The organism is Actinomadura montaniterrae (genome assembly GCF_008923365.1).
GTDB lineage: Bacteria > Actinomycetota > Actinomycetes > Streptosporangiales > Streptosporangiaceae > Spirillospora > Spirillospora montaniterrae.
In genome coordinates this window covers 1-48,878 of sequence record NZ_WBMR01000012.1, presented here as the reverse complement: position 1 = coordinate 48,878, position 48,878 = coordinate 1, and the positions used below count along the sequence as shown (strand labels likewise).

41 protein-coding genes are annotated in these 48,878 nt (G+C 72.3%); 16 read left to right on the top strand and 25 right to left on the bottom strand.

Annotated features, from left to right (window positions below; all coding sequences use genetic code 11):
* Nucleotides 1-359: 359 nt before the first annotated feature.
* Nucleotides 360-542 (top strand): histidine phosphatase family protein, encoded by a 183-nt coding sequence (locus F9B16_RS54055; RefSeq protein ID WP_151539171.1) that lies wholly within the window; start codon nucleotides 360-362, stop codon nucleotides 540-542.
* Nucleotides 543-938: 396 nt separating this feature from the next.
* A complete protein-coding gene (locus F9B16_RS06880) occupies nucleotides 939-1,808 on the top strand; it encodes an LLM class F420-dependent oxidoreductase (RefSeq protein WP_151539131.1) in 870 nt (289 codons plus the stop codon).
* A 59-nt stretch (nucleotides 1,809-1,867) separates the two neighbouring features.
* Here the strand turns inward: F9B16_RS06880 and F9B16_RS06875 are convergent, their stop codons facing one another.
* On the bottom strand, nucleotides 1,868-2,308 hold the full coding sequence (locus F9B16_RS06875; protein WP_151539130.1) for a carboxymuconolactone decarboxylase family protein: 441 nt from the start codon (nucleotides 2,306-2,308) through the stop codon (nucleotides 1,868-1,870).
* Nucleotides 2,309-2,436: 128 nt separating this feature from the next.
* Here F9B16_RS06875 and F9B16_RS06870 point away from each other — a divergent pair, with 128 nt between their 5' ends.
* On the top strand, nucleotides 2,437-3,291 hold the full coding sequence (locus F9B16_RS06870; RefSeq protein WP_225991425.1) for an isocitrate lyase/PEP mutase family protein: 855 nt from the start codon (nucleotides 2,437-2,439) through the stop codon (nucleotides 3,289-3,291).
* Between the two features lie 16 nt (nucleotides 3,292-3,307).
* On the opposite strand, the gene sigJ is transcribed toward F9B16_RS06870, so the two are convergent.
* From sigJ to ppdK, 7 genes are all read right to left on the bottom strand, one after another.
* Complete coding sequence (gene sigJ, locus F9B16_RS06865) at nucleotides 3,308-4,180, bottom strand: RNA polymerase sigma factor SigJ (protein ID WP_151539129.1); 873 nt, start codon at nucleotides 4,178-4,180, stop codon at nucleotides 3,308-3,310.
* Nucleotide 4,181: 1 nt separating this feature from the next.
* Complete coding sequence (locus tag F9B16_RS06860; RefSeq protein WP_225991429.1) at nucleotides 4,182-4,634, bottom strand: GtrA family protein; 453 nt, start codon at nucleotides 4,632-4,634, stop codon at nucleotides 4,182-4,184.
* Nucleotides 4,635-4,754: 120 nt separating this feature from the next.
* On the bottom strand, nucleotides 4,755-6,017 hold the full coding sequence (locus F9B16_RS06855) for an MFS transporter (RefSeq protein ID WP_151539127.1): 1,263 nt from the start codon (nucleotides 6,015-6,017) through the stop codon (nucleotides 4,755-4,757).
* Between the two features lie 71 nt (nucleotides 6,018-6,088).
* The gene (locus F9B16_RS06850; RefSeq protein WP_151539126.1) at nucleotides 6,089-7,318 is read right to left on the bottom strand and encodes an NAD(P)/FAD-dependent oxidoreductase; all 1,230 of its coding nucleotides are present in this window, start codon (nucleotides 7,316-7,318) and stop codon (nucleotides 6,089-6,091) included.
* A gap of 133 nt (nucleotides 7,319-7,451) precedes the next feature.
* Nucleotides 7,452-8,747, bottom strand: a complete 1,296-nt coding sequence (locus tag F9B16_RS06845) for a deoxyguanosinetriphosphate triphosphohydrolase (RefSeq protein ID WP_151539125.1) — start codon at nucleotides 8,745-8,747, stop codon at nucleotides 7,452-7,454.
* Between the two features lie 85 nt (nucleotides 8,748-8,832).
* On the bottom strand, nucleotides 8,833-9,639 hold the full coding sequence (locus tag F9B16_RS06840; RefSeq protein WP_151539124.1) for a YdcF family protein: 807 nt from the start codon (nucleotides 9,637-9,639) through the stop codon (nucleotides 8,833-8,835).
* Between the two features lie 121 nt (nucleotides 9,640-9,760).
* Complete coding sequence (gene ppdK / locus F9B16_RS06835; protein WP_151539123.1) at nucleotides 9,761-12,457, bottom strand: pyruvate, phosphate dikinase; 2,697 nt, start codon at nucleotides 12,455-12,457, stop codon at nucleotides 9,761-9,763.
* Between the two features lie 341 nt (nucleotides 12,458-12,798).
* Between ppdK and F9B16_RS06830 the strand changes: the two genes are divergently transcribed.
* Entirely contained in the window at nucleotides 12,799-14,685 is a 1,887-nt protein-coding gene (locus F9B16_RS06830) for a glycoside hydrolase family 15 protein (RefSeq protein WP_225991424.1), read from the top strand.
* Nucleotides 14,686-14,765: 80 nt separating this feature from the next.
* Here the strand turns inward: F9B16_RS06830 and F9B16_RS06825 are convergent, their stop codons facing one another.
* Nucleotides 14,766-16,523: a bifunctional metallophosphatase/5'-nucleotidase gene (locus tag F9B16_RS06825; protein WP_151539122.1), complete on the bottom strand. Its 1,758-nt coding sequence runs from the start codon at nucleotides 16,521-16,523 to the stop codon at nucleotides 14,766-14,768.
* A 170-nt stretch (nucleotides 16,524-16,693) separates the two neighbouring features.
* On the opposite strand from F9B16_RS06825, the gene F9B16_RS06820 reads away from it, so the two are divergent.
* Both F9B16_RS06820 and F9B16_RS06815 read left to right on the top strand, forming a co-directional pair.
* Complete coding sequence (locus tag F9B16_RS06820) at nucleotides 16,694-17,809, top strand: DUF4190 domain-containing protein (protein WP_192808644.1); 1,116 nt, start codon at nucleotides 16,694-16,696, stop codon at nucleotides 17,807-17,809.
* Nucleotides 17,810-18,099: 290 nt separating this feature from the next.
* Nucleotides 18,100-18,954: a septum formation family protein gene (locus F9B16_RS06815; RefSeq protein WP_151539120.1), complete on the top strand. Its 855-nt coding sequence runs from the start codon at nucleotides 18,100-18,102 to the stop codon at nucleotides 18,952-18,954.
* A 48-nt stretch (nucleotides 18,955-19,002) separates the two neighbouring features.
* Here the strand turns inward: F9B16_RS06815 and secD are convergent, their stop codons facing one another.
* Both secD and F9B16_RS06805 read right to left on the bottom strand, forming a co-directional pair.
* Nucleotides 19,003-21,270 (bottom strand): protein translocase subunit SecD, encoded by a 2,268-nt coding sequence (gene secD, locus F9B16_RS06810; protein WP_151539119.1) that lies wholly within the window; start codon nucleotides 21,268-21,270, stop codon nucleotides 19,003-19,005.
* 66 nt (nucleotides 21,271-21,336) lie between these two features.
* On the bottom strand, nucleotides 21,337-21,738 hold the full coding sequence (locus tag F9B16_RS06805) for a hypothetical protein (RefSeq protein WP_151539118.1): 402 nt from the start codon (nucleotides 21,736-21,738) through the stop codon (nucleotides 21,337-21,339).
* A 302-nt stretch (nucleotides 21,739-22,040) separates the two neighbouring features.
* Here F9B16_RS06805 and F9B16_RS06800 point away from each other — a divergent pair, with 302 nt between their 5' ends.
* A complete protein-coding gene (locus F9B16_RS06800) occupies nucleotides 22,041-22,703 on the top strand; it encodes a hypothetical protein (RefSeq protein ID WP_151539117.1) in 663 nt (220 codons plus the stop codon).
* 136 nt (nucleotides 22,704-22,839) lie between these two features.
* On the opposite strand, the gene F9B16_RS06795 is transcribed toward F9B16_RS06800, so the two are convergent.
* The 3 genes from F9B16_RS06795 to F9B16_RS06785 all read right to left on the bottom strand — a co-directional run bounded on the left by F9B16_RS06795 (nucleotide 22,840) and on the right by F9B16_RS06785 (nucleotide 26,520).
* On the bottom strand, nucleotides 22,840-24,228 hold the full coding sequence (locus F9B16_RS06795; protein ID WP_151539116.1) for a glycine--tRNA ligase: 1,389 nt from the start codon (nucleotides 24,226-24,228) through the stop codon (nucleotides 22,840-22,842).
* 253 nt (nucleotides 24,229-24,481) lie between these two features.
* Nucleotides 24,482-26,029, bottom strand: coding sequence for a glycoside hydrolase domain-containing protein (locus tag F9B16_RS06790; protein WP_151539115.1), 1,548 nt, complete (start codon nucleotides 26,027-26,029; stop codon nucleotides 24,482-24,484).
* A 200-nt stretch (nucleotides 26,030-26,229) separates the two neighbouring features.
* Nucleotides 26,230-26,520, bottom strand: coding sequence for an antibiotic biosynthesis monooxygenase family protein (locus tag F9B16_RS06785; protein WP_151539114.1), 291 nt, complete (start codon nucleotides 26,518-26,520; stop codon nucleotides 26,230-26,232).
* Between the two features lie 28 nt (nucleotides 26,521-26,548).
* Here F9B16_RS06785 and F9B16_RS06780 point away from each other — a divergent pair, with 28 nt between their 5' ends.
* From F9B16_RS06780 to F9B16_RS06750, 7 genes are all read left to right on the top strand, one after another.
* Nucleotides 26,549-26,866 carry a DUF6703 family protein gene (locus F9B16_RS06780; protein ID WP_151539113.1) on the top strand — a complete coding sequence of 106 codons (318 nt, stop codon included), beginning with the start codon at nucleotides 26,549-26,551 and terminating at the stop codon, nucleotides 26,864-26,866.
* A gap of 32 nt (nucleotides 26,867-26,898) precedes the next feature.
* The gene (locus F9B16_RS06775; protein ID WP_151539112.1) at nucleotides 26,899-27,855 is read left to right on the top strand and encodes a metal ABC transporter substrate-binding protein; all 957 of its coding nucleotides are present in this window, start codon (nucleotides 26,899-26,901) and stop codon (nucleotides 27,853-27,855) included.
* Nucleotides 27,852-28,625 (top strand): metal ABC transporter ATP-binding protein, encoded by a 774-nt coding sequence (locus F9B16_RS06770; RefSeq protein WP_151539111.1) that lies wholly within the window; start codon nucleotides 27,852-27,854, stop codon nucleotides 28,623-28,625. The genes F9B16_RS06775 and F9B16_RS06770 overlap by 4 nt, the downstream gene beginning before the upstream one ends.
* Entirely contained in the window at nucleotides 28,622-29,518 is an 897-nt protein-coding gene (locus F9B16_RS06765; RefSeq protein ID WP_151539110.1) for a metal ABC transporter permease, read from the top strand. Before F9B16_RS06770 ends, F9B16_RS06765 begins: the two co-directional genes overlap by 4 nt.
* Complete coding sequence (locus tag F9B16_RS06760; RefSeq protein WP_151539109.1) at nucleotides 29,515-29,901, top strand: Fur family transcriptional regulator; 387 nt, start codon at nucleotides 29,515-29,517, stop codon at nucleotides 29,899-29,901. Before F9B16_RS06765 ends, F9B16_RS06760 begins: the two co-directional genes overlap by 4 nt.
* Nucleotides 29,902-30,096: 195 nt before the next feature.
* On the top strand, nucleotides 30,097-31,710 hold the full coding sequence (locus F9B16_RS06755) for a M4 family metallopeptidase (protein ID WP_151539108.1): 1,614 nt from the start codon (nucleotides 30,097-30,099) through the stop codon (nucleotides 31,708-31,710).
* An 82-nt stretch (nucleotides 31,711-31,792) separates the two neighbouring features.
* Nucleotides 31,793-32,218: an OsmC family protein gene (locus F9B16_RS06750; protein WP_151539107.1), complete on the top strand. Its 426-nt coding sequence runs from the start codon at nucleotides 31,793-31,795 to the stop codon at nucleotides 32,216-32,218.
* Between the two features lie 12 nt (nucleotides 32,219-32,230).
* On the opposite strand, the gene F9B16_RS06745 is transcribed toward F9B16_RS06750, so the two are convergent.
* Nucleotides 32,231-33,031, bottom strand: coding sequence for an isoprenyl transferase (locus F9B16_RS06745; RefSeq protein WP_151539106.1), 801 nt, complete (start codon nucleotides 33,029-33,031; stop codon nucleotides 32,231-32,233).
* Nucleotides 33,028-33,819 carry a DNA repair protein RecO gene (gene recO / locus F9B16_RS06740; RefSeq protein WP_225991423.1) on the bottom strand — a complete coding sequence of 264 codons (792 nt, stop codon included), beginning with the start codon at nucleotides 33,817-33,819 and terminating at the stop codon, nucleotides 33,028-33,030. The genes F9B16_RS06745 and recO overlap by 4 nt, the downstream gene beginning before the upstream one ends.
* Nucleotides 33,820-34,003: 184 nt before the next feature.
* Between recO and F9B16_RS06735 the strand changes: the two genes are divergently transcribed.
* The gene (locus F9B16_RS06735) at nucleotides 34,004-35,035 is read left to right on the top strand and encodes a M4 family metallopeptidase (RefSeq protein ID WP_151539104.1); all 1,032 of its coding nucleotides are present in this window, start codon (nucleotides 34,004-34,006) and stop codon (nucleotides 35,033-35,035) included.
* Nucleotides 35,036-35,076: 41 nt separating this feature from the next.
* A complete protein-coding gene (locus F9B16_RS06730) occupies nucleotides 35,077-35,331 on the top strand; it encodes a protealysin inhibitor emfourin (RefSeq protein ID WP_151539168.1) in 255 nt (84 codons plus the stop codon).
* 126 nt (nucleotides 35,332-35,457) lie between these two features.
* Here the strand turns inward: F9B16_RS06730 and F9B16_RS06725 are convergent, their stop codons facing one another.
* The 9 genes from F9B16_RS06725 to F9B16_RS06685 form a co-directional block, all read right to left on the bottom strand.
* Nucleotides 35,458-39,042 carry a discoidin domain-containing protein gene (locus F9B16_RS06725; RefSeq protein WP_151539103.1) on the bottom strand — a complete coding sequence of 1,195 codons (3,585 nt, stop codon included), beginning with the start codon at nucleotides 39,040-39,042 and terminating at the stop codon, nucleotides 35,458-35,460.
* A 98-nt stretch (nucleotides 39,043-39,140) separates the two neighbouring features.
* A complete protein-coding gene (locus F9B16_RS06720) occupies nucleotides 39,141-40,688 on the bottom strand; it encodes a glycoside hydrolase family 13 protein (RefSeq protein WP_151539102.1) in 1,548 nt (515 codons plus the stop codon).
* A 62-nt stretch (nucleotides 40,689-40,750) separates the two neighbouring features.
* Entirely contained in the window at nucleotides 40,751-41,629 is an 879-nt protein-coding gene (locus tag F9B16_RS06715) for a carbohydrate ABC transporter permease (protein ID WP_151539101.1), read from the bottom strand.
* Nucleotides 41,630-41,632: 3 nt separating this feature from the next.
* Nucleotides 41,633-42,565, bottom strand: a complete 933-nt coding sequence (locus F9B16_RS06710; protein ID WP_151539100.1) for a carbohydrate ABC transporter permease — start codon at nucleotides 42,563-42,565, stop codon at nucleotides 41,633-41,635.
* A 79-nt stretch (nucleotides 42,566-42,644) separates the two neighbouring features.
* Nucleotides 42,645-44,009: an ABC transporter substrate-binding protein gene (locus tag F9B16_RS06705; protein ID WP_151539099.1), complete on the bottom strand. Its 1,365-nt coding sequence runs from the start codon at nucleotides 44,007-44,009 to the stop codon at nucleotides 42,645-42,647.
* A 190-nt stretch (nucleotides 44,010-44,199) separates the two neighbouring features.
* On the bottom strand, nucleotides 44,200-45,216 hold the full coding sequence (locus F9B16_RS06700; RefSeq protein WP_151539098.1) for a LacI family DNA-binding transcriptional regulator: 1,017 nt from the start codon (nucleotides 45,214-45,216) through the stop codon (nucleotides 44,200-44,202).
* A gap of 253 nt (nucleotides 45,217-45,469) precedes the next feature.
* The gene (gene leuA / locus F9B16_RS06695) at nucleotides 45,470-47,173 is read right to left on the bottom strand and encodes a 2-isopropylmalate synthase (protein ID WP_151539097.1); all 1,704 of its coding nucleotides are present in this window, start codon (nucleotides 47,171-47,173) and stop codon (nucleotides 45,470-45,472) included.
* Nucleotides 47,174-47,418: 245 nt separating this feature from the next.
* A complete protein-coding gene (gene ddaH, locus F9B16_RS06690) occupies nucleotides 47,419-48,195 on the bottom strand; it encodes a dimethylargininase (RefSeq protein ID WP_151539096.1) in 777 nt (258 codons plus the stop codon).
* 1 nt (nucleotide 48,196) lies between these two features.
* A complete protein-coding gene (locus F9B16_RS06685; protein WP_151539095.1) occupies nucleotides 48,197-48,778 on the bottom strand; it encodes a TerB family tellurite resistance protein in 582 nt (193 codons plus the stop codon).
* Between the last annotated feature and the right edge of the window lie 100 nt (nucleotides 48,779-48,878).

Below are 48,878 nucleotides of genomic sequence, written 5' to 3'. Positions count from 1 at the left end.
GCCGCAGAGGCTCCAAAGTCAAGGGTGGACGAAGTCCATCGCGTAGCGACGCCGAAGGCGCCCTTGACTTTGGAGGGGCGGCCCCGTACGCAAGCGCCACCCCACCACCCGAACACCCTTTCTCACCGATGCACCCGAACACCCTTATCCAAGGCCACCTGAACACCCTTTTCGAACACGCCCCGTACGCCCACACGAATCCAGCACACCTCACCTCGCACGCACACCAGCCAGAGCGATCCACCCCAATTGCCATTCCTTACTGCACGACGCCTTGGAAGTGATATGTCCAGGCGGCCATGCCGACTCCGAGAGCGTCTTCGCCGAGGCGTCCGGAGCGTCGCCGGACGCGCAGTTGACTGAGCGCGGGTGCTCCAAGCCGCCGCGACAGGGCGCGCACTCCCGCCGGTAAACCGCGCATCTACACGAGCACGGCCGTCCGCGCACGGCAGACGGCGGAGGCGATCATCCAAGTCCAAGGGGCGCCGGTCACCATGCTGGCCGGGCTCGTCGAGGCAGGGATCGGCGGCCTGGAAGGGTGACGGTGGCGCGGTCGTCGGCGGGCACGGGGACGGTGGTGCGGTCACCCGGCGCACGATGAGGGTAGTGCGGTCACCCGGCGCGCGGTGAGGGTGGTGCGGTCGTCGTGGTGGGGCATGGGGCGAGCCTTGCGGCGGGGTTGAGCGCGCTCTGCGGGCTTGGCGCGGCGGTGTGGGGCGCGCCGCTGCCGCTTGCTGTTCCGTTCCAGGCCATGCTCGATTACCAGGGCCGGCGCTGCGCCACCTGGCCGGGAACCCGACCAGAACGGGCCCGATGGCCGGGACTGGCCTCATGCCGGCGGGGTATGCAGCCGACGCCGGACTTGACCTGGAGTGCGCTCCAGGTCGCAGAGTCGTTGGCAGGCAATGCGACGAGCACGAGAGAACGAGGGAACCTTCATGCGCATCGGACTCCAGGTGCCCAGCTTCACCTTTCCCGGCGGGCCGGAGCAGATAGGCCCGACGTTCGCCCGCATCGCGAAGGAGGCGGACCAGGGCGGGCTGCACTCGCTGTGGGTGATGGACCACTTCTTCCAGATCAACATGGTCGGCCCGGCGGACGAGCCGATGCTGGAGGGCTACACGGCGCTCGCGTACGCGGCGGCGCTGACGGAGCGGATCACGCTCGGCACCCTGGTCACCGGCGTGACGTACCGGCATCCCGGCATCCTGGTGAAGACGGTGACGACGCTGGACGTCCTGTCCGGCGGGCGGGCCTGGCTCGGCATCGGCGCGGCGTGGAACGAAGAGGAGTCGCGCGGCCTCGGGGTGCGGTTCCCGCCGACGGCGGAGCGGTTCGAGCGGCTGGAGGAGACGCTGCGGATCGCGCACCAGATGTGGGAGGGCGACGAGTCGGCGTTCGAGGGCGAGCACTACCGGCTGGAGCGTCCGCTGAACTCGCCGCCGGCGCTGCGGCGGCCGCATCCGCGGATCCTGATCGGCGGCACGGGCGAGAAGAAGACGCTGCGGTACGTCGCCAAGTACGCGGACGCCTGCAACATCTTCGACGGCGAGGAGCTGCCCCGGAAGCTGGAGGTGCTGCGCGAGCACTGCGAGCGGGAGGGGCGCGACTACGCGGAGATCGAGAAGACGTCGCTGACCTTCTTCACCGAGACGCCGTCGGTCGGCGCGGCGGTCGACACGGTCGGGCGGCTCGCCGAGCAGGGCGTGGACGAGGTGATCTTCTCGCAGGGCACCGGCCAGGATCTGACGGGCGTCCTCGCGGAGGCGTTGAGCCAGACGGAGAAGATCGTCCCGGCGGGGCGCTGATCCGCGGAGCCGCACGTCCCGCGCAGGCCCGGGACGGGGCGCGGGACGTGCGGTGCGGTTCAGTCCCGGACCGGCGGCCTGAGCTTCAGCGGGACGCCGAAGAGGTTGAGGGCGTTGATCAGCGACACGAGGGCGGCGAGGTCGCCGAGTTCGCGGTCGTCCGGGTAGTGCTTGCGGAGCGTCTCCCAGAGCTCGTCGCCGACGGGTTCGCGGCGGGTGACGGCCTCGGTGTAGGCGAGGGCGGCGCGCTCCGGTTCGGTGTAGAGCGGCGATTCGCGCCACACCGTCAGGTGGTGGACGCGTTCCTCGGGTTCGCCGAGCGCCCGGAAGTCCCGGATGTGGTGGTCGACGCAGAAGGCGCATCCGTTGAGCTGGGAGGCGCGGATCTTGATGAGCTCCTGGGTCGGCCGGGGCAGCGGCCCGCGGCGGATGAGCCCGGCGATCTTCATGTAGCCCTGGTAGACCTCGGGGGTCGCCTCCTGCAGGAGCATGCGTGCCATGGTCGTTCTCCCTTCGTCACCAGGGAGACGACGCGCCCCCGGGGGGTGTGACAGGCGGGATCGGCTCAATCGAACGGGCCCGGATTGGCTCTTCTGCCGGGCCGATTCGCGGTCCTAGGTTCGGCGGCATGACGGCGACCCAGGACATGACGGTCAACGAGAAGGCGCGGCTGTTCCGCTCCTACCACGAGGTGCTGCTGGTCCTGCCGAACGCGTGGGACGCGTGCAGCGCGGCGGTGATCGAGCGGGCCGGGGCGTCCGCGATCGGGACGTCCAGCGCGGCGGTCTCGTGGGCGCTCGGCCGGCCGGACGGCGAGCAGCTCGGCCGCGACGCGATGGCGGCGGCGGTCCGCCGGATCGTCCGCGCGGTGGACGTTCCGGTCTCCGCGGACGTCGAGGGCGGGTACGGTCCCGGCCCTGGCGACGTGGCGGCGACGGTCGAGGCGGTGGTGGACGCGGGGGCGGCGGGGATCAACCTGGAGGATTCGCCGGGCCCGGCGGGCAGCCCGCTGCACTCCCCCGAGGCGCAGGCGGAGCGGATCACGGCGGCCCGGCAGGCGGCGGCGCGGGCGGGCGCGCCCGATCTGGTGGTGAACGCGCGCACCGACGTGTTCTTCCACCAGGTCGGCGAACCGGCGGGGCGGCTGGACGAGGTGATCGCGCGGGCGGGCCGGTACGCGGAGGCGGGCGCGGACTGCCTGTTCGTCCCGGGCCTGCTGGACCTGGGCCTGCTGCGGACGCTGACCGCCGCGGTCCCGATCCCGGTCAACGCGGGGTCGTTCTTCGCGGGTGGCCCGACGGTGGCGATGCTGGCGGAGGCGGGCGTCCGGCGCGTCAGCGTGGGGACGGCGCTGGCGGGCGCGGCTTACACGGCGGCGCTGCGGGCGGCCGAGGCGTTCCTGAAGGACGGCGATCTGGACGCGACCGCCGGCAGCGTCTCGCCTCTCGAACTGGACGGCGCGATGCGCCGCCCCGCCGGCTGAGCGAGGAACAGGCCCGCTACCAGCCGAGGGCGGCGCGGGCGGCGGCGAGCTTCTCGGGGTTCAGGACACGGCGGACCGCGACGATCCGCCCGTCCCGGACCTCGACGGTGTCGACGGCGGCGAGCCGCCCCGCCCGGTTGCGGACGAGCAGCGCGGCCTCCCCGTTCACCTCGGCGGGGACGAGCGCGAACCGCTGCCGGACGGCGACCCGCAGCAGCGCGGTCGCGACGCGCCCCGCCCCCGCGATGATCTTCCGGGCGGCGAAGACGTGGCCGCCGCCGTCGGTGGTGTAGGTGGCGTCCGGGTCGAGCAGCGCGAGCAGGGCCGCCTCGTCGCGGCGCTCGTAGGCGGCGCGGAACTCGCGCAGCACCCGGTCCCGCTCCGCGGTGCCGGCGGGCCGGGCCGGGGACGCCGCGGCGATCTTGCGGCGGGCCCGGGACGCGAGCTGCCGGCACGCGGCGGGCGTCCTGCCGAGCACCTCCGCGATCGTGTCGTAGGGCACGTCGAACGCCTGGTGCAGCACGAACGCGACCCGCTCGGGCGGCGACAGCTCCTCCAGGACGAGCAGCATCGCGGTGCCGGCGGTCTCGTCGACGAGCACGGGCTCGGCGGCGTCGGGGCCGGTCAGCAGCGGTTCAGGCAGCCACGGGCCGACGTAGTCGACGCGGCGGGCGTGCGCGGAGCCGAGCAGGTCGCAGGCCCGCCGGGCGGCGATGGTGATCAGCCAGGCGCGCAGGTCGCGGACGTCGTCGAGGGATCCGCGGGCGGTGGCGCGCAGCCACACGTCCTGGGCGATGTCCTCGGCGTCGGCGACGCTGCCGGTGATCCGGTAGGCGGCGCCGAACACCGCGGGCCGGTGCAGCGCCCATTCGTCGTCGAGACGCCCCAACTCAGGCGGCCGCCGTGGTGAAGACCCACTTCTTGTACGACCAGTAGCGGAACGCCGAGCCGAGCACGACGCCCGCGAGGAGGCCGAGGTTGTAGGCGATGCCGCCGTGCAGCCCGAGGCTGTAGTAGGTGAACCCGGTGCACAGGATCTGGATGCCGAGCCCGATGCCGTTCAGCGCGAAGAAGATCGCGAACTCGCGGCCGGTGCCCTCGCTGTCGCGGTGCCGGAACGTCCAGTAGCGGTTGAGCAGGTAGGAGCTCAGCGTGGACACGATCGTCGGCACGGCGACGCTGGTCACGGGGCTGCCGCCGAGCCAGGCGCGCATCAGGTTGGCGCCGAAGATCATGATGAGGGTGCCGACGAAGCCGACGGCTCCGAAGCTGAGCAGCTCGCGGAGGAACGCCCGGTACGCCGGTGCGGAGGAGACCGTTTTCGCCGGTCTCGACCGCTGCATGGTGCTCACTCGCCCAGACCTTACCTGAACGGTACATATAACGACGTCACAACCCCGCCAAAACGGTCCCGCCCCATCCCGCCCCATCCCGCCCCAGCCCGGCCGGAGCGGGCGCGGGCCTCAGCGTTCGGCGGTGGCGGTGGCCGGGGCCAGCAGGACGATCAGCCCCGCGAGCGCGGCGGGGACGGCGAGCGCCCACGCGAGCCCGACGCCCTGCGCGACGAATCCGATGACGGGCGGGCCGCCGAGGAGGCCGAGGTAGCCGACGCCGGTGACGCGGGAGATCCCGGCGGCGGCCGGGACGCCGGGGACGTTCCCGGCGGCGCTGAAGGTGACGGGTGCCACGACGGCGACGCCGAGCCCGAAGAGCGTGAAACCGGACACGGCGGCCACCGGGTTTCCGAGCAGCAGCCCGAGGGCGAGCCCGGCCGCCGCGACCAGCGAGCCGGTCCGCAGCACGGCGACGGGCCCGAAGCGGGCGACGACGCGGTCGCCGGCGAGCCGTCCGGCGGTCATCGCGATGGCGCATCCGGCGTAGCCGAGACCGGCTGCGCCGGGCCCGGTGCCGAGGCTTTCCCGCAGGTAGATGGCGCTCCAGTCGGCCATGGCGCCCTCGCCGACGAACGAGCAGAGCCCGATCACCCCGAGCACGATCAGCGGCCATCGGGCGGCGCGGGCCGCCGAGCCCCGCCGTCCAGGCGCCGCACCCGCCGAGCCTGCCGAGCCCGCCGCACCCGCCCCGCCCGTCGCACCCGGGACTCCGGAGGCCGCGTCGATGGCGGTGCCCGCCGGGTCCGGAAGGTCGTCGATGGAACGATCCATAAGGTCGCGGCAGCCGGCCGCGAGCAGCAGCACCAGCACCGCCGCCGCGACCGTCAGATGTACCGGGACCGGGACGCCCGCGTGCGCCGCCGCGGACCCGACCAGCGCAGACAGCAGCGTCCCGATGCTGTACGCCCCGTGCAGGCCGGACATCAGCGGGCGCCCGTAACCGCGCTCGACGGCGACGCCCTGGGCGTTCATCGCCACGTCCATCAGGCCGAGCGAGCCGCCCATCAGCACCAGGGAGCAGATCAGCGACGCGAGGTTCCACGACAGCCCGAGCGGGACGAGCGACAGCGCGCCCGCGGTCCCGGCGGCGACCGTCGTGGCGCGGCTGCCCCACCGGTGGACGATCCAGCCGGCGAACCGCACTGCGGCGACCACCCCGACCGGCGCGCCGAGCAGCGCGACGCCCATCGTGCCCGCGCTCAGCCCGAGGTGCTCCTTGATCTGCGGGATGCGCGCCACCCACGCCGCGCCGAGCAGCCCGTGCGCCACGAACGCCACCGTCACCGCCAGGCGCGCCCGCACCGGCGGCGCCGCGATCTCCTCCGTCACCACCCAGCCGACTGTACGTGCCTTACAGTCCGGCTCGATACGGCCTGCCGGTGACAAAGATCGGAAGGGAGGGATCAGGCCACGAGATCGGCGAGCGGCACCGCCGGGTCGGCCAGCCGGGCCTCGTCGACGGGGCGCCCGGAGCGGATCAGCGCCTGCACGTCCCCGGTCACGTCCCACACGTTGACGTTCATCCCGCCGACGACCCGCCCCTCGTTCAGCCAGAACGCGACGAACTCGCGGGCGGCGACGTCGCCGCGGTAGACGACCTTGTCGTACTCCCCTGGCGCGGCGACGCCCGACATCTCCATGCCGAGGTCGTACTGGTCGCTGAAGAAGTACGGGATGCGGTCGTACACGACGTCGTGGCCGAGCATGGCACGCGCGGCGGCGGGCCCGCCGTTCAGCGCGTTCGCCCAGTGCTCCACGCGGATCCGGCGGCCGAGCAGCGGGTTGTAGGCGTTCGCGACGTCGCCCGCGGCGTAGACGTCGGGGTCGGAGGTGCGCAGCGACTGGTCGACGAGGATCCCGTCGGAGACCTCCAGGCCCGCCTTCTCGGCGAGGCCCGCGTTCGGCCGGACGCCGATGCCGACGACGACCACGTCCGCGGGGACCTCGGCGCCGCCGGAGGTGACCACGGCCGACACCTGCCCGGCGCCCCAGAACCCGGCGACGCCCTGGTCGAGGCGCACGTCGACGCCGTGCTCGTGGTGCAGGTCGGCGAACAGGCGGCCGAGCTCGGGACCGAGCGCGGCGTGCAGCGGCGCCGGTTCCGGCTCGATGATCGTGACGTCGTTGCCGTACGCGCGGGCGGCGGCGGCCGCCTCCAGCCCGATCCAGCCGGCACCGGCGACGACGACGCGCCGTCCGCCGTGCGCGAGCGCCTGCTTCAGCGCCGCCGAGTCGGCCATGGTGCGCAGGTAGTGGATGCCCTGGAGCTTGGAGCCGGGGACCTCCAGGCGGCGGGGGGACGCGCCGGTCGCCAGCAGCAGCTTGCCGTAGCGGATCGGCTCCTTGGTCGACAGGCGCACCTCGTGCGCGGCCCGGTCGATCGCCGTGACCGAGACGCCGACGCGCAGCTCCACGTCGTGCTTGTCGTACCAGTCCGCCTCGTGCACGTGCGCCTTGTCGCGCGGCTCCTTGTCGAGCAGGAACCCCTTGGACAGCGGCGGCCGCTCGTACGGCCGCTCGATCTCCTCGCCGATCAGCAGCACGCGGCCCGCGAAGCCCTCCTCGCGGAGCGTCTCCGCCGCCTTGGCTCCGGCAAGGCCGGCGCCGACGATGACGAACGTCTCCTCGGGCATGGCGACCTCCTGTAGATGACTTGTAGCTATCCCTACAGCGGCCTCCGTAACGAGACAAGGGCCATCGTTCGGCGCGTCGGGGCGGAATGCACGCACCCGGGCCCCGCAGGGCCGAGAACCACCGGGGCGGGGGCTACTGGGGGCGGCCGCCGAGGAGGCGGTGGCGGGCGATCGCCGACAGGTCGGTGAGCGAGGCGATCTGGTCGACGACGGCGCGCAGCCGGGCCGCGTCGTCCTCGGCGTCCACGAACGCCTCGCGGAACCCCGGGTCGAGGGACGCGGGCGCGCCGGCGAGCATCATCTCGGCCAGCTCGGTGATCAGCGTTCGCTGGCGGGCCCTGACCTCCTCGTGGCTGATCCACACGTAGTGCGCGGTGATGCCCTTGAGCAGCGCGTTCTCCAGCCGCTGCGCGCGAGGGACGATCAGCTCGGCGGCGTACCGGGTGAGCGGCCGGTCGCCGTGCGCGGCGCGGGTGGCGGTCTCGGCGGCCAGGCAGAACCGGCCGATCAGCGTGCTGGTGAGGTTCTTGAGCGCGGCGAGGCTGCGCGGCGTGCCGTCGTAGCGGTCGGGCCAGTACGGCTCGGCGAGCAGCGCGGCGAACCGCTCCTCCAGCTCGTCCAGGCCGGCGTCGGCGCAGTACAGCTTGGCGGCGGTGGCGGCGACGAGCCGCCGCTCGGACGGGTCGGCGAGCCGCGCGAAGTCGACGTGCCCGGCGACGAGCGCGTCCTCCAGGTCGTGGACGGAGTAGGCGACGTCGTCGCTCCAGTCCATGACCTGGGCCTCGAAGCAGGTCCGGCCGGGCGGGGCGCCCTCGCGGACCCAGTCGGCGACGGCCACGTCGTCGGCGTACACGCCGAACTTGCCGTTGACGGCCTGCTCCTGCGTCCACGGGTACTTCATCGCCGCGTCGAGGGCGGCGCGGGTCAGGTTGAGGCCGACGCTGCGGCCGTACAGGGGCGGGCCGTCGGGGGCGAACGACTTGGGCTCCAGCCGGGTCAGGACGCGCAGGCTCTGCGCGTTGCCCTCGAAGCCGCCGCAGTCGCGGGCGACGATGTCCAGCGCGGACTCGCCGTTGTGGCCGAACGGGGGGTGCCCGATGTCGTGCGAGAGGCACGCGGCCTCGACCAGGTCGGGGTCGCAGCCGAGGGACTTGCCGAGCTCGCGGCCGACCTGCGCGCACTCCAGCGAGTGGGTGAGGCGGGTGCGCAGGCTCTGGACGGTGTCGGCGGCGGCGTCCGCGCCGGGCGAGGCGACCTGGGTCTTGGCGGCGAGGCGGCGGAGCGCGGCGCTGTGCAGCACGCGGGCGCGGTCGCGTTCGAACGCCGTGCGGTCGCGGCGCTTGGGGGGCTCGGGCGCCCAGCGCAGCTTGTCGGTGCCGGAGTAGCCGGACCCTTCCGGGCGTCCGGTGCGTGACGGGTTCTGGGTCATGTCCTTCCAGAGTAAGCGGGCAAAGGGCGGGTAAGCAGGCGGACCGCCGCGGACGTTCGCCGGGGCCCGGCTCCGGCGCCGGACCTCAGCGGGTCGGCGCGCCGCCCGGGGTCGCGCCGGCCGGGGGGCTCGGCGACACCGTCGCGGTCGGGTCCCCGTGGATGATCTTGATGGTCTCGCTGGGCGTCTTCACGCTCTTGCCGAGCAGCACGTAAGACAGGTACCCGCCGGTCTCCCGCACGATGTAGTGGAACTGGGTGTCGCGGGTCTGCACGCTCGGGCCGCTGTGGGTCGGCGACGCGGCCGCCTTGATCCCGCTGTCCTCGGCCATCCGCTTGGAGCGCAGCGCGTGCCACGGGTCGGTGACGATCACGCCGGACGTCCAGTGCCGCGCCTTGTAGGCCTTGCCGACCGCCTTCATGCTCTCCAGGGTGTCGCGTCCGACCGGCACCGCGACGACCTTGGACGCGGGCACGCCGCCCTTCTCGATCAGCCACCGGCGCCCGGACTCGGCCTCGGTGTAGGTGTCGCCGGGCGCCTTGCCGCCGACGGTGACGATCGCGGGCGCGACCTTGTCGCGGTACAGGTCGAGGGCGTGCTGCAGGCGCCACCGCAGCGTCGGGGACGGCACCCCGTTGTACTGCGCGGCGCCGAGCACGATGATCGCGTCGGAGCGGGGCCGCTCGTCCTGCCGGGCCTGGTACCAGACGCGGGCGCCGACGGTCAGCGGGGTCAGCACGACGACGGCGACGAGGGCGCACAGCACGGTCACCGGGATCGTGAACCAGAGCGGCCTCCTGCGCCGTCCGCGCTTCTTGCGGCCGCGCGGGCGCTCGTCGGTCTGCTCCGGCTCGTCCGGGTCGTGGTCCGGCAACTCCACTTCCAACGTCATCGCTCTGGACACGTTAGTGAGATGGTCCGGCGGGCGCCGGAGGTTCGCAGGTCCGGCGTGTTGCACGCCCCACATTTCCCGTTTCGGACGCCCGGTTCCGGACGCACCGTTCCGGGCGGGATCAGCGGCTGTCGCTGCCTCCGGAGCCCGCGGCCTCGATCGCGGCGCGGCCCGCCTCCAGCCGCGCCACCGGTACCCGGAACGGCGAGCAGGACACGTAGTCCAGGCCGACCTCGTGGCAGAAGTGGACCGAGTCGGGGTCGCCGCCGTGCTCGCCGCAGATCCCCAGCTTGATCCCCGGACGGGCCTTGCGGCCCTCCTCGGCGGCGATCCGGACGAGCCGCCCGACGCCCTCCCGGTCCAGGGTCTCGAACGGCGACACCCCGAAGATCCCGAGTTCGAGGTAGCGGGAGAAGAACGCCGCCTCGACGTCGTCGCGGGAGAAGCCCCAGGTCGTCTGGGTGAGGTCGTTGGTGCCGAAGGAGAAGAACTCGGCGGCCTCGGCGATCTGCCCGGCGGTCAGCGCCGCCCGCGGCAACTCGATCATGGTGCCGACCAGCGCCGGGACGTCCACGCCGGTGGACTCCTTCACCCCGTCGAGGATGGCGCGCGCCTCGTCGCGGACGGCCTCCAGCTCCTGCACCGCCCCGACGAGCGGGATCATGATCTCCGGGCGCGGGTCGCCGCCGGCGGCCTTGCGGGCGGCGGCCGCCTCGGCGATCGCGCGCACCTGCATGCCGAACAGGCCCGGAATCACCAAACCCAGCCGCACGCCGCGCAACCCCAACATAGGGTTCTGCTCGTGCAGTCGGGTGACTGCCTCGAGCAGTCTCCGGTCCTTGGGGTCGGCGCCGTCGCCGGCGAGGGCCACCCTGACCGACAGCTCGGTGAGGTCGGGGAGGAACTCGTGCAGCGGCGGGTCGATGAGCCGGATCGTGACCGGCAGCCCGTCCATGGCCGCGAAGATGCCCTCGAAGTCCTGCTTCTGCAGCGGCTCCAGGGCGTCCAGCGCCGCCTGCCGATCCTCGTCGCCCTCGGCGAGGATCAGCTGCTCGACGAGCTGCCGCCGGTCGCCGAGGAACATGTGCTCGGTGCGGCACAGGCCGATGCCCTTGGCGCCGAACCGGCGGGCCCGCGCCGCGTCCTCGGGGTTGTCGGCGTTGGCGCGCACCGCCATCGCCGCCTTCGCGTCGGCGTGCTCCATGACGCGGTCCACCGCGACGACCAGCTCGTCGCCGTCGGCGGCGGACAGCTCCCCCTCGAAGTACCGGACGACCGGGGAGTCCTCGACCGGGACCTCGCCAAGGTAGACGTCGCCGGACGTCCCGTCGATCGAGATGACGTCGCCCTCGCGGACGGTGACGCCGCCGGGCGCGGTGAACGTCCCGGCCTTGACGTCGACGTCGAGCTCCTCGGCGCCGCACACGCAGGTCTTGCCCATGCCGCGGGCGACGACGGCGGCGTGCGAGGTCTTGCCGCCGCGGGAGGTCAGCACGCCCTTCGCGGCGACCATGCCGGACAGGTCGTCGGGGTTGGTCTCGCGGCGGACGAGGATCACGTCCTCGCCCTGGTCGGCCAGCTCGACGGCCCGCTCGGAGGTGAACACGGCCTTGCCGACGGCGGCACCGGGCGAGGCGTTCATGCCCTTGGTGATCTTCTTGACGCCGTCGACCTTGCTGGCGAACCGGGGGAACATCAGCTGCGCGAGCTGGTCGCCGGTGACGCGGCGGGCCGCCTCGTCGGCGTCGATGAGCCCTTGGTCGAGCAGCTGGCAGGCGATCCGGAACGCGGCGGCGGCGGTCCGCTTGCCGACCCGGGTCTGCAGCATCCACAGCTTCCCGCGCTCGATCGTGAACTCGATGTCGCACATGTCGCGGTAGTGGTTCTCGAGCGTCTCCATGATCTCGAGAAGCCGGTCGTAGGACGCCTTGTCGATCCGCTCCAGCTCCGTCAGCGGGACGGTGTTGCGGATGCCGGCGACGACGTCCTCGCCCTGCGCGTTCTGCAGGTAGTCGCCGTAGATGCCCTGGTGCCCGGACGCGGGGTCGCGGGTGAAGGCGACGCCCGTCCCCGAGTCCATCCCCATGTTGCCGAAGACCATCGAGCAGATGTTGACGGCGGTACCGAGGTCGACGGGGATGCGCTCCTGGCGGCGGTAAAGGATCGCGCGGTCGGCGTTCCAGGACTCGAACACCGCCTCGGTGGCGAGGTCCATCTGCTCGCGCGGGTCGGTCGGGAAGTCCCGCCCGGCCTGCTCGCGGACGATCGTCTTGAACCGCTCCACCAGTTCCTTGAAGTCGTCGGCGGTCAGGTCCACGTCGTCGTCGGTGCCGCGGGCCCGCTTGACGTCCTCGACGGCGTCCTCGAACAGCTCGCCGTCCACGTCCAGGACGGTCTTGCCGAACATCTGGATCAGCCGGCGGTAGGAGTCCCACGCGAACCGCTCGTCGCCGGCCTGCGCGGCGAGGCCGTGCACGGACTCGTCGTTGAGACCGACGTTCAGGACGGTCTCCATCATCCCGGGCATGCTGAACTTGGCCCCCGAGCGGACGCTGACCAGCAGCGGGTCGTCCGGCTGGCCGAGCTTCTTGCCCATCGCCTTCTCCAGGGCGGCGAGGTGGGCGTTCACCTCCTCCGCCAGCCCGTCGGGCAGGGTCCCGTGCTCAAGGTAATGCCGGCAGGCCTCCGCGGTGATCGTGAACCCGGGAGGCACGGGCAGGCCGAGGTTGGTCATCTCGGCCAGGTTGGCGCCCTTGCCGCCCAGCAGATCCTTGAGGTCCTTGTTTCCCTCGGTGAAGTCGTACACGAACTTCGGCACGGGGAGCTCCTTCTCGCTCCGGTTCCACCCAGTGGCAGTGCCGGACCCCGGCGCCGGGGAGCGCGCGCCGTCGCGTCCTCCCAGGCGGCGGCGGGTCCGCTGCCCTGTTTGCCGGGACTGTACCCGCGCCTGACCCGGTCTCCCGGCACCCCGTGCGCGGAGCGACGTTTCCGCAGCTCAGAGGCCGTTTAATGGTCTATTCCAAGTGGTCTATTCCACTACCGGGAAGGCAACGACGCCCATGAGGCCGCACACCGCGCGCCCGGCGCCGGGGAAACACCTCGCGCTCCTGGCGCACCCATTGCTCTGGAGAGGGAATGATGGATCAAGGAGGTGAGGCTGTGAGGCCGAAGGTCGCCGGCGGCCGGGCGGGAGACCCGTTCGCCCCGATCGCCGATTTCGGGTTCCTGTCCGACTGCGAGACGACCGCGCTCGTCGCGCCCAGCGGGAACATCGAGTGGATGTGCCTGCCGAAGATGGACTCGCCGAGCGTGTTCGGCTCCATCCTGGACCGGGACGCCGGATACTTCCGGGTCGGCCCCGCGGGCGTGGAGGTGCCCGCCGCGCAGCGCTACATCCCCGGCACCATGGTCATGGAGACGACCTGGTGGGTACACGGGGGCTGGCTGGTGGTCACCGACGCCCTGCTGATGGGGCCGTGGCACCACGAGACGGAACGCTCCCACACGCACCGCCGCGCCCCCACCGACTACGACGCCGACCACGTCCTGCTGCGGATGGTGCGGTGCGTGAACGGCCAGGTCCAGGCGCGGCTCGACTGCATGCCGGTCTTCGACTACGGGCAGACGCCGGCCCGCTGGGAGCACACCGGCGCCGGGTACCACGAGGCGGTCGCCCGCGGGAACGGCGTCGGGCTGCGGCTCACCACCGACATGAACGTCGGGTTCGAGGGGTCGCTCGCCACGGCCCGGACGCTGCTGAAGCAGGGCGAGTCCCGGTTCGTCGCGCTGTCGTGGAGCGAGCACGCCGCACCCGCGTCGTGGGAGGAGGCGCAGGAGCGGCTCGTCTGGACCGTCCACCACTGGCAGCACTGGCTGGACCGCGGCCGGTTCCCCGACCATCCGTGGCGCAGCCACCTGCAGCGCAGCGCGCTCACCCTGAAGGGGCTGACGTTCGCGCCGTCGGGCGCGGTCGCGGCCGCGGCGACGACGTCGCTGCCGGAGACGCCGGGCGGCGACCGGAACTGGGACTACCGCTACACCTGGATCCGCGACTCCACCATGGCGCTGTGGGCCTTCTACACCCTCGGCTACGACTGGGAGGCCAACGACTTCTTCTACTTCATCACCGACGTCGCCGAGGCCGCCGAGGGCAAGCTGCAGATCATGTACGGGCTGGACGGCCGGGAGGAGCTGCCCGAGTCCACGCTCGAGCACCTGACCGGCTACGACAACGCCCGCCCGGTGCGCATCGGCAACGAGGCGTACATGCAGGCCCAGCACGACGTGTGGGGCGCGATCATCGGGTCGATCTACCTGTTCGTGCGCAAGCGCGACCGGCTCGACGACCGGCTCTGGAAGATCGTCGTCAAGCAGGTGGAGGACGCGCTCGCCAACTGGCGCACCCCCGACTGCGGGATGTGGGAGGTGCGCGGCGAGCCGCAGCACTTCACCTCCTCGAAGGTGTTCTGCTGGGTCGCGGCCGACCGCGGCGCGCGGCTGGCCCGGATCCGCGGCGACCAGGAGCGGGCGCGCCGCTGGCAGGCCGCCGCCGACGAGATCCACGCGGACGTGCTGGCGAACGCGCTCGACGAGCGCGGCGTGTTCACCGCGCACTACGGCGCGGACGCGCTGGACGCGTCGGCGCTGCTGATCCCGCTGCTGGGGTTCCTGCCGGCCGACGACAAGCGGGTCCGGGAGACGGTCCTCGCCATCGCGGACGAGCTGTCGGAGGACGACCTCGTCCTGCGGTACCGGGCGACCGAGACCGACGACGGGTTCGAGTCGGAGGAGGGCACCTTCACGATCTGCTCGTTCTGGCTGGTCAGCACGCTGGTGATGATCGGTGAGCTGGACCGGGCGCGGGCGCTGTGCGAGAAGCTGCTGTCGTACGCGAGCCCGCTGCAGCTGTACGCCGAGGAGATCGACCCGCACACCGGGCGGCACCTCGGCAACTTCCCGCAGGCGTTCACCCACCTCGCGCTGATCAACGCGGTGATGCAGGTGATCAACGCGGAGGGCGAGCAGGAGCAGCCGCCGCTGGCCTGAGCCGCCGGGGCGCAGGGCGCCGAGCGCAGGGCGCCGTGGCCGGGGTGTCGTCCCGGGCCACGGCGCCCTTCCGCGGCGGTTCAGCTCGCGGCCGGGGCGACCCGGCCGAGCGGCGCGGGACCGATCACCGGGTGCGCCTTCAGGTACGCGACGAACGCCTCGTGGTCGGGCAGCTCGTTGCGGTACGCGCCGGTGAACCCGGTGAACGCGGTGTAGCCGTCCGCGCCGATCAGCGTGTACGCGAGCGCGGCGAGCCGGTACTTCTTGGACGGGTCGAGCGGCTTCCCGTCGATCGTGACGTGCGCCGGGTCGACGCGGTCGCCGGCCGGCCGCGACGCGTCGTAGGAGTAGCGGACGTTCTCCGACACGGCGAACGGCGCGAACTTCGCGCCCTGCCACTGCTGCTCCAGCGCCTGATGGATCTGCTCGCCGGTCACCGTGACGGTGAGGATCGGGTTGCCGTACCCGTAGGCGCTCCACGCCTCGCCGAACGTCACGCGCCCGTCGGCGTCGCCGGCGCCGGTCCCCTTCGCGTACGGCAGGTCCCGCGCGACCGCGTTCGAGCCGGTGACGGGCTTGGTGGCGACGAGCGCGAGATCGGCGCGGCCCTTGCGGGACGTCCCGGCCGCCCAGTACTGGACGTCGGCGGCGAGGTCCCCCATGGTGCTCTCGCCGCTGCCGTTCTGCGTCCGGGTGAAGTCGCCGGTCTGCCGCGCCAGCGGCTGTGCGGACCGCTCGTTGCCGCGCGCCGTCCAGTAGTCGGCGATCTTCTGCACGTCCGGGTCGGGGGCGATGTCCCTGGTCACCGGGTGGTTGACGGCCCTGGTCTCGCCGCGGATCACCTCGCCGCGGGCGTCCAGCCGCAGGTCGATCTCGCTGATCAGCCGTCCGTGGTTGAGGCCCTCGATGACCGGGCGGGGGTGGCCGGCCGGGTCGGCGATCGTGCAGTTGAAGCCGGCGTGCCAGTGCCCGGTGAAGATCGCGTCGATGTCCGGCGACGCCTGCCTGGCGAAGTCGATGACGGGCCCGTGCGGGTCCTTGCAGCCGTCGAAGCCCGCGCCGTCCGCCGATCCGCCGTCGTGGACGTTCGCGACGATCGCCTTCACGCCGCGCCTCTTCAGCTCCGCCGCGTACTTGTTCGCCGTCTCCAGCAGCGGAAGCGACCGCAGGTCCGGCTGGTAGGACGTGGAGCCGGCCGGGGTGTCCGGGACGGTCAGGTCGATGAACCCGACCGGGACCTTCCGGCCGCCGTCCCCGCGCACCCACTCGATGTTGTACGGCTTCAGGATCGGCTTCCCGGTCTTCGCGCCGACGATGTTGCCGGTGTAGAAGGGGAAGTCCGCGCCCCGGAACCGGTTGCCGGCGGAGTCGGTGAAGCAGCTGTCGACGTCCACCGTGCCGAAGCAGCGGCCCTTCATCATGTGGTCCTTGAGGAACCCCGCCGACACGTCGAGCTCGTGGTTGCCGACCGTGGAGAACCGGACGCCGAGCTTGTTGAGCACCTCGATCGTCGGCTCGTCCCGGAACGCGTCGACCTCGAACGGCCAGCCGCTGAAGTTGTCGCCGACCGAGAACAGGATCGAGTTCTTCTTGCCCGCGCGCAGCCGCTCCAGGTGCGCGGCGTTGTAGGCGGCGCCGCCGACCTTCAGGACCGTCCCGTCCGGCAGCTTCACCTGCCCGTTCGCCGCGTCGTCGTAGGGCTGCAGGTAGCCGTGGAAGTCGGTGATGGACAGCAGCTGCACGTCGACGGGGCCGGGCTGCCCGGCGTGCGCGGCGGGCACCGTCCCCGCCGTGAGGGCGGCGAGGGCGACGGCGCCCCCGGCCAGCCGTCGGGACATTCGAGACACAGGGCACCTTCCGCCGGTCGGACCGATCGGCAGAAGATCATCAGTGCCGGGTGTCCAGCGGGCGAGGAGAAGATCATCGCCAGGTGAACGGCCATGATCACAACTTGGCGACGACCGCCGGAAATGCGCTATTTGTGACCTTGATCGCGTACTTTCCCGCTGTGACAACGCCACCGGACGCTGACGACGTCCAGGACACCCCCGAAGAACCGTCCGCCCCGGCCGCCTGGACGCCGCCGGACACCGGCACCGCCGCCGCTCCCCCACCACCGGAGCCCGCCGCCGCCTTCGCCCCGCCCCCGCCAGGGCTTCCCGCACCCGGTGCCCGCCGGACGAACCCGTTCGCGATCGTCGCACTCGTCACCGGGCTCCTCGGCCTCGTCGTCTTCGCGATCGGCTTCGCCGTCACCGCGTTCGTCCAGACGGGACGCCGCGGCCAGAAGGGCAAGGGCTTCGCGGCCGCCGGCCTCGCCGCGTCCGCCGCCTGGATCACCGCCGCCGCCCTCGTCCTCGCCACGGGCGTCCTGGACAAGGCCGACCCCGGCAGCGACGCCCCCGCCGCCAAGGGCGGCAAGCCTCGCGTCACAACCCTCCTCGCCGGCGACTGCTTCACCGGCCTCGAAGAGGACCTCAACAGCGTCTACGTGACCAAGACGCCGTGCACCGAGCCGCACGAGGGCGAGATCGGCGCCGTCGTCACCCTGCCCGACCTCCCGTACCCCGGCGACACGGTGCTCGTCACCGAGGCGACGAAGGAGTGCAAGGACAGGACCCGGTTCCTGATGAACAACCGCTACGCCGACGACCTCGAGCTGCACATCGACCGCCCCCGCCGCGCCGCCTGGGGCAAGGGCCGCCACGACGTCACCTGCGTCCTGCGCCATACCGGCCCCGAGAAGCTCACCGCTCCGCTGACCAGCGCGGAATGGGGAACGCGAAGCTACACGCAGCTGGTCGCCGGCGACTGCATCGACGATTGGAAGGACGACGCGCTCCTGAACCTCGTCGACTGCAAGAAGAAGCACCGCTACCAGGTCTACGCCACTTACGACATGCGCGGCGGCGGCAAGTACCCGTCGGAACGGACGATCGAGGAAAAGGCCACGGTGGAGTGCGCCAAGCGCGCCTTCAAGGTCTTCAAGGGGGATCCGCCCCAGCACGTCCTGCCGTGGTTCGGCTACCCCGCCAAGGAGGGCTGGCAGATGGGCGACCGCAGGATCGTGTGCATGTTCAAGGCCGACGGCGCTCCCCTGACGCGATCGCTGATGCCGAAGTGAGCGCGGAGGATGACGCCGCCCGGCCCGCGGTGAACGGCGGGGCGGGAAGCGAGTGGGCTCCGCCTGATGCGGCGTTGAGCGAGACAGCGACGGAGCATGCGGCGCATGGGGCCGATGGGACCGGAGAGTCCCCGGCGCCCGGGACGTCGGAAACGGTGCCCCGGCGGCGGACGAACGGGTGGGCCAAGGGGGCTCTCGCTGCCGGGATCGTCGGGTTGGCGCCGTTGGCCGTCGGGTTCGCCGTTGCGGCGTTCGCGCAGGTCAGGCGGCGCGGTGGCAGGGGCCGGGGAATGGCGGTCGGCGGGCTCACCGCTTCGCTGGTGTGGGTCGCCGTGGGCGCGGTCATCGCGGTGATGCTCGTCTCGCCGGACGGCGGGGACTCGGGCGGGAACGGCCGGGGCCACGAGACCGTCCTTTCGCGCCTCAAGGCCGGTGACTGTTTCGCCGGGTTCCGCAAGGGCGCGGCCGATGTGGCCGTCACGGCGTTGCCGTGCACGCGCCCGCATGACGGCGAGGTCGTCGCGCAGGCGGGGCTGCCGGACGACGACGCCTATCCCGGCGACAAGGGGTTGGCGGGCGAGGCGACCAAGGTGTGCACGGACCGGCTCGCGTTCCTGGTGAAGAGCCGGTACTACGAGGATCTCGACGTCTACCTCGACAAACCGGACGAGGCGGCCTGGCGGGCCGGGGACCGGCACGTGACGTGCGTGATGCGCTACGGCGGCACCGGAAAGCTGGCGTCGCCGCTGGCCGCCACCCTCGACCCGGCCAGGAAGACCCTGCAGGAGTTCGAGGCCGGCGACTGCTTCGCCGAGTGGAAGGACGCGGACGCGGCGGCGCGCGCCGTCCCGTGCACCGAACCGCACAAGGTGCAGGTCTACGCCGCGTTCGACCTGCCGTGGGAGGGCCTCGCCACCTCCGGCGTCCCGTGGGCCTACCCCGGCAAGAAGATCATCGATGCGAACGCCTCGCGCGGGTGCCGCAAGCGGGCGGCGAAGGCGTTCGCACCGCACGCGCGGCCCGCCGGGGTGAGAACCGACTTCGTGGGGCCCTCCGCGAAGGCCTGGTACTTCGGGGTCCAGAAAGTGATCTGCCTCCTGCGGGCGGACAAGGGGACGCTGAAGAAGTCCGTGCTGGGGAAGTGATCGCGGACGGCGTGCCGCCGGTCAGGGGCGGCGGCACGCCGTGGCGGGTCAGACGACGGCGCCCGAGTCGCCTGGGGTGCGGGCGGCGCGGGGCGCCGCGGCGCGGGGGCGCGGCGGCGGGCCCGCGAAGCGTTCCAGGACGATCGCGAGCGGCGTGGCGGTGAAGACGCTGGAGTAGGTGCCGACGACGATGCCCGCGAGGAGCGCGATCGCGAAGTCGGTCAGCGTGTCGCCGCCGAGGACGGCGAGGGCGGCCAGGATGAACAGGGCGCCCATGCCGGTGTTGACGGTGCGGGGGACGGTCTGCAGCGCGCCCCGGTTCGCGACGTCCGCGAAGGGGGCGCGGGGTTCGGCCGTCCACAGTTCCCGGACGCGGTCGAACACCACGACGGAGTCGTTCACCGAGTAGCCGATGACGGTGAGCAGCGCGGCGAGGAAGACGCCGTCGACAGGCTTGCCGAGCCACGCGAACAGGCCGGTGACGATCACGACGTCGTGCAGCATCGCCAGCACGGACCCGGCCGCGAACGTCCAGCGGAACCGGAACGTCAGGTAGCCGAGCTGCACCAGCAGGGCCACGCCGAGCGCGATCAGCGCCTTGGTGCGCATCTCGCCGCCGAGGCTCGGGCCGATCAGCTCGTCGCGCTGCTTCGTCGCGCCGCCGCCCTGCCGCGCGAGCGCGTCGCGGATGCGCTTCTCCTGCGCGTCGGTGAGCTCGGTGGTGCGGACGGCGATGCCGTCCTTGCCGGACGTCTGCACGGTGGCCTGCGGGAATCCGGCGCGGGCGACGGCGGTGCGGGCGTCGCCGATGTCGACGGGACGGTTCGTGGTGTACTCGACGGCGCGTCCGCCGGTGAACTCGACGCCGTAGTTCAGGCCCCGGGCGAAGATCCCGGTGAGGGCGAGGACGACGGCGAGGCCGGAGATGGCGAGCCAGCGGGTGCGGCGCCTCATCAGGTCGGGACGGCGGTGGTCGAGCCATCGGCGGATGCGGCCGCCGGCGCCGAGGCCGCCGGCCTTGGAGCGGCCGATCCTCGGCATGCGGGCCAGGGCGGCGTCGGTGAGGACGCGGCTGAGCAGCATCGCCGAGACCAGCGAGGCGAGCACGCCGATGCACAGGGTGACGCCGAAGCCCTTGACCGGCCCGGACGCGAGGAAGAACAGCAGGCCGCCGGCGAGCAGCGTGGTGGCGGCGGAGTCGGCGATCGCCGACCACGCCTTGGTGAACCCGATGGCGAGGGCGTTGCGGGGGGACCGGCCGGGCGCGGCGGCGCGTTCCTCGCGGGCGCGTTCGAACGCCAGCACGTTCGCGTCGATCGCCATGCCGATCGCCAGGACGAACCCGGCGAGGCCGGGCAGGGTGAGGGTCGCGCCGGCGGCGACGAGCGCGGCGTAGGAGATCAGCGCGTAGCCGGCGAGCGCGGCGGTGGCGAGCAGGCCGACGAGCCGGTAGACGGCGGCGATGAACAGGCCGGTGAGGGCGACGCCGATGACGGCGGCCCAGGCGCTGGCCTCGATCGCCTCCTCGCCGAGGGTGGGGCCGACGACCCGCTGCTCGACGATCGTCACCGGGACGGGCAGCGCGCCGCCCTGCACCAGCGCGGCGAGGTCCTTGGCCTCGTCGGCGCCGAAGTTCCCGGTGATCCGGGTGGACCCGCCGGTGATCCCGGTACCGCAGGCGACGTCGGCGCTGACCTGCGGAGACGAGATGACCTTCCCGTCCAGGACGAACGCGACGCGGCGCTCGTCGCCGGTGGCGCAGGCGGCCTTGGCGGTGACCTTCTCCCAGGCCGCGCCGCCCCCTCCGCGGAACGTGATGCCGACGTCCCAGCCGCCGAGGCCCTCGGGGTCGAAGGACGCGGCGGCCGAGCCGACGCCGTCGCCGGTGAGCACGGCGGGCCCGATGATCATCGGCCGGCCGCTCTCGTCCGGGATCTCCTTCTCGCCGGCGCCGGCCGGTCCGTCGGCGGCGCGGACGGGGTGGGCGGTGAGCTGCGCGGTGCGGCCGAGCAGCGCGGCGGCGTGCGACGGGTCCTGGACGTCGGGGAGTTCGACGATCAGCCGGCGGTCGCCGGACCGGGTGATGGACGCCTCGGCGACGCCGAGCGCGTCGATGCGGCGGTGCAGGACCTGGCGGGCGCGGTCGGTGGCGTCACGGCCGGCCTTGGCCGACGGCGAGTCCCGGGTCTCGAGGACGATCTGGGTCCCGCCGCGCAGGTCGAGGCCCAGCCGGGCGGGTTCGGACAGGGCGAAGTACAGCGATGCGGCGAGCACGGCGAACGCCAGGACCGCCCGCACCGCGTTGGCGCGAGTCAAGGGGAGACCTCCACACGGAGCGATGGCGCCGCCGCTTCGCTGGGGGCGGCGCCGCTGGACGGAACGTCAGATCCGTGTGGAGGTGGGCGGGGCGCGTCCGCGCGGGGCGCCCGTGGGGGCGACGACGGGCTCGGTGAAGCGGGCGGCGGGCCGGACCGTCCGGACGAGCGCCGGGCGGACGTCGGGTCCGGCGGGCGCGAACGCGCCCGGCGTGACCGGTGCGGACGGCCCGGTGTGGTGCCGCGCCGCCGCTGTGGCGTGCGTCGTGCGGGGCGCGGACGCCCGTCCGGTGACGTGCTGGACGGTGGCGGCACGGGCGATGGCGGCACGGGCGATGGCGCCTCCGCCGCCGCCGTGTGCTCCGGCGGTGAGGGTCTTCGCGGCGGGCGCTCCGGCGAGGCCGAGGAGCCCGAGCGCGACGGCGAGCAGCCAGCGGGCGGCGGCGGGCGAGCGGCGCGGTTCGCGCATGGCCCTCCTCCGTCCCTCGGCCGACGCGGGGCCGCCGGGGCGGCCATGGTCCGCCCAATCTAGGCCACTTCGCGACCGGGCGCATTGGACCGCAACAAAGCGAGCAAGCACGGAGTCGGGACTCCGTCAACCGGGTCCCGCGCCACAGCCCCCTACCCGGCCGCCGCCCGCCCGGCCTTACCAGCAGACACTGGCTGGTGTCCCAATCCGGCCAGGCCGGGTTCGGCCCCCGGCCATTGCCCGGCCCGGAAAGGCGAATTACTTTCGCGTTGCCCACCCCGAACCGGACAAAGGAGTTTCCGGTGGCACGTATCAGACAGACCGCGATCATCGGGACCGCCGCCCTGGCCGTCCTCGCCGCGGGGATCGCCCCCGCCTCGGCCGCGGGCACGACCATCCGCAAGGGCTCGGCCACCGCCGCCCCCTACTCCGGCAACGTCCAGGCCTCGCTGCTCGGCAACGCGACCGTCTCGACCTCGATCGGCAGCGGCTCCTGCAGCCAGTCGACGATGAAGGGATCGATCAACTCCGACGGCACCGGCCTCAGCATCGGCAGCGCGACCTTCACGAGCTGCACCGGCACCGCCTCCGTCACGATCACCGCGCAGAAGCTGCCGTGGACCGGCGGCACCGTCGTCTACGACTCCGGCCACACCGGCAACCGCGACGCGGCGGTCACCATCGCCAACTTCAGCGTCAAGGCCGTCGTCGACCTGTTCGGCGGCATCACCTGCATCTTCGGCGGCAACCTCACCGCCAACGGCTACAACCCCGACAACGCCAACCGTCCCGTCACCAGCAACAACCAGGCCCAGGTCGGCGTGAACGGCGCCACGGTGAACAAGCAGTCCGGCAGCAACCTCCTCTGCCCGTCCACCGCCACCGTCACCGCGACCTACCAGCTCCAGGGCGAGACCACCGCCGGATCCGGCACCTACGACCAGACCCTGTACGTCACGGGCTGATCACCAGAGGGGTGCGCTCCCGAGCGACGTGCTCCCATCGCCGCGATCGATCGCTCCCAAGAGCGCTCCCACATGAAGAAGCGGGCCGCCCCCACGCGAAGGGGGCGGCCCGCGACCGCGTTCCGGGCCCGCCGGATCAGCAGCCGACGAGCTGGGCGGCCAGGAACGACTCGACCTGGCCGATCGCGATCCGCTCCTGGCTCATCGAGTCGCGCTCCCGGACGGTCACCGCGTCGTCCTCGAGGGTGTCGAAGTCGACGGTGACGCAGAACGGCGTGCCGATCTCGTCCTGCCGGCGGTAGCGGCGGCCGATCGCGCCCGCGTCGTCGAAGTCGACGTTCCAGTTGCGGCGCAGCCGCGCCGCCAGGTCGCGGGCCTTCGGCGACAGGTCCGCGTTGCGCGACAGCGGCAGCACCGCGACCTTGACCGGGGCGAGCCGCCGGTCGAGCCGCATCACGGTCCGCTTCTCCAGCTTGCCCTTGGCGTTGGGCGCCTCGTCCTCGGCGTAGGCGTCCATCATGAACGTGAGCGTGCAGCGGTCGACGCCCGCCGCGGGCTCGATCACGTACGGGGTGAACCGCTCGCCGGACTCCTGGTCGAAGAACGACAGGTCCGCGCCGGACGCCTTGGAGTGCGTCGACAGGTCGTAGTCGGTGCGGTTGGCGATGCCCTCCAGCTCGCCCCACTCGCTGCCGACGAAGTCGAACTTGTACTCGACGTCGACGGTCCGCTTGGAGTAGTGCGACAGCTTCTCCGCCGGGTGCTCGTACAGCCGCAGGTTCTCCTTGCGGATGCCGAGGTCGACGTACCACTGCAGGCGCTCGTCGATCCAGTACTGGTGCCATTCCTCGTCGCTGCCGGGCTTGACGAAGAACTCCATCTCCATCTGCTCGAACTCGCGGGTCCGGAAGATGAAGTTGCCCGGCGTGATCTCGTTGCGGAACGACTTGCCGATCTGCCCGATGCCGAACGGCACCTTGCGGCGCGCGGACTGCTGCACGTTCAGGTAGTTGATGAAGATGCCCTGCGCGGTCTCGGGGCGCAGGTAGGCCAGGCCCGACTCGTCCTCGACGGGGCCGAGGTAGGTCTTGAGCAGGCCGTTGAACATCTTCGGCTCGGTGAACGAGCCCTTCACCCCGCAGTTGGGGCAGGTGATGTCGGCGAGCCCGTTCGCGGGCCCCCGGCCGTGCTTCTCCTCGTAGGCCTCCTCCAGGTGGTCGGCCCGGAAGCGCTTGTGGCAGGACTGGCACTCGGTGAGCGGGTCGACGAACGCCTGCACGTGGCCGCTGGCCTCCCAGACCTCGCGCGCCAGGATGACGCACGAGTCCAGGCCGACGACGTCCTCGCGGCCCTGCACCATGGACTTCCACCACTGGCGCTTGACGTTGTTCTTCAGCTCGACCCCGAGCGGCCCGTAGTCCCAGGACGCGCGGAGCCCGCCGTAGATCTCGCTCGACGGGTAGACCAGGCCCCGCCGCTTGGCGAGGTTGACGATCGTGTCCAGCACATCGGAACGGCGTGCCATGAGTCTTCTCTCCATCCGGCTGGCGGTCGGCGGGTCAGTGCGAACGCCCCGGCCCCCGGCGACGGCGGGACGGCGGCGATGGTGATCCCCGGTGATGGTGCGCTGTGAGAGCGGTGAGGCGCGGACTCCCCGGCGCCTCAGAGCATTCCCCAGCTTAGGGCACCGGGAGGGGTCCCCGGACGGCACCGCCGGGGAGCGTCCGGGGCGTTCCGGTCATCCGCGGCCCGAGGCCGGCCGGCCGCCGGCCCGCAGGTCAGTAGGCGCGGCCGTCGGCGAGGCTGGTGTCGATGTTGAGCGTGACGCCGCCGTGCCGCTCCTTGTGGGCGCCCCGGTACTGCTTGATGCGCCGGTGCGGCGGCCACCAGCCGTCCGACAGGAACTTGTCGCCGTACACGCGGGCCTTGCCGTTCCAGTTGGCGAACCAGATGCCGACGGGCTTGGCGATCCCCTTGGCCGCCCCCACGTCGTGGACGCCGGAGCTCGCGCTGCCGTAGAGGCACGGCTTGTACTGCTTCTTCTTCACCTGCTTGACCCAGGCGTTCACGAAGCGCAGGACGGCGGCCTTGCAGGTGGCGTTCCGGCTGTTGTAGGCCTCCAGGTCGAGGTAGATCGGCTTGTCGGCCGGGATGCCGAGCGCCTTGGCCTTCGCCACGGCGTCCGCGGCGGTCCTCTTGCCCTGCGCCGCGGCGTTCCGCGTGCTGAACTTCTGCGGGCGCGTCCCGCACGGCGGCTGGAGGCCGACGTACGTGGGCAGGATCCGGTATCCCATCTTGCGGACCTTCTTCACCCACGAGGCGGTGAGGTTCGGTTGCGCGCAGCCGCGCGCGGCGCCGCCGATGTAGATGTTGGTGACGTCGTACGACGAGCGCCATGCCTTCATCGTCGCGAGCGACGGGGCGGTGCACGTGTCGAATCCCTTGCCGGACGCGTAGTCGAGCCGGTCGGGCGGGCCCGTCCGGGCGCTGCGCCCGGCGGCCGGCCCCGACGGCGGCACGGCGGGCTTCGCCGGCTCCTGCGGCTGCGCAGGCGCCCCAGACTGCGCAGGGGCCTCCGGCTTCGCAGAGGCGTCCGGCTGCGCAGGCGCCTCAGATTGCGCGGGGCTCTTCGGCTGCGCAGAGGTCTTCGGCTGCGCGGACGGCTCCGCGGGCGGCTCCGCGTGCGCAGAGGTCTTTGGTGGCGCAGGGCTCTTCTGCTGCGCAGAAGTCTTCGGTTGGGCGGACGGCTTCCCGTGCCCGTGGTGCTTGATCTTCACCCGGGTGCCGCGCAGGACGCGCTGGAGGGCGGCCGGGTCCGTCCCGTACACGCCGACGATGCCGACGGCGGCTTCGGGCAGCGCCAGGCTCGTCTCGTGCCCGATGGACGGCGTGAGGGTGAACGAGCCGAGCTTGTCGGCGTGCACGACCGTGCGGGACGCGGCGACGTCGCGCAGCGGCTGGACGTGGACGGCCTCGGTGCGGCCGACCACCCGGGCCGGGCAGTCCGGCTGCGGCCCGGGACGGCCCAGGTAGACGGCGTGCCGGTCGTAGCGGACGCACGCCGACGGGTTGTCGTCGAGGCGGACGACCGTCCAGCCCGCGGGGACGGGGACGCGCACGCCGCGGTAGGTGACCGAGCGCGGCTTCGCCTCGGTGAGCGCGCGGCGGGCCGCGTCGTGCGGCGCGCCGAGGATCAGCGTGGTGGCCTCGTGGGCCGCGGACCGCGCGGGGGCCGCCGCGTGGAGGGCGCCGAGGCCCGCGACGGCGGCCGTCCCGGTGGCCGTGCTGAGCAGGACGACAGCGGTCTGCGAGACGACACGGCGCATCACTTCTCCCCCGAACTACGCCCGGGCCCGTCGGCGGCCGTCTCCCCCGCGGGCCGTCGGCATGATCATGACCTGGCGAAGATGACCTTGCGAGGCGGGTCCGAAACCGGGCCGGGCCGCTTCTTGCCCCGCCATTGCCCGCTTCGTTGACTTGCGGCGAGCCGCCGTTGTACACCCCCGGCACCGGCGACTCGCCGAAGTCAGCGAGGAAGGGAGTGGACGATCTCGTAGGCGCCGGGCTCGTCGACGGCGAAGGCGGCCAGCGGCATGAACTCCAGCCGCACCTCGTAGGCGCCGAGGGCGCGGCGGTAGTGGCCGGCGCCGTCCCATTCGGTGACGAGCGCCCACAGGCCGGGTTCGTCGACGGTCCTGGCGAGCCGTCCGGAGCGGAATCCGGTGCTCCGCGCCAGCGCGGCGAGCACCGCGGTCATGCGCTCGGCGAAGCCGTCGGCGTCCGCCGCGGGCACGCGGTACCGGGTTATCGCGATCATCCGCCCATCCTCGCAGTACGTTGGCCCCGTGGAGACTCGGAGCGGACGGGACCGGCGGGCGGGCGGCGTGCGGGCGGCGGTCGAGCGGTGGAGCGCGGCGCCGGTGGTGTTCCTGCACCGGCTGCCGCGCGCGGTGCTGCTCGTCGCGGTGTTCGCGCTGCTGGTGATCGGCATGGCGGGGACGGGCTGGGTGGCGGCGGCCGGGCTGCTGGTGCTGGCGGCGGCGCTGGCCTGGTTCGCGTTCCTGAACTGGCCGGAGCTGGAGGCGCAGGGCCGCGTCCTGCGGATCGTCGCGCTGGCGGTGCTCGTCGGTTTCGCCCTGGGACGGGGCATTGGGCGGTTTTGACAACCGTTTTCATCTTCGTCCATAATCGTGGGGTGTCCCGACCCCGCACCCCGCTCCGCACCGTCCCCGCCGCGGCCCTCGCCGCCGCCGGGCTCGGCGCGGCGCTGGCGGGCTGCGGCAGCGCCGTCGCGGACGTCCCGCCGGGCAAGACCGCCGTGGTCGCGTCCTTCTATCCCGCCGCGTGGCTCGCCGAGCGCGTCGGCGGCAGTGACGTGTACGTCCGGACGCTGACCAAGCCCGGCGCCGAGCCGCACGACCTGGAGCTGACGGCCCGGCAGGTCGCCCAGGTCGAGAAGGCCGACCTCGCGGTGTACGTCAAGGGCGTCCAGCCCGCCGTGGACGACGCGGTCCACCGGCACGCCAAGGGCCGGTCGCTGGACGCGGCGAGCCTGGTGAGGACGCTGCCGCCGCCGTCCGGCGACGAGAGCGAGATCGAGGAGCACGACGGCGACCGGGGGCACGCCGACGTCGGCTACGACCCGCACGTCTGGCTCGATCCCGCCCGGATGGCCACGGTCGCGACCGCCCTCGGCGACCGGCTCGCCAAGGCCGACACCGCGCACGCCGCCGCCTACCGGCAGCGGGCCCGGGCCGTCGCCGCGCAGCTCTCCGGCCTCGACCGGCGCTACCGCGACGGCCTGAAGGACTGCGCCCGCCGCGACATCGTCACCGCGCACGCGGCGTTCGGCTACCTCGCCGAGCGGTACGGGCTGCGGCAGGTGTCGGTCGCGGGCATCGACCCCTCGATGGAGCCGTCGCCGAAGCGGCTCGCCTCGCTGACCCGGGAGATCCGGGCGTCCGGCGCAACGACGGTCTTCACCGAGAAGCTCGTCAGCTCGAAGGTCGCCGGCGCGCTGGCCCGGGAGGCGGGCGTGCGGACGGCCGTGCTCGACCCCGTGGAGGGCGTCGAGAAGGGCTCCTCCGACGACTACATGTCCATCATGGACCGGAACCTGCGGACCCTGCGGCCCGCTCTGGAGTGCTCATGACCGACGGCGTGCCCGCGACGGACCGGGCCGGCGCGCCGCCCTTCGCGATGACGGGCGGCGTCGTCCGGCGGGACGGCCGCGAGGTGCTGTCCGGCGTCGACCTGCGGGTCGGGGCGGGCGACGTGCTGGCGATCCTCGGACCGAACGGCGCGGGCAAGTCCACGCTGGTCAAGGCGCTGCTCGGGCTCGTCCCGCTGGCCGCCGGGCGGACCGAGATCTACGGCGAGCCGCCCGCCCGGTTCCGCGGCTGGCGGCGCGTCGGGTACGTCCCGCAGCGGCTGCCGATGGGCGGCGGCGTCCCGTCGACCGTCCGGGAGGTGGTGGCGTCCGGGCGGATCGCGCGGCGGTCGCGCTGGCTGCCCGCGCTGGTCACCGACCGGGCCGCCGACCGCGCCGCGGTGGACCGCGCGCTGGAGGCCGTCGGCCTCGCCGGCCGGGCCCGCGACTCGGCGCACCTGCTGTCCGGCGGGCAGCAGCAGCGGGTGCTGATCGCCCGCGCCCTCGCCGGCGAGCCGGACGTCTTCGTGATGGACGAGCCGACCGCGGGCGTGGACGCGGCGAGCCAGGCGGCGCTCGCGGCGACGCTGCGCGGCCTGGCGGACGCGGGCCGGACGGTGGTGCTGGTCGCGCACGAGCTCGGCCCGCTGGAGCCGCTGATCACGCGCACGGTCGAGCTGGAGCACGGCCGGGTGGCGCGCGAGAGCGCCCGGGACATGACGGGGCGCATGACGGGGAGCACGGCGGGGAGCGCGGCGGGGAGCGCGGCGTGACGGAGATGCTGCAGTTCGACTTCATGCGCATCGCGCTGGTGATGGCGGTGCTGATCGGCCTGACGGCCCCGGCCGTCGGGACGTTCGTCGTGCAGCGGCGGCTGTCGCTGCTCGGCGACGGCGTCGGGCACATCGCCCTGACCGGCATCGGGCTCGGGCTGCTGACCGGGTCGTCGCCCGTCCTGGGCGCGCTGGTGGTGGCGGTGCTCGGCGCGGTGGCGATCGAGGTGCTGCGGGCCCGCAGCCGCAGCGGCGCGGACGTGGCGCTGGCGCTGCTGTTCTACGGCGGCCTGGCGGGCGGGGTGATCCTCACCAACGCGCAGGGCGGCGGGTCGAGCCTGCAGTCGTACCTGTTCGGGTCGATCAGCAGCGTGTCGGCGTCCGACCTGTACGTGGTCGCGGCGCTCGCGGTCGTCGTGCTCGGGATCGTCGCGGTGTTCGGCCGGGAGCTGTTCCTGCTGTGCCAGGACGAGGAGGTGGCGCGGGCGGCGGGGCTGCCCGTCCGGTTCCTCAGCGTGCTGATCGCGGTGACCGCCGCGGTGACCGTGGTGATCGCGATGCGGGCGATCGGGCTGCTGCTGGTCAGCGCGCTGATGATCGTGCCGGTGGCGGCGGCGCAGCAGGTCACCCGGGGCTTCCGGAGCACGATGCTGCTGGCGATGGGGGCCGGTGTACTGTCGGCGGTGTCGGGGCTCGCGGCCTCCTTCGAGTACGATCTTCCCCCTGGCCCCTCGATCGTGCTGCTGGCCCTGGCGCTGTTCCTGGCGGCGGCCGCCGGGGGGACCGTGGTGCGCCGCCGGCGCGCCCGCCGGGCGGGGGAGGTCGTCCCCGGTCCGGCCGGGCCGGGCGAGCGGCCGCGGGTGGACGCCGAGGCGGAGGTGATCAGCGGATGACGACGGCCCGCCGCGACGCGGTGCGGCAGGTGCTGGCCGGCTGCGAGGGCTTCCGCAGCGCCCAGGACATCTACGCCGACCTCCGCGCGGACGGCTCCAAGATCGGCCTGACGACGGTGTACCGGGCGCTGCAGGCGCTCAGCGACTCCGGCGAGGTCGACGTGCTGCGCACCGACGAGGGCGAGGCGGTGTACCGCGCCTGCCGCACCGAGCAGCACCACCACCACCTGGTCTGCCGCGCGTGCGGCCGGACGGTCGAGGTCGAGGGCCCGGCCGTGGAGCGCTGGGCGGACGCGATCGCCGCCGAGCACGGGTTCGCGGAGATCACGCACACCGTCGAGGTGTTCGGGACGTGCGCGGACTGCCGCTCGGCGTCCCGCTGACCCGCCCCTCCCGCTGACGCCGACCCGGCGCGCGGGGGCCGCGCAAGGCGCGTAGTTCACACGCTGCGTATCGGTCTTTTGGCTGTTTGTAACAAGTACATCTAAATCCTCGTATGTCATAAATGTCCCATTGCCACGGCGGGCCCGACGGCGGGCCCCTCGGGGGGCCATGGCGCTCCGCACGAGAGGGCGTTCATGACAAGACGGGCGATCACCAGCCGGCGGACCGCGCTCCTGGCGTCGGCGACCCTGCTCGCGACGGCCGGCACCGCGCTGCCGGCGTCCGCGCGGCAGGCCCCGCGTCCCCCCGACCCGCGGACCGCCGCCGCGCACGCGCTCGCGGCGCTGCCCGCGCACGGCGCGCAGGCCCGCGACGGCGGCGGCCAGTCGTTCAAGGTCGTCGGGGTCGCGGTGGACCGGGACGGCACGTCCCACACCCGGATGACCCGCACCTACGACGGGCTTCCCGTCCTGGGCGGCGACATCGTCGTCCACCAGTCCGCCGCCGGGACGTGGAAGGGCAGCAGCCTGACCCTCGCCAAGGCGCCGGCCGACGCCAGCCCCGAGCTCCCCGCCAAGGCGGCCACGAAGAAGGCTCTCACCAAGGGGCACAAGACGCAGGGCGCAGCGCAGCTCGTCGTCGAGGCGCGCACCGCCGACCACCAGCCGCGCCTCGCCTGGCGGATCCAGACCGCCGGCAAGCAGGCCGACGGCACGCCGAGCCGCCTCCTCACCACCGTCGACGCGGCGACCGGCAAGGTCCTGCTGCGCGAGGAGACGATCCGCACCGACGCCGGCGACGGCCGCTCCCTCTACACCGGGACCGTCCCGCTGGAGACGACGAAGTCCGGCAGCACCTACCAGCTGAAGGACCCGACCCGCGGCGGCACCTACACCGGCGACGCGCAGAACCAGGCGGACTTCTGCTTCCTGACGTTCTGCCTCTACCGGGCTCCGGCGACGATCTTCACCGACGCCGACAACCACTGGGGGAACGGGACGACGTCCGACCGGTCGACCGTCGCCGTGGACGCCCAGTTCGGCACCAACGAGACCTGGGACTTCTACAAGAACGTGTTCGGCCGCCTCGGCATCAACGGCGACGGCAAGGGCTCGTTCAACCGCGTCCACTACGACAACGGCTACGCCAACGCGTTCTGGGACGACTCCTGCTTCTGCATGACGTACGGCGACGGCGACGGCACCCAGCTCGGCCCGCTCACCGCCCTGGACGTCACCGCGCACGAGATGACCCACGGCGTCACGTCCGCGACCGCGAACCTCACCTACTCCGGCGAGTCCGGCGGGCTGAACGAGGCGACGTCCGACATCATGGCCGCCGCCGTCGAGTTCTACGCGAACAACTCCGCCGACCTCGGCGACTACCTCGTGGGCGAGAAGGTCGTCCTGCCCGGCTTCGGCAAGGCCGCGCTCCGCTTCATGGACAAGCCCAGCAAGGACGGCAAGTCGCCGGACGCCTGGTCGACCGGTACCAAGAACCTCGACGTCCACTACTCGTCGGGCGTCGCCAACCACTTCTACTACCTGCTGTCGGAGGGCAGCGGCGCCAAGACGATCAACGGCGTCTCCTACGACAGCCCGACGTCCAACGGCTCCACCGTCACCGGCATCGGGCGCGACGCCGCCACGAAGATCTGGTACCGCGCCCTCACCACGTACATGACGTCCTCGACCGACTACAAGGGCGCCCGCACGGCGACCCTGAACGCGGCCAAGGACCTGTACGGCGCGGGCAGCGCCCAGTACAACGCCGTCGCGGCCGCCTGGTCCGCGGTGAACGTGAACTAGACCTCGCGTGAAAGGCCCCCGCATCCTCGCGCGATGCGGGGGCTTCCGCGTTCACCGGGCCGGCGTGGGAGACAATCGGATCATGGCTACGACACGCACCGCCAACGCGCACTGGGAAGGGCCGCTGCTCAGCGGCCAGGGCACCGTATCGCTGGACTCCTCCAAGGTCGGCACGTTCGACGTGACGTGGGCGTCGCGCGCCGAGGAGCCGAACGGCCGGACGAGCCCGGAGGAACTGATCGCCGCGGCCCACTCGACCTGCTTCTCGATGGCGCTCTCACACGGCCTGGCCGGCGCCGGGACCCCGCCGGAGAAGGTGGACACCAAGGCGGAGGTCACCTTCCAGCCCGGCGAGGGCATCACCGGCATCCACCTCACCGTCCGGGCGAGCGTCCCCGGCCTGACCGCGGACGCCTTCGAGAAGGCGGCGCAGGACGCCAAGGCGAACTGCCCGGTCAGCCAGGCCCTCAAGGGCACGAAGATCACCCTGGACGCGGCCCTCGTCTGAGCCGGGCCCGCGTCAGCCGGTCGCGGCGGTGGGCTCCACCGGGTTGGGGAGCGCGCCGCCGTACCGGCGGTCGCGGCTGGCGTACACCTCGCACGCGTGCCACAGGTGCCGGCGGTCGAAGTCCGGCCACAGCGTGTCGAGGAAGACCATCTCCGCGTACGCCGACTGCCACAGCAGGAAGTTGGAGGTGCGCTGCTCCCCCGACGACCGCAGGAACAGGTCGACGTCCGGGATGCCCGGCTCGTCGAGGTAGCGGGCGAACACCTTCTCGGTGATCTTGTCGGGGTTGAGGCGGCCGTCCCGCACGTCCCGGGCGATCGCCGCCGCGGCGTCCGCGATCTCGGCGCGGCCGCCGTAGTTCACGCAGAACTGCAGGGTCAGCACGTCGTTGTGGCGCGTCATCTCCTCGGCCGTCTCCAGCTCCTTGATGACGCTGCGCCACAGCCGTGGGCGGCGGCCCGCCCAGCGCACCCGCACCCCCATGGAGTGCAGCTGGTCGCGGCGGCGGCGGATCACGTCCCGGTTGAAGCCCATGAGGAAGCGGACCTCGTCCGGGGAGCGCCGCCAGTTCTCGGTGGAGAACGCGTACGCCGACAGGTACGGCACGCCCAGCTCGATCGCGCCCATGATCACGTCGAAGAGCGAGTCCTCGCCGCGCTTGTGCCCCTCGGTGCGCGGCAGCCCGCGCTCCTTGGCCCAGCGGCCGTTGCCGTCCATGACGATGGCGACGTGCTTCGGCACCAGGTCCGCGGGGATCGGCGGCGGCGTCGCGCCGTCCCGATGCGGTTCCGGGGGCAGAACGGCCCTTCTCACACTCTCTCCCTGTTGGTGTCGTCGCTGCGGCCCGCGCCGTCCGGCGGGTCGCCGGCGCCCTCGCGCTCGACGTGCCGCAGCGAGCGGATCCCGTGCTCCAGATGCCACTGCAGGTAGGCGGCCACGAGGCCGCTGCTCTCCACCCGGTGGCGGGGCTCGCTGGCGTCGGCGTACTCCCAGTCGCCGCGCAGCAGCGCCAGCATCAGCGCGAACGTCGGCGGCGCCGGCGTCGCGGCGCCGGGCTGCCGGCAGTTCGCGCAGACCGCGCCGCCCGCCGCGATCGCGAACCCGCGCAGCCCGCCGCGGGTGCCGCACCGGCAGCACTCGTCCAGCGCCGGGGCCCACCCGGCGACCGACAGCGAGCGCAGCAGGTAGGCGTCCAGGACGAGCCGCGGGTCGTGGCCGCGCTCGGCGAGCGTGCGCAGCCCGCCGACCAGCAGCAGGAACTGCCGCAGCGCGGGCTCGCCCTCCTCGCCGGCGAGCTTGTCCGCGGTCTCCAGCATCGCCGTCCCCGCCGTGTAGCGGGGATAGTCGCTGACCAGCGCCTCCCCGTACGGGCGCAGCGTCTCGGCCTGGGTGATCAGGTCGAGCGAGCGGCGCTCGTACAGCTGGAGGTCGACGTGCGTGAACGGCTCCAGCCGGGCGCCGAAGCGGGACTTGGTCTTGCGGACCCCCTTCGCCGCGGCGCGGATCCGGCCGCTGCGCCGGGTCAGCACCGTCACGATGCGGTCGGCCTCGCCCAGCTTCTGGGTGCGCAGGACGATGCCTTCGTCGCGGTAGAGGGTCACCCGTTCATTCTCGCGCACTCCCCCGGGTGCCTCGTTGCGCCGCCCCGGCATCTCCGCAGGATCTTCACAAGTCCCCTTGATTCACCGGCCGTTCGGAATTCGGTCACGCTTCGTGACCGGTTTCGGCCGGGCGGTGACGGCGGAAGGTGTGGCCTGCCCCACCGGGAGGTGTCAGCGTTGGAGCATGAGATGCCACATCGTGCCGCCGCACATGCTGGAGCGGATCGCGCGCAACGCCGACGACCCGGCCCTGCGCGCCCGGGCCCGCAGGACCCTGGCCCTCACCTCCGCCCACGCCACCGAACGCCGCCTGGCGACCCCCGCCGCCGCTCCCGCCCCGTCCGGCGCGGCCGCCCCGAACCGGATGATCGCCGACGCCGGGCACAAGGAGCAGCTGCCCGGCAAGACCGTCCGGGCCGAGGGCGCCGCCGCCACCGGCGACACGTCCTGCGACCAGGCCTACGACTGGCTGGGCGCGACGTTCGGGTTCTACGAGACCGCCTACGGCCGCAACTCCATCGACGGCGCCGGCCTGAAGATGATCTCGACGATCCACTACGGCGAGCACTACGACAACGCCTTCTGGAACGGCGAGCAGATGGTCTACGGCGACGGCGACGGGACGATCTTCACCGACTTCACCGGACCGCTCGACGTCACCGGGCACGAGCTGACCCACGGCGTCACGCAGTACACCGCCGACCTCGACTACTCGGGGCAGTCCGGCGCGCTCAACGAGTCGGTCTCCGACGTCTTCGGCTCCCTGATCAAGCAGATGCACCTCGGCCAGACCGCCGACCAGGCCGACTGGCTCATCGGGCAGGGCCTGCTCGCGCCGAGCGTGCACGGCGTGGCGCTGCGCTCGATGAAGGAGCCCGGCACCGCCTACGACGACCCGCAGCTCGGTAAGGACCCGCAGCCCGCCGACATGAGCGGCTACGTCCGCACCTACGAGGACAACGGCGGCGTCCACATCAACTCCGGCATCCCGAACCGCGCGTTCTACCTCGCGGCCGCCGCGATCGGCGGGCACGCCTGGGAGAAGGCCGGGCGCGTCTGGTACGAGACCCTCACCGGCGGGTCGCTCGCGAGCGCCGTCGACTTCGCCGGCTTCGCCGCCGCGACCGTGCAGACCGCGACCCGCCTCTACGGCGCGAACTCCCCCGAGACCACCGCGGTGGCCGACGCCTGGAAAGGGGTAGGCGTGAAACAGTGAAAAGGCTGGGCCTGACGACGGTGTGGGGCGGTGACGGTGCGGTGAAGGTGACAGTCGTCCGCAGCGGAGGGTTCGCCGGGATCCGGCGGCGGGCCGAGGCCGACAGCGCGACCGACCCGATGCTGGCGCGGCTGGTCGGCCGGGTCGATCTCGGGTCGGTGCCGCCGCCCGGCCGGATCCCCGACCAGTTCGTCTACGACATCGACATCGACGGCCGGCACGCCACCGTCGGCGAGGCGCAGCTCAGCGGCCCGCTCCGCGAGCTCGTCCACCACGTCCTCGGCCACGCGCAGTGATCCGTGCCCGCCCCCGGCCCTGCCTGTCCGGGGGCGGGGCGCGGGAACGCGGCGGGGCGCGGGAACGCGGTACGGGCACGCGGGAGCGCGGGCGCCTCCCAACGCCCGCGCTCCCGGTCCCCCGGGTCAGGGATTCCTGGTGATGGTGAACGTGGTCGTGGTGTTCCTGATGTCCTCCGCGTTGTCGTGCAGCGTCAGGTTGTTGAAGGTGGCGGAGCCGACCGCGGGGCCCTGGCCGGGTTCGGGCATCTCGTTGACCCAGATCCCGAAGCCGGACTTGGCGTCGAACGCGTCACCGCTCTTGCGGGCGCCGGAGACCGTGACGTCCGTCAGGACCGTGTCTGTGATCGGCTTGAGCGGCTGCCCTCCGGAGTACTTCGTCTGGAACATGATCCCGGAGTAGGTCGGGTCGACGATGTCGACGTCGTTGACGCGGATGCCCTGGAACGGGAACTCCCCGGAGAACAGCCAGAGGGCGGGGAAGGTCTGGTTCCCCCAGAAGTGCCCGCCGGCCCGGATCAGCGAGATGTTCTCGAAGGTCGTCTTCGGGTCCGATTCGAAGCCGAGAGCCGGAATACCGCCGAACTGCAGCGTCCCGATCGTGATCCCGGAGTAGACGAGGGTGTCGGCGATGTGGATGTTGCGGAAGGTGTTGCCGCCGCCTCCGTAGACCGCGAGCCCGGCGGCGCGCCAGGTCAGCAGCGAGGTGAGGTCCTCGAAGACGTTCCCGGTCTCCTGCTCGTTGTGGTTGTCGGTGGCGGGGAACAGCGCGAAACTGTCGTCTCCCGTGGTGCGGGTCTCGACGTTCGCGACGTGATTACCGGAACTGCCGTTGGTGAGGTTGAGGCCGTCCGCCCACGTGTCGCGGATCCGGGAGTTCTCGATCGTGGAATGGTCGACGTTCGTCCCCCAGAAAAGGCAAACGACGTGCTCGGCCCAGACGTCGTCGATCGTCATGTCGCTGACGTTGGAGAAGTCGAACACCTTTCCCGGCCCGTCGATGCGGGACGTGTAGTTGCCGAAGAACCCGAATCCGGAGAACGTCGAGCCGTTCGCGGTCGCGTCGGCGCGGAATCCGGCGTCGGTGTTCTGCTGGTTCGGCGGCGTGCGGAACCGGGTGAACCAGGGGCCCGCGCCGACGACCTTGACGGCCTTGCCGTAGACCTGGAACTTCTGCGCGGTGTCGTAGGTGCCCGGCGGCAGGTAGACGCCGGTCAGGTTCGGGTCCTGCCGCACCTTGTCGAGGGCGTTCTGGACGTCCTGGTGGGTGAACCCGGCGGGCTCGGCGTACTTGGCCGGGTCGGGGTTCGGCTTCGCCGTCGCCATTTCGGTGTTGACGAAGTCGATGGCGTAGGTGGTGGTGTTCGCGGCGTCCTTCTGCAGCCTGATCTTGTGGCCGGCCGGCACCGTCGTGCCGAGCATCAGGTTCGCCTCGTCGTAGATGTGGCGGGGCGGCCCGGCGCCCGGCGAGTCGCTCGGGCCCGCCTCGTTCCCGTACACCCACGTGTACCGGGAGGTGAGGTCGATGGCCTTGAGGAACGTCCCGTCGACGTAGACGTCGAGCGTCGAGTCGATGCCGCCGCCGCCCGCCGCGTCCGGGATGGAGTACCGGGTGACGAGGGTGTTGGTGGGCGCCTTGGTGGTGAACTCGACGCTGCTGCCGGTGGAGTTCAGCGTCACGGCGCGGCGGCCGGACGCCTCACCGGCGAGGTCGCCGATCGTCCGGTTGGGACCGACGACCGCCGCGCCGCCGCCGAGCACGCCGTCCTCGGCCTCGTACATGTCGAACGGCAGGTGCGCGCCGCGCCCGACGAACAGGGACTGCGTGGAGGTGTTGTTCTCCCGCTTGACCGGCACCTCGTTGGCGTCGTCCTCGACGGTGGTCCTGATCGTGTAGCGGCCGTTCGCGGCCGTCCAGGTGCCGAGGTCGACGGGCGCGGCGGCGGCGCCGGGCGCGAGGGAGCCGCTGAAGGAACCGGTGAGCGTCTTCACCGTGGTGCCGCCGTCGAGGATCGCCAGCGTGACGCCGTGGGATCCGCCGGCGGTGGCCTCGGTGCCGTCGTTGCGCAGCGTCGCCGAGAACCGGACCGCGTCGCCGGCCTGCGGGTTGCCGGGGCTCCAGGTGACGTCCTGCGCCACCAGGTCGGAACTCGGCACCTGCGCGATCTTCAGCGCCGCGCTCGCGGTGTTGTTGGTCTCGTTCAGCTCCACGTCGTCGCCGCCCGCGTCGGCGGTGGCGGCGACCGTGTAGCCGCCGGCGTCGTGCGTCCCGATCGATCCGGACACGGTGGCGGACGCGCCCGCCGCCAGCTCCCCGACCTGCGCGGACGCGGCCTTGGCGCCGCCGACGATGAAGTCGAGCCTGCTCGGATCCGCGGTGCCCGTGCCGATGTTCTTCACGGTCGCGTGGAGCGTGACGTCGTCGGTCTCGTCCGGGGCGGCGGGGTCCCAGGACAGGTTCGTGACGGTCAGGTCCGGGGCCGGCGCCGGGGTGCCGATGACCTGGAACTCGGCGACCTGGCCGCCGGGCGCGCCGGAGTTGGCGGTGAACTGGAGCCGCACCTGCGCCGCGTTCGCGGTGACCGGGATCGTCACGGTGTTCCCGGTGGACGGGTCGAACGTGTACGCGGCGGCGGGCTTGACGGTCGTGAACGCGTCCTTGGGGCCGCCGCGGCCGAGCACCTCGATCGTCTGGGTGCGTTTCGCCCACGCCGCGTCGGGGTTCAGCTTCACCACCACGAAGGTGAGATCGGCCTTGGCGCCGAGGTCGACGGTCAGCGTGGCCGGGTACGCGCCGGGCGCGGACTCCCAGTAGGTCGCGGGGTCGTTGTCGTTGGCGTTGCCCTCGACGAACGAGTAGACGTGCGACGACGCGGTGATCGGCTTGCCGGCGGCGAGGTTCGTCCTGCCGCCCTGGCCCTGCCGGGTCACGACGTTGCTGTCGCCCGAGACGTTGCCGGCCGCGTCCCGCGCGCGCACGAAGTAGGAGACGGTCGCGGTGGCGGGCTGGTCGTCGGTGTAGGTGAGGACGTCGCTGGCGACGCTCGCGCGCTTCTCGCCGTTGGCGTAGACGTCGTATCCGGTGACGCCGACCGCGTCGGACGCGGCGTTCCAGGTCAGCCTGATCTTCCCGGTGGACGGTTCGGTGAACGCGAGCCCGGACGGAGCGGTCGGCGGCGTCTGGTCCCCGGTGGACGGCCCGTAGATCTCCAGCTCGGACAGCTGCCCGGCGGGCCAGCCGGTGTTGGCCGTGATCCGGACGCGCAGGTAGCGGGTCGGCGCGGCGTCGTAGGTCAGCGTCACGGTGTTGTCCGCGGCGGGGTCGAAGACCCGGCCGCCGGAGCCGGCGAGGTCGGTGTAGGTCGTTCCGTCCGTGCTGCCCTGCACGGACAGCGTCTGGGTGCGGGCGCCCCAGTTCGCGGTGGGGAGCTTCAGGACGACCTTGTCGGTGTCGACGGAGGCGCCGAGGTCGACCTGGATCCACTGCGGGAAGGCGTTGTTGGCGCTCTCCCAGTAGGTCGACTGGTTGCCGTCGTTGACGTTCGCGGCGGTGTACTGGCCGTTGGAACTGCTCGCGGACACGGTCTTGCCCGCGGCGAGGTTCGTTCCGGCCGCCGCCGCGGGCGCCGCCGCCGGGCCGGTGAGCCCGGCGGCGGCGAGCACCGCGGCGGCCGCCGCGGCCAGCAGGGTGCGGAGGGACTTGTGTCTCATCGCTGGTTCTGCTCCCTGTTCGGTGATGCGGGGGTGGGACACCTGCCTGGGAGGAGCGGCAGAAGATCGGCGGCCGGCCGCCGGCGCGAGGAAACCGGTCAGCGCGTCCAGACGGCCGTGTCGGGCGGCAGCAGGCCGTCCGGCAGGGGCCCGCTCGCCAGCAGGACGTCGCCGGACGGGAGCGGGACGGGAGCCGGGCCGAGGTTGACCACGCAGGTCAGGCCCGAGTCGCGGGTGAAGGCGAGCACGTTCTCCTCCGACGGCAGCCATGTCATCGCGCCGTCGCCGAGGTGCTCGCGGCGGGCGGCGAGCGCGGCGCGGTACAGGTTGAGCATCGAGCCCGGGTCGGGCTCCTGCGCCTCGACGGTCAGGTCCTTCCAGTCGGCGGGCTGCGGCAGCCACGGGTCGCCGCCGAACCCGAACGGCGGCCGGTCGCCCGCCCACGGCAGCGGGACGCGGCAGCCGTCGCGGCCCGGGTCGGTGTGCCCGGACCGGTGCCAGATCGGGTCCTGGCGCAGCTCGTCCGGAAGGTCCTCGACCTCGGGGAGGCCGAGCTCCTCGCCCTGGTAGATGTAGACGGCGCCGGGCAGCGCCATCGCCAGCAGCGCCGCCGCCCGCGCCCGGCGGACCCCGAGCGCCCGGTCGGTGGGCGCGCCGTGCCGGCGGTCCTGCAGGTCGAACGAGGTGTCGGCGCGGCCGTAGCGGGTGACCGGCCGGACGACGTCGTGGTTCGCCAGCACCCAGGTCGGGGGCGCGCCGAGCGGGGCGTGCGTCGCGAGCGTCGTGTCGATCACCTTGCGGAGCGCGTGCGGCTCGAACGCGCAGTTCAGGAAGTCGAAGTTGAACGCGGTGTGCATCTCGTCGGGCCGCAGGTAGCGGGCGAAGCGCTCCTGGTCGGGCAGCCACACCTCGCCGACGAGCATCCGGCCCGGGTACTCGTCGGTGACCTTCCGCCAGCCCCGGTAGATGTCGTGGACGCCGTCCCGGTCGGTGTAGGGGTCGCTGCCGTCCGGTTCGGCGTCGGGGTCCTTGACCAGCAGCGCCGCCGAGTCGATCCGGATGCCGTCGACGCCGCGGTCGTACCAGAACCGCAGCACGTCGTGGAACTCGCGGACGACGTCAGGGCTGTTCCAGTTGAAGTCGGGCTGCTCGGGGGCGAACAGGTGCAGGTACCACTCGCCGTCCGGGACGCGGGTCCACGCGGGCCCGCCGAAGATCGACTGCCAGTCGTTGGGCGGCCCGTCGCCGCGTCCGGGACGGAACCAGAAACGCTCCCGCTCCGGCGAGCCGGGCCCGGCGGCGAGCGCCTCCCGGAACCAGTCCGACCGGTCCGAGGCGTGGTTGGGCACCACGTCCAGGATGATCCGCAGGCCCGCGGCGTGCGCCTCGCCGATGAACGCCTCCGCCTCGGCGAGCGTGCCGAACACCGCCTCGACGTCGCGGTAGTCGGCGACGTCGTAGCCGCCGTCCGCCATCGGGGACGGGTACCACGGGTTCAGCCACAGCGCGTCGACGCCGAGCCCGGCGAGGTAGGGCAGCCGGTCGCGCAGGCCGGCGAGGTCGCCGACGCCGTCGCCGTTCCCGTCGGCGAAGCTGCGCGGGTACACCTGGTAGATCGCCGCGCCACGCCACCATGCTTCGGGCATGCGAGTACTCCTTGCTCGTTAAGAAGCGGATCGTGAAAAGAAGGCGGGGACGGCCGGGCGGGTCAGCCCTTCAGGCCGCCCGCCGTGAGGCCGGCCATGATGTGCCGCTGGAAGACGAAGAAGACGACGATGGTGGGCACGCTGGCGATGACCAGCGACCCGATCAGCACGTTCTGCGGCACCTGCACCGCCAGCGAGGAGATCGCGACGCTGATCGTCTTGCGCTGCGAGTCGGGCAGCACCAGCAGCGGCCAGACGAAGTCGCGCCACACGTTGACGATCGTGAAGATCGACACGACGCCGAGGATCGGCCGCGACACCGGCAGCACCACCGACCAGAGGATCCGCGCGGGCGAGGCGCCGTCCACCTCGGCGGCCTGGAGCAGCTCCGTCGGGATCGAGTCGAAGAACCGCTTGAGCAGGAAGATGTTGAAGGCGTTCGCGGCGGCCGGCAGCCAGATCGCCCACGGGGTGTTCAGCAGGTTGACGTGGAGGAGCGGCAGGTCCTTCACGGTCAGGTAGGCGGGCAGCAGGATCACCATCGGCGGGATCATCAGCGTCGCCAGCATCAGCCCGAGGACGGCCCGGCCGAACATCGGCCGCAGCTTCGACAGCGCGTACGCGGCGGTGACGTCGACGCCCATCGTGAACAGCCACGCGCCGAACGCGTAGACGAGCGTGTTGCGCAGGTACAGGCCGAGGTCGAGCTGCCGCCACGCCTCCCGGTACCCGGACAGGTCGAAGTGGTGCGGGAACACGCCCGGCGGGACGTCGGCGAGCTCGTCCGGCGACTTCATCGCGCCGGTGACCATCCAGTACAGCGGGAACACGAACACGAACGTGAAGACGACGACGATCGTGACGAGGGTCGTCCAGTAGATCGCCTTGCCGCGCCGGGTGCCGAGCGTGTGCGGCGAGACGAGGGTGCGCGTCTCGTTCATCGGCTACCTCGCCTCCTCGCGCGAAACGCGCAGGTAGATGGCGGAGAACACCATCAGGACGAGCATCAGCATCAGACCGAGCGCCCCGCCGCCGCCGAAGTTGGTGAAGTTGAACGCGTACTGGTACATCAGGTACGCGACGGTGACGGTGGAGCCCTCGGGGCCGCCGCCGGTCAGCAGGTACGGCTCGATGAACACCTGCATCGTCGCGATGATCTGCAGGAGCAGCATCACCAGCAGGATCAGCCGGGTCTGCGGGATCGTGATGTGCCGGATCCGGCGGAACAGCCCGGCCCCGTCCAGTTCCGCCGCCTCGTACAGCTCGCCGGGAATGCTCTGCAGCGCGGCCAGGTAGATGAGCGTCCCGCTGCCGAGGTTCATCCACGTCGACACGATCACCAGCGAGATCAGCGCGGTGCTCGTCGAGTCGAGCCAGCTCAGCCCCGGCAGATGTGCGGCGTGCAGGAGCTGGTTGAACAGGCCGGGGCCGGGATCGTAGAACCACTTGAACAGCAACACCGCGACCGCCGGGGGCAGCATCACCGGCAGGTACACGACGAACCGCAGGTAGGCGCGGGCGTGCTTCAGCTCGTTGAGCACGATCGCGATGGCGAACGGGATGACGTACCCGACGACGAGCGCGAGCAGCGTGAACTCCGCCGTGTTGACCCACGCGTCCGTGAATCCCGGGTCGGCGAGCACGGTGCGGAAGTTGTCGAACCCGACCCAGCGGGCCTCGCCGACGAAGTTGGTCTTCTGGAAGCTGAGCAGCACCTCGCGGACGATCGGGTACCAGGAGAAGAACGCGAAGCAGATCAGCGCCCCGCACAGGAACCCGTACGCGGTCAGGTTGCGCTTCACGGTGCGCCGGGTGCGCGACGGGCGCCGCCGCGAACGGGCCGCGGCGGGGCGGACGAGCGTCCGCGCTGTGGTCATCTGTCACTCCAGTGTGGGACGGCGGGTTCCGGGGCGCCGGCGCGGTGCGCCGGGGCCGGCGCCCCGGAGGCGGCGGACGTCAGCTCCCCGACCGCGCGAGGGCGGCGTCGGCCTTCTTCTGCGCGTCCGCGAGCAGCTGGTCGATGTTCGCGTCGCGCCTGGTCAGCACGGCCTGGACGACCGAGTCGAGGATCGTGTACAGCTGCTGGGCCTGCGGCGGCTCCAGCTTCCCCGGCACCTTGCTGTAGGCGTCCTCGTACGGCTTGAAGTTCGCGACCGGCAGGTTCGCGGCGTCCGCGCGCAACTGCCGGTCCTTCTCCCCCACCGCGTTCTGCCCGAACAGCTTCGGCTGCGGGATGCCGACGGGACGGCCGTCCCTGGCGGCCCGCGCGTAGTTCAGCTGCCCCTGGCCGGGGGTGAGCGCGTAGTAGTCGAGCCACATCAGCCCGGCCTTGATCTTCTCCGGGGACGCCTTCGGGCTGAACAGGTAGCCGTCGCCGCCCATCAGCGTCCCGGCCGAGCCGGGGATCGGCGCCATCCCGTAGTCCTCGTACTTGCCCTTGAACTGGTCGACCAGCGCGGTCGCGTTGTCGGGGGCGCCCAGGTACATGCCGAGCTTGCCGGCCGCCATCATCCGCTGCACGTCGGCGTCGACGAGCAGCTGCTTGCTGCCCATCGAGTCGTCGGTCCAGCGCATGTCCTTGAGGTTCTGCAGGACGGCCTTGCCCTGCGGGCTGTTGAACGCCGCCTTCTTTCCACTGGCGTCGACCATGTCGCCGCCCTGGCTGTAGATGGACGTGGCGAAGTGCCACCCGCCCTGGTTCTTGGCGCTGAACTCGGCGTACCCGACGGTCCCGCCGCCGAGGCCACTGATCTTCTTGGCGTCCTCGCGGACCTCCGCCCACGTCGCCGGCGGCCGGTCGGGGTCGAGGCCGGCCTTCTTGAACAGGGTCCGGTTGTAGAACAGGCCCATCGAGTAGTTCTGCCGGGGCAGGCCGTAGACCTTGCCGCCGTCCTTGAAGACCTTCTCGACGGCCGGGTCGAGGTTCGGGTACTGCTTCGACTGCCCGATGTAGGGGGTGATGTCGGCGGCCTGGCCGTTGGCGATGATGCCGCGCACGTCGGTGAAGTAGACGTAGTAGACGTCCTCCATCTGCCCGCCCGCCAGCTTCGCCTGGAAGGTGTTCGGGTCGATGCAGGGGAAGGCGTCCTTGCCGTCGATCGTGATGTTGGGGTGCAGCTTCTGGAACGCCGCGACGTCCTCGAGCCACTCCTTGCGCTGCGCGGCCTGGCTCTTGGCCGGCATGCAGCCGACCGTGATCGACACCTTGGTGCCAGCGTCCAGGGGCGCGGTGTCCTTGCCACCGGAGCCGTCCCCGCCGCAGCCGGCGACGGTGGCGCCGAGGGCCGCGGCGAGCGCGGTGGCGAGAATCCGGGATCTCATGGGGGTTCCCTCCTGGGCCGTTGGGTCGGCCGATTGCGAGGAACATACAGAGACCAACATCACAGTGCAATAGATGAATGAATATTCGCAAGAACTCAACATTCTGGAACGTTCACGGTGCAAAGCAGCACAGAACGACGAAAGCCGCCCTGCGTGAGGGCGGCTTTCGGACGGTCCGGATCGGGTGCGATCAGGCGCGCGCGGTCCTGACCCGCGCCGTGGACGCGCGCACGACCAGCTCCGGCTCGTACAGCAGTTCCTCGGCCGCGACCGGGCCGCCCTCCACCTGGCTCACCAGCAGCGTCACGGCGGCGCGCCCGATCGACTCGATGGGCTGCCGGACGGTGGTGAGCGGCGGGTTCACGCAATTCATGAACGCCGAGTCGTCATAGCCCACGACCGAAACGTCCTCCGGCACCGACATCCCGAGCCGCCGCACCGCGCGGATGACGCCGAGGGCGAGGGGATCGCTGGCGCAGATGACGCCGGTGACGCCGTCGCGGATCAGCCGTCCCGTGACGGCCTGGCCGCCCTCCAGCGAGAACATGCTGCGCCGCACCCACGCGGCGGGCAGGTCGACGCCGGCGCGCTCGGCCGCGGCGCGGGCGGCGGCGAGCTTGCGGTTGGACGGCACGTGGTCCTCGGGGCCGAGCACCATGCCTATCCGCTCGTGGCCCAGCGACAGCAGGTGCGCGAACGCCTGCTCCGCGGCGACGGCGTCGTCGGTCGACGCCTGCGGGAAGCTGAGCTTCTCGCTGGCCGCGTTGACCAGCGCGACGGGCAGCCGCACGTCCCGCAGCCGGTGGTAGTGGTCGTGCGGGGCGTCCGCCTCGGCGTACAGCCCGCCCGCGAAGATCACCCCGGAGGCCTGCTGCTGCAGCAGCATCTCCACGTAGTCGGCCTCCGACAGGCCGCCCGGCGTCAGCGTGCACAGCACCGGCGTGAACCCGCGCTGCGCCAGCGCGCCGCCGACCACCTCGGCCAGCGCGGGGAAGATCGGGTTGCCGAGCTCCGGCAGCACCAGCCCGACCAACCGGGCCCGCTCGCCGCGCAGCTGGGTCGGGCGCTCGTAGCCGAGCACGTCCAGCGCGGTCAGCACGGCGGCGCGGGTCGCGTCGGAGACGCCCGGCTTGTCGTTCAGCACCCGGCTGACGGTAGCCTCGCTGACCCCGACCTTCTTGGCGACCTCGGCCAGTCGACGTGTCATGCCGCAACTATACGACGCCGCCTTGCAAACCGCTTGCGTTCCTTGCAAACACTGGCCACCCCACCGTGGACCCGGCTGAACACAGGCACGGAAGGCCGGACCTCAGCCACGGCCACGGGCAGGCACGCGGAGCGAGTGCAGCGAGCGCAGCGGGCCTGCCCGACGACGGACGACGCGTTTCACGCGGAGCGCCAGCGGAGCGGGAAACGCGTCGTCCGTCGCAACGGGGGTTCCAGGGGGTCGCCCCCCTGGGCTAGCTGCGAGCGACGCGGTTGACCGCGGAGAGCATGGCCTTCAAGGAGGCGGTGACGATGTTGCCGTCGATGCCGACGCCCCACACCGTCGTGCCATTGACGTCGCACTCCACGTACGCGGCGGCGCGCGCGTCGCCGCCCGCGCTCATCGCGTGCTCGGCGTAGTCCAGCACCCGCACGCCGACCCCGACGGACGCGAGCGCGTCCTCGAACGCCGACACCGGGCCGTTGCCGACGCCCTCGATCTCGCGGATCTCGCCGTCCACCCGGACGTCGCAGCTGAGCACGTCCTTCTCGTCCACGCGGGACGTCGCGCGGTGCGCCAGCAGGCCGACGCGGGGGCCGTTGGCGAGGAACTCCGCCTCGAAGATCTCCCACATCCGCTCGGGCGTGACCTCGCCGCCCTGGTCGTCGGTGTGCTCCTGGACGACCCGGGAGAACTCGATCTGCAGCCGGCGCGGCAGCTCCAGGGAGTGCTCGGTCTTCATGATGTAGGCGACGCCGCCCTTGCCGGACTGGCTGTTGACCCGGATGACGGCCTCGTACGTCCGGCCGACGTCGTGCGGGTCGATCGGCAGGTACGGGACCTCCCAGGTGTACTCGTCCACCGGCGTCCCGGCGGCCTCGGCGTCCCGGCGCAGGTGGTCGAAGCCCTTGTTGATGGCGTCCTGGTGGGAGCCGGAGAAGGCGGTGTAGACCAGGTCGCCGCCGTAGGGGTGCCGCTCGTGCACGGGCAGCTGGTTGCAGTACTCGACCGTGCGGCGGATCTCGTCGATGTCGGAGAAGTCGATCTGCGGGTCGACGCCCTGGGTGAACAGGTTCAGGCCGAGGGTGACCAGGCACACGTTGCCGGTGCGCTCGCCGTTGCCGAACAGGCAGCCCTCGATCCGGTCGGCGCCCGCCATGTAGCCGAGCTCGGCGGCGGCGACGGCGGTGCCGCGGTCGTTGTGCGGGTGCAGCGACAGCACGACCGAGTCGCGGTAGGCCAGGTTCCGGTTCATCCACTCGATCTGGTCGGCGTAGATGTTCGGGGTCGCCATCTCGACCGTCGCCGGCAGGTTGACGATGACCTTCTTCTCCGGCGTGGGCTTCCACACGTCGTTGACGGCGTTGCAGACCTCGACCGCGTACTCCAGCTCGGTGCCGGTGAACGACTCCGGCGAGTACTCGAAGTAGATCTCGGTGTCGCCCATGTCCTCGGCGAGCTTGGCGCACAGCTTCGCGCCCTCGACCGCGATCGCGGTGATGCCGTCCCTGTCCTGCCCGAACACCACGCGGCGCTGCAGCGTGCTGGTCGAGTTGTACAGGTGGACGATCGCCTGCTTCGCGCCGCGCACCGCCTCGAAGGTCTTCTCGATCAGCTCGGGGCGGGCCTGCGTCAGCACCTGGATCACCACGTCGTCGGGGATCCGGCCCTCGTCGATGATCTGCCGGACGAAGTCGTAGTCGGTCTGGCTGGCCGCCGGGAAGCCGACCTCGATCTCCTTGTAGCCCATCCGTACCAGCAGCTCGAACATCTTGAGCTTGCGGTGCGCGTCCATCGGGTCGATCAGCGCCTGGTTGCCGTCCCGCAGGTCGACCGCGCACCAGCGCGGGGCCTCGGTGATGACCTTGTCGGGCCAGGTCCGGTCGGTCAGCTTGACCGGGGTGAACGGCCGGTAGCGCTCGAACGGCATGCCGGAAGACTGCTGTTGCGGATACATCCGATGTGATCTCTCTGCTCGAACCTCACGGCCGACGTCCATAACGAAGTCCCGCAGCGAGGGAGCCGACCTTGTTACAGGCCCCCGCTGCGGCCGCTAAGGAGGAGCAGCTCACGCAACACGCCTGCCAACGTAACAGACGACGTCCCAGTTACGGAAACCGACGTCCGGATACTGAGACACCAGGGGCCTCTGCCGTCTCTTCCAACGGCGCCCGGCACGCCGCGCATTCCCGGTCCGCCGCGTCAGGGGACGAGCACGGACAGGCAGGTCACGCAGCCCTCCAGGGCCTCGAACTCGCTGATGTCGACGCTGGTCACCCGCAGCCCGTCCGCCGCGAACCGCGCCGCGGTGCGCGGCGCGGACGCCGACATCAGCACGTGGTCCGGGCCGAGCAGCACCACGTGCGCGCCCGCCGGCTCCGGGACGACCCGGATGAACGGCAGCACCGCGGTGTCCACCAGCTCCGGCACCCCGACCAGGCTGCCGTCCGGCAGCGCCGTCATCGCCGACTTCAGGTGCAGGCAGCCCCGCGTGTCGACCGGCACCACCCGCCGCCCGCCCAGCAGGTGCGCGAGCTGGCAGATGCCCTCCTCGTTGGTGCGCGCGCCGCGCCCCACGTACACGGTGTCGCCGACGCACAGCACGTCCCCGCCGTCCAGGGTGCCCGGCGCCTTGATCCGCTCGACCCGCAGCCCCAGCTCGCGGACCGCCTGCTCGGTACCGGACGTCTCGCCCCGCCGGCGCGTCTCCCCCGACCTGCCGAGCACCGCCAGGTCCCCGCACACCACCACCGTGTCCTCGACGAACACCGCGTCCGGATGGTCGTCGGCGGGCGGCACCGCCCGCACCCGCCGCCCGGACGCCCGCAGCGCCGCGACGTACGCCTCGTGCTGCCGCGCGGCGAGCGCCGTGTCGACCGGGCGGCGCCCGATGTGGGTGACGATCCCCTCGGCGAGCCGCGGCCCCGGCGGCCGCACCAGGGCGGTGCCGGGATCCGGACGGGCGTGGGCGGGGTCCATGTCAGCGGGACGCCCCCTCGGTGGTGACGATCACGCCCAGCGCGTACGCGCGGGACATGCCGAGCAGCTCCGCGACGGCGTGCAGCGCCTGCCGCTCCCCCTCGTCGAGCGGGCCGTCCGCCAGCGCGATGCGGACGGCCTCGGCCAGGAACCACTCCTTGGCCTCCACGGCGAGGTGGGCGCCCGCCCGCTCGACCTCCTGGCCCAGGAACACCGGCGCCACCACCAGATCGGCGTCGATGGCGTCGTCGTCGTAGTCCGGCTCCCCGTAGCGGGTGACGGTCTCGATCGCGCGGGCGCGGGCCGCCGCGTCCTCCGGCGCGCCCGAGCGCAGCACGAGCGCCGCCGCCATCTGCTGCGCGGTCGGCGCCCGCAGCGCCGACACCGGGAACCGGCCGCGGCACGCGCGGCACTCCACCGCGTGCCCGAGCCGCCACAGCGGCACCAGCGGCACGAAGAACAGGCTGAACCAGCGCCGCGCGGCCCGCCGCCGGTAGGCGCGGTCGCCGCCGCACTGCGGGCAGTGGAACGTGCCCTCGCCGACCGTGCGGAAGACGACCGTCAGCCCGAAAACGAGCAACACCGGGGCTCTCCTCCCAAAACGGACTCCGCTCCAAAGTACCGACCCGGCGCCGCCGACGTGGCCGTCCCGGCGAACCCGGCCGCTCCGTTTACGCTGGGTC

Bases quoted from the DNA above. Each gene is read 5' to 3' on its own strand.
- F9B16_RS06735 (WP_151539104.1), top strand. From the start codon at position 34,004: ATGAGATGCCACATCGTGCCGCCGCACATGCTGGAGCGGATCGCGCGC.
- F9B16_RS06875 (WP_151539130.1), bottom strand. From the start codon at position 2,308: ATGGCACGCATGCTCCTGCAGGAGGCGACCCCCGAGGTCTACCAGGGC.
- F9B16_RS06795 (WP_151539116.1), bottom strand. From the start codon at position 24,228: ATGGCACGCCGTTCCGATGTGCTGGACACGATCGTCAACCTCGCCAAG.
- F9B16_RS06700 (WP_151539098.1), bottom strand. From the start codon at position 45,216: ATGACACGTCGACTGGCCGAGGTCGCCAAGAAGGTCGGGGTCAGCGAG.
- F9B16_RS06710 (WP_151539100.1), bottom strand. From the start codon at position 42,565: ATGACCACAGCGCGGACGCTCGTCCGCCCCGCCGCGGCCCGTTCGCGG.
- F9B16_RS06825 (WP_151539122.1), bottom strand. From the start codon at position 16,523: ATGTCCCGACGGCTGGCCGGGGGCGCCGTCGCCCTCGCCGCCCTCACG.
- F9B16_RS06785 (WP_151539114.1), bottom strand. From the start codon at position 26,520: ATGATCGCGATAACCCGGTACCGCGTGCCCGCGGCGGACGCCGACGGC.
- F9B16_RS06850 (WP_151539126.1), bottom strand. From the start codon at position 7,318: ATGCCCGAGGAGACGTTCGTCATCGTCGGCGCCGGCCTTGCCGGAGCC.
- F9B16_RS06720 (WP_151539102.1), bottom strand. From the start codon at position 40,688: ATGCCCGAAGCATGGTGGCGTGGCGCGGCGATCTACCAGGTGTACCCG.
- F9B16_RS06880 (WP_151539131.1), top strand. From the start codon at position 939: ATGCGCATCGGACTCCAGGTGCCCAGCTTCACCTTTCCCGGCGGGCCG.
- F9B16_RS06715 (WP_151539101.1), bottom strand. From the start codon at position 41,629: ATGAACGAGACGCGCACCCTCGTCTCGCCGCACACGCTCGGCACCCGG.
- F9B16_RS06760 (WP_151539109.1), top strand. From the start codon at position 29,515: ATGACGACGGCCCGCCGCGACGCGGTGCGGCAGGTGCTGGCCGGCTGC.
- F9B16_RS06790 (WP_151539115.1), bottom strand. From the start codon at position 26,029: ATGCGCCGTGTCGTCTCGCAGACCGCTGTCGTCCTGCTCAGCACGGCC.
- F9B16_RS06725 (WP_151539103.1), bottom strand. From the start codon at position 39,042: ATGAGACACAAGTCCCTCCGCACCCTGCTGGCCGCGGCGGCCGCCGCG.
- F9B16_RS06840 (WP_151539124.1), bottom strand. From the start codon at position 9,639: ATGACGTTGGAAGTGGAGTTGCCGGACCACGACCCGGACGAGCCGGAG.
- F9B16_RS06705 (WP_151539099.1), bottom strand. From the start codon at position 44,009: ATGAGATCCCGGATTCTCGCCACCGCGCTCGCCGCGGCCCTCGGCGCC.
- F9B16_RS06860 (WP_225991429.1), bottom strand. From the start codon at position 4,634: ATGCAGCGGTCGAGACCGGCGAAAACGGTCTCCTCCGCACCGGCGTAC.
- F9B16_RS06755 (WP_151539108.1), top strand. From the start codon at position 30,097: ATGACAAGACGGGCGATCACCAGCCGGCGGACCGCGCTCCTGGCGTCG.
- F9B16_RS06815 (WP_151539120.1), top strand. From the start codon at position 18,100: ATGGCGGTCGGCGGGCTCACCGCTTCGCTGGTGTGGGTCGCCGTGGGC.
- F9B16_RS06770 (WP_151539111.1), top strand. From the start codon at position 27,852: ATGACCGACGGCGTGCCCGCGACGGACCGGGCCGGCGCGCCGCCCTTC.
- F9B16_RS06845 (WP_151539125.1), bottom strand. From the start codon at position 8,747: ATGACCCAGAACCCGTCACGCACCGGACGCCCGGAAGGGTCCGGCTAC.
- leuA (WP_151539097.1), bottom strand. From the start codon at position 47,173: ATGTATCCGCAACAGCAGTCTTCCGGCATGCCGTTCGAGCGCTACCGG.
- F9B16_RS06870 (WP_225991425.1), top strand. From the start codon at position 2,437: ATGACGGCGACCCAGGACATGACGGTCAACGAGAAGGCGCGGCTGTTC.
- F9B16_RS06805 (WP_151539118.1), bottom strand. From the start codon at position 21,738: ATGCGCGAACCGCGCCGCTCGCCCGCCGCCGCCCGCTGGCTGCTCGCC.
- F9B16_RS06750 (WP_151539107.1), top strand. From the start codon at position 31,793: ATGGCTACGACACGCACCGCCAACGCGCACTGGGAAGGGCCGCTGCTC.
- ddaH (WP_151539096.1), bottom strand. From the start codon at position 48,195: ATGGACCCCGCCCACGCCCGTCCGGATCCCGGCACCGCCCTGGTGCGG.